Source organism: Sphingomonas sp. SUN019 (assembly GCF_024758705.1).
In the GTDB taxonomy this organism is placed as follows: domain Bacteria; phylum Pseudomonadota; class Alphaproteobacteria; order Sphingomonadales; family Sphingomonadaceae; genus Sphingomonas.
The window spans coordinates 3,751,631-3,807,233 of sequence record NZ_CP096971.1 but is presented as its reverse complement, the minus strand read 5'-3'; the positions used below and the strand labels follow the sequence as shown (position 1 = coordinate 3,807,233).

60 protein-coding genes (1 of these 60 only partly in view) are annotated in these 55,603 nt (G+C 66.4%); 17 read left to right on the top strand and 43 right to left on the bottom strand.

The window, feature by feature from the left end; all coding sequences use genetic code 11:
* Window positions 1-120 precede the first annotated feature (120 nt).
* From M0208_RS18460 to M0208_RS18430, 7 genes are all read right to left on the bottom strand, one after another.
* Entirely contained in the window at window positions 121-1,434 is a 1,314-nt protein-coding gene (locus M0208_RS18460) for a glycosyltransferase family 4 protein (RefSeq protein WP_408988123.1), read from the bottom strand.
* Window positions 1,425-2,684 carry a capsule biosynthesis protein gene (locus M0208_RS18455; protein ID WP_258893125.1) on the bottom strand — a complete coding sequence of 420 codons (1,260 nt, stop codon included), beginning with the start codon at window positions 2,682-2,684 and terminating at the stop codon, window positions 1,425-1,427. Before M0208_RS18455 ends, M0208_RS18460 begins: the two co-directional genes overlap by 10 nt.
* Entirely contained in the window at window positions 2,681-4,033 is a 1,353-nt protein-coding gene (locus tag M0208_RS18450; protein ID WP_258893124.1) for a beta-3-deoxy-D-manno-oct-2-ulosonic acid transferase, read from the bottom strand. Before M0208_RS18450 ends, M0208_RS18455 begins: the two co-directional genes overlap by 4 nt.
* 26 nt (window positions 4,034-4,059) lie before the next feature.
* A complete protein-coding gene (locus M0208_RS18445; protein WP_258893123.1) occupies window positions 4,060-5,226 on the bottom strand; it encodes a lipopolysaccharide biosynthesis protein in 1,167 nt (388 codons plus the stop codon).
* Window positions 5,227-5,278: 52 nt separating this feature from the next.
* Complete coding sequence (locus tag M0208_RS18440; protein WP_258893122.1) at window positions 5,279-6,094, bottom strand: ABC transporter permease; 816 nt, start codon at window positions 6,092-6,094, stop codon at window positions 5,279-5,281.
* A gap of 71 nt (window positions 6,095-6,165) precedes the next feature.
* Window positions 6,166-7,485 (bottom strand): glycosyltransferase family 1 protein, encoded by a 1,320-nt coding sequence (locus M0208_RS18435; RefSeq protein WP_258893121.1) that lies wholly within the window; start codon window positions 7,483-7,485, stop codon window positions 6,166-6,168.
* Window positions 7,486-7,496: 11 nt separating this feature from the next.
* On the bottom strand, window positions 7,497-8,627 hold the full coding sequence (locus tag M0208_RS18430) for a glycosyltransferase family 1 protein (protein WP_258893120.1): 1,131 nt from the start codon (window positions 8,625-8,627) through the stop codon (window positions 7,497-7,499).
* A gap of 71 nt (window positions 8,628-8,698) precedes the next feature.
* On the opposite strand from M0208_RS18430, the gene M0208_RS18425 reads away from it, so the two are divergent.
* The 5 genes from M0208_RS18425 to M0208_RS18405 all read left to right on the top strand — a co-directional run bounded on the left by M0208_RS18425 (window position 8,699) and on the right by M0208_RS18405 (window position 13,289).
* Window positions 8,699-9,370, top strand: coding sequence for an ABC transporter ATP-binding protein (locus M0208_RS18425; protein WP_258893119.1), 672 nt, complete (start codon window positions 8,699-8,701; stop codon window positions 9,368-9,370).
* A gap of 101 nt (window positions 9,371-9,471) precedes the next feature.
* Window positions 9,472-10,629 (top strand): polysaccharide biosynthesis/export family protein, encoded by a 1,158-nt coding sequence (locus tag M0208_RS18420; RefSeq protein WP_258893118.1) that lies wholly within the window; start codon window positions 9,472-9,474, stop codon window positions 10,627-10,629.
* Between the two features lie 254 nt (window positions 10,630-10,883).
* Window positions 10,884-11,888, top strand: coding sequence for a KpsF/GutQ family sugar-phosphate isomerase (locus M0208_RS18415; RefSeq protein WP_309547040.1), 1,005 nt, complete (start codon window positions 10,884-10,886; stop codon window positions 11,886-11,888).
* Window positions 11,889-11,910: 22 nt separating this feature from the next.
* Window positions 11,911-12,717: a 3-deoxy-manno-octulosonate cytidylyltransferase gene (locus M0208_RS18410; protein WP_258893116.1), complete on the top strand. Its 807-nt coding sequence runs from the start codon at window positions 11,911-11,913 to the stop codon at window positions 12,715-12,717.
* Complete coding sequence (locus tag M0208_RS18405; RefSeq protein WP_408988122.1) at window positions 12,717-13,289, top strand: histidine phosphatase family protein; 573 nt, start codon at window positions 12,717-12,719, stop codon at window positions 13,287-13,289. Before M0208_RS18410 ends, M0208_RS18405 begins: the two co-directional genes overlap by 1 nt.
* Before the next feature lie 201 nt (window positions 13,290-13,490).
* Here the strand turns inward: M0208_RS18405 and M0208_RS18400 are convergent, their stop codons facing one another.
* The 3 genes from M0208_RS18400 to M0208_RS18390 all read right to left on the bottom strand — a co-directional run bounded on the left by M0208_RS18400 (window position 13,491) and on the right by M0208_RS18390 (window position 15,948).
* Window positions 13,491-14,285, bottom strand: a complete 795-nt coding sequence (locus M0208_RS18400; protein ID WP_258893115.1) for a class I SAM-dependent methyltransferase — start codon at window positions 14,283-14,285, stop codon at window positions 13,491-13,493.
* Between the two features lie 545 nt (window positions 14,286-14,830).
* Window positions 14,831-15,658, bottom strand: coding sequence for a 3-deoxy-8-phosphooctulonate synthase (gene kdsA / locus M0208_RS18395; RefSeq protein ID WP_258893114.1), 828 nt, complete (start codon window positions 15,656-15,658; stop codon window positions 14,831-14,833).
* On the bottom strand, window positions 15,655-15,948 hold the full coding sequence (locus M0208_RS18390) for a hypothetical protein (RefSeq protein WP_258893113.1): 294 nt from the start codon (window positions 15,946-15,948) through the stop codon (window positions 15,655-15,657). The genes kdsA and M0208_RS18390 overlap by 4 nt, the downstream gene beginning before the upstream one ends.
* Window positions 15,949-15,969: 21 nt before the next feature.
* On the opposite strand from M0208_RS18390, the gene M0208_RS18385 reads away from it, so the two are divergent.
* From M0208_RS18385 to M0208_RS18370, 4 genes are all read left to right on the top strand, one after another.
* Entirely contained in the window at window positions 15,970-17,097 is a 1,128-nt protein-coding gene (locus M0208_RS18385; protein ID WP_258893112.1) for a hypothetical protein, read from the top strand.
* A 41-nt stretch (window positions 17,098-17,138) separates the two neighbouring features.
* A complete protein-coding gene (locus M0208_RS18380) occupies window positions 17,139-18,491 on the top strand; it encodes a cytochrome P450 (protein ID WP_258893312.1) in 1,353 nt (450 codons plus the stop codon).
* 10 nt (window positions 18,492-18,501) lie between these two features.
* On the top strand, window positions 18,502-19,575 hold the full coding sequence (dinB, locus tag M0208_RS18375; RefSeq protein WP_258893111.1) for a DNA polymerase IV: 1,074 nt from the start codon (window positions 18,502-18,504) through the stop codon (window positions 19,573-19,575).
* Between the two features lie 118 nt (window positions 19,576-19,693).
* A complete protein-coding gene (locus M0208_RS18370) occupies window positions 19,694-20,800 on the top strand; it encodes an SET domain-containing protein (protein WP_258893110.1) in 1,107 nt (368 codons plus the stop codon).
* 177 nt (window positions 20,801-20,977) lie between these two features.
* On the opposite strand, the gene M0208_RS18365 is transcribed toward M0208_RS18370, so the two are convergent.
* From M0208_RS18365 to M0208_RS18350, 4 genes are all read right to left on the bottom strand, one after another.
* Window positions 20,978-22,813, bottom strand: coding sequence for a CHASE4 domain-containing protein (locus M0208_RS18365; protein WP_258893109.1), 1,836 nt, complete (start codon window positions 22,811-22,813; stop codon window positions 20,978-20,980).
* A complete protein-coding gene (locus tag M0208_RS18360; RefSeq protein WP_258893108.1) occupies window positions 22,813-24,711 on the bottom strand; it encodes a bifunctional diguanylate cyclase/phosphodiesterase in 1,899 nt (632 codons plus the stop codon). Before M0208_RS18360 ends, M0208_RS18365 begins: the two co-directional genes overlap by 1 nt.
* Window positions 24,712-24,777: 66 nt before the next feature.
* The gene (locus M0208_RS18355; RefSeq protein WP_258893107.1) at window positions 24,778-25,686 is read right to left on the bottom strand and encodes an ROK family protein; all 909 of its coding nucleotides are present in this window, start codon (window positions 25,684-25,686) and stop codon (window positions 24,778-24,780) included.
* A 10-nt stretch (window positions 25,687-25,696) separates the two neighbouring features.
* Window positions 25,697-26,137 carry a MarR family winged helix-turn-helix transcriptional regulator gene (locus M0208_RS18350; RefSeq protein WP_258893106.1) on the bottom strand — a complete coding sequence of 147 codons (441 nt, stop codon included), beginning with the start codon at window positions 26,135-26,137 and terminating at the stop codon, window positions 25,697-25,699.
* An 84-nt stretch (window positions 26,138-26,221) separates the two neighbouring features.
* On the opposite strand from M0208_RS18350, the gene hppD reads away from it, so the two are divergent.
* Together hppD and hmgA are read left to right on the top strand one after the other, a co-directional pair.
* Entirely contained in the window at window positions 26,222-27,256 is a 1,035-nt protein-coding gene (gene hppD, locus M0208_RS18345) for a 4-hydroxyphenylpyruvate dioxygenase (protein WP_408988162.1), read from the top strand.
* 133 nt (window positions 27,257-27,389) lie between these two features.
* Window positions 27,390-28,667 (top strand): homogentisate 1,2-dioxygenase, encoded by a 1,278-nt coding sequence (hmgA, locus tag M0208_RS18340; RefSeq protein ID WP_258893104.1) that lies wholly within the window; start codon window positions 27,390-27,392, stop codon window positions 28,665-28,667.
* 57 nt (window positions 28,668-28,724) lie between these two features.
* On the opposite strand, the gene M0208_RS18335 is transcribed toward hmgA, so the two are convergent.
* The 3 genes from M0208_RS18335 to M0208_RS18325 are packed head-to-tail and all read right to left on the bottom strand — an operon-like array spanning window position 28,725 to window position 31,299.
* Window positions 28,725-30,044 carry a tetratricopeptide repeat protein gene (locus M0208_RS18335; RefSeq protein WP_258893103.1) on the bottom strand — a complete coding sequence of 440 codons (1,320 nt, stop codon included), beginning with the start codon at window positions 30,042-30,044 and terminating at the stop codon, window positions 28,725-28,727.
* Between the two features lie 20 nt (window positions 30,045-30,064).
* Window positions 30,065-30,571 carry a hypothetical protein gene (locus M0208_RS18330; RefSeq protein WP_258893102.1) on the bottom strand — a complete coding sequence of 169 codons (507 nt, stop codon included), beginning with the start codon at window positions 30,569-30,571 and terminating at the stop codon, window positions 30,065-30,067.
* A complete protein-coding gene (locus M0208_RS18325; RefSeq protein ID WP_258893101.1) occupies window positions 30,571-31,299 on the bottom strand; it encodes a ParA family protein in 729 nt (242 codons plus the stop codon). Before M0208_RS18325 ends, M0208_RS18330 begins: the two co-directional genes overlap by 1 nt.
* A gap of 139 nt (window positions 31,300-31,438) precedes the next feature.
* Between M0208_RS18325 and M0208_RS18320 the strand changes: the two genes are divergently transcribed.
* A complete protein-coding gene (locus M0208_RS18320; protein WP_258893100.1) occupies window positions 31,439-32,506 on the top strand; it encodes an SPOR domain-containing protein in 1,068 nt (355 codons plus the stop codon).
* Between the two features lie 25 nt (window positions 32,507-32,531).
* Here the strand turns inward: M0208_RS18320 and M0208_RS18315 are convergent, their stop codons facing one another.
* Window positions 32,532-32,729, bottom strand: coding sequence for a YdcH family protein (locus tag M0208_RS18315; protein ID WP_258893099.1), 198 nt, complete (start codon window positions 32,727-32,729; stop codon window positions 32,532-32,534).
* Between M0208_RS18315 and M0208_RS18605 the strand changes: the two genes are divergently transcribed.
* Window positions 32,679-33,083 carry a YdcH family protein gene (locus M0208_RS18605; RefSeq protein ID WP_408988121.1) on the top strand — a complete coding sequence of 135 codons (405 nt, stop codon included), beginning with the start codon at window positions 32,679-32,681 and terminating at the stop codon, window positions 33,081-33,083. The genes M0208_RS18315 and M0208_RS18605 overlap by 51 nt on opposite strands.
* 64 nt (window positions 33,084-33,147) lie before the next feature.
* Here M0208_RS18605 and M0208_RS18305 read toward each other — a convergent pair whose 3' ends face one another.
* Genes M0208_RS18305 through M0208_RS18290 form a run of 4 tightly spaced genes read right to left on the bottom strand, consistent with a single transcriptional unit; the run spans window position 33,148 to window position 35,995 of the window.
* Entirely contained in the window at window positions 33,148-34,557 is a 1,410-nt protein-coding gene (locus M0208_RS18305) for a coniferyl aldehyde dehydrogenase (protein ID WP_258893097.1), read from the bottom strand.
* Between the two features lie 13 nt (window positions 34,558-34,570).
* Complete coding sequence (locus M0208_RS18300; RefSeq protein WP_258893096.1) at window positions 34,571-34,999, bottom strand: hypothetical protein; 429 nt, start codon at window positions 34,997-34,999, stop codon at window positions 34,571-34,573.
* Entirely contained in the window at window positions 34,999-35,751 is a 753-nt protein-coding gene (locus M0208_RS18295; protein ID WP_258893095.1) for an A24 family peptidase, read from the bottom strand. The genes M0208_RS18300 and M0208_RS18295 overlap by 1 nt, the downstream gene beginning before the upstream one ends.
* Window positions 35,744-35,995, bottom strand: a complete 252-nt coding sequence (locus tag M0208_RS18290; protein ID WP_258893094.1) for a hypothetical protein — start codon at window positions 35,993-35,995, stop codon at window positions 35,744-35,746. The genes M0208_RS18295 and M0208_RS18290 overlap by 8 nt, the downstream gene beginning before the upstream one ends.
* 82 nt (window positions 35,996-36,077) lie before the next feature.
* On the opposite strand from M0208_RS18290, the gene M0208_RS18285 reads away from it, so the two are divergent.
* Window positions 36,078-37,265, top strand: coding sequence for an acetyl-CoA C-acyltransferase (locus M0208_RS18285; protein ID WP_309547039.1), 1,188 nt, complete (start codon window positions 36,078-36,080; stop codon window positions 37,263-37,265).
* 181 nt (window positions 37,266-37,446) lie between these two features.
* Here the strand turns inward: M0208_RS18285 and M0208_RS18280 are convergent, their stop codons facing one another.
* Window positions 37,447-37,815, bottom strand: coding sequence for a hypothetical protein (locus M0208_RS18280; RefSeq protein WP_258893092.1), 369 nt, complete (start codon window positions 37,813-37,815; stop codon window positions 37,447-37,449).
* Window positions 37,816-37,916: 101 nt separating this feature from the next.
* Window positions 37,917-38,933: a quinolinate synthase NadA gene (gene nadA, locus M0208_RS18275; RefSeq protein WP_258893091.1), complete on the bottom strand. Its 1,017-nt coding sequence runs from the start codon at window positions 38,931-38,933 to the stop codon at window positions 37,917-37,919.
* Between the two features lie 67 nt (window positions 38,934-39,000).
* Between nadA and M0208_RS18270 the strand changes: the two genes are divergently transcribed.
* Window positions 39,001-39,642: a hypothetical protein gene (locus tag M0208_RS18270; protein ID WP_258893090.1), complete on the top strand. Its 642-nt coding sequence runs from the start codon at window positions 39,001-39,003 to the stop codon at window positions 39,640-39,642.
* 9 nt (window positions 39,643-39,651) lie between these two features.
* Here the strand turns inward: M0208_RS18270 and M0208_RS18265 are convergent, their stop codons facing one another.
* The 12 genes from M0208_RS18265 to M0208_RS18210 all read right to left on the bottom strand — a co-directional run bounded on the left by M0208_RS18265 (window position 39,652) and on the right by M0208_RS18210 (window position 49,579).
* A complete protein-coding gene (locus M0208_RS18265; protein WP_258893089.1) occupies window positions 39,652-40,368 on the bottom strand; it encodes a DUF4230 domain-containing protein in 717 nt (238 codons plus the stop codon).
* Entirely contained in the window at window positions 40,361-41,218 is an 858-nt protein-coding gene (locus M0208_RS18260; protein WP_258893088.1) for an MBL fold metallo-hydrolase, read from the bottom strand. The genes M0208_RS18265 and M0208_RS18260 overlap by 8 nt, the downstream gene beginning before the upstream one ends.
* A gap of 102 nt (window positions 41,219-41,320) precedes the next feature.
* Window positions 41,321-42,949 carry a M56 family metallopeptidase gene (locus tag M0208_RS18255; RefSeq protein ID WP_258893087.1) on the bottom strand — a complete coding sequence of 543 codons (1,629 nt, stop codon included), beginning with the start codon at window positions 42,947-42,949 and terminating at the stop codon, window positions 41,321-41,323.
* Window positions 42,946-43,314: a BlaI/MecI/CopY family transcriptional regulator gene (locus M0208_RS18250; RefSeq protein ID WP_258893086.1), complete on the bottom strand. Its 369-nt coding sequence runs from the start codon at window positions 43,312-43,314 to the stop codon at window positions 42,946-42,948. Before M0208_RS18250 ends, M0208_RS18255 begins: the two co-directional genes overlap by 4 nt.
* Before the next feature lie 292 nt (window positions 43,315-43,606).
* Window positions 43,607-43,930, bottom strand: coding sequence for a Grx4 family monothiol glutaredoxin (grxD, locus tag M0208_RS18245; RefSeq protein WP_258893084.1), 324 nt, complete (start codon window positions 43,928-43,930; stop codon window positions 43,607-43,609).
* 32 nt (window positions 43,931-43,962) lie between these two features.
* A complete protein-coding gene (locus tag M0208_RS18240) occupies window positions 43,963-44,196 on the bottom strand; it encodes a BolA family transcriptional regulator (protein ID WP_258893083.1) in 234 nt (77 codons plus the stop codon).
* On the bottom strand, window positions 44,196-44,519 hold the full coding sequence (locus M0208_RS18235) for a DUF1476 domain-containing protein (RefSeq protein ID WP_258893082.1): 324 nt from the start codon (window positions 44,517-44,519) through the stop codon (window positions 44,196-44,198). Before M0208_RS18235 ends, M0208_RS18240 begins: the two co-directional genes overlap by 1 nt.
* A gap of 75 nt (window positions 44,520-44,594) precedes the next feature.
* The gene (locus tag M0208_RS18230; RefSeq protein ID WP_258893081.1) at window positions 44,595-45,596 is read right to left on the bottom strand and encodes an NADPH:quinone oxidoreductase family protein; all 1,002 of its coding nucleotides are present in this window, start codon (window positions 45,594-45,596) and stop codon (window positions 44,595-44,597) included.
* Window positions 45,559-46,188, bottom strand: a complete 630-nt coding sequence (gene leuD / locus M0208_RS18225) for a 3-isopropylmalate dehydratase small subunit (RefSeq protein WP_258893080.1) — start codon at window positions 46,186-46,188, stop codon at window positions 45,559-45,561. Before leuD ends, M0208_RS18230 begins: the two co-directional genes overlap by 38 nt.
* The gene (locus M0208_RS18220; RefSeq protein WP_258893079.1) at window positions 46,188-47,018 is read right to left on the bottom strand and encodes an N-acyl homoserine lactonase family protein; all 831 of its coding nucleotides are present in this window, start codon (window positions 47,016-47,018) and stop codon (window positions 46,188-46,190) included. The genes leuD and M0208_RS18220 overlap by 1 nt, the downstream gene beginning before the upstream one ends.
* Window positions 47,019-47,149: 131 nt before the next feature.
* On the bottom strand, window positions 47,150-48,580 hold the full coding sequence (gene leuC / locus M0208_RS18215) for a 3-isopropylmalate dehydratase large subunit (protein ID WP_258893078.1): 1,431 nt from the start codon (window positions 48,578-48,580) through the stop codon (window positions 47,150-47,152).
* A gap of 39 nt (window positions 48,581-48,619) precedes the next feature.
* Window positions 48,620-49,579, bottom strand: a complete 960-nt coding sequence (locus M0208_RS18210) for an NAD(P)-dependent oxidoreductase (protein WP_258893077.1) — start codon at window positions 49,577-49,579, stop codon at window positions 48,620-48,622.
* Window positions 49,580-49,655: 76 nt separating this feature from the next.
* Between M0208_RS18210 and M0208_RS18205 the strand changes: the two genes are divergently transcribed.
* Both M0208_RS18205 and M0208_RS18200 read left to right on the top strand, forming a co-directional pair.
* Window positions 49,656-49,955, top strand: coding sequence for a hypothetical protein (locus M0208_RS18205; protein WP_258893076.1), 300 nt, complete (start codon window positions 49,656-49,658; stop codon window positions 49,953-49,955).
* Window positions 49,898-50,917: an MFS transporter gene (locus M0208_RS18200; RefSeq protein WP_258893075.1), complete on the top strand. Its 1,020-nt coding sequence runs from the start codon at window positions 49,898-49,900 to the stop codon at window positions 50,915-50,917. The genes M0208_RS18205 and M0208_RS18200 overlap by 58 nt, the downstream gene beginning before the upstream one ends.
* On the opposite strand, the gene M0208_RS18195 is transcribed toward M0208_RS18200, so the two are convergent.
* The 7 genes from M0208_RS18195 to M0208_RS18165 all read right to left on the bottom strand — a co-directional run.
* Window positions 50,878-51,783, bottom strand: coding sequence for an alpha/beta hydrolase (locus M0208_RS18195; RefSeq protein WP_258893074.1), 906 nt, complete (start codon window positions 51,781-51,783; stop codon window positions 50,878-50,880). The two genes, M0208_RS18200 and M0208_RS18195, sit on opposite strands and share 40 nt — an antisense overlap.
* Window positions 51,783-52,418, bottom strand: coding sequence for a CoA transferase subunit B (locus M0208_RS18190; protein WP_258893073.1), 636 nt, complete (start codon window positions 52,416-52,418; stop codon window positions 51,783-51,785). The genes M0208_RS18195 and M0208_RS18190 overlap by 1 nt, the downstream gene beginning before the upstream one ends.
* Complete coding sequence (locus M0208_RS18185; protein ID WP_258893072.1) at window positions 52,418-52,723, bottom strand: DUF5076 domain-containing protein; 306 nt, start codon at window positions 52,721-52,723, stop codon at window positions 52,418-52,420. Before M0208_RS18185 ends, M0208_RS18190 begins: the two co-directional genes overlap by 1 nt.
* A complete protein-coding gene (locus M0208_RS18180; RefSeq protein WP_309547027.1) occupies window positions 52,720-53,751 on the bottom strand; it encodes an HAD family acid phosphatase in 1,032 nt (343 codons plus the stop codon). The genes M0208_RS18185 and M0208_RS18180 overlap by 4 nt, the downstream gene beginning before the upstream one ends.
* Window positions 53,748-54,461: a CoA transferase subunit A gene (locus M0208_RS18175; RefSeq protein ID WP_258893071.1), complete on the bottom strand. Its 714-nt coding sequence runs from the start codon at window positions 54,459-54,461 to the stop codon at window positions 53,748-53,750. The genes M0208_RS18180 and M0208_RS18175 overlap by 4 nt, the downstream gene beginning before the upstream one ends.
* A 77-nt stretch (window positions 54,462-54,538) precedes the next feature.
* Entirely contained in the window at window positions 54,539-55,189 is a 651-nt protein-coding gene (locus tag M0208_RS18170; RefSeq protein WP_258893070.1) for an HAD-IA family hydrolase, read from the bottom strand.
* 27 nt (window positions 55,190-55,216) lie between these two features.
* On the bottom strand, window positions 55,217-55,603 hold the final stretch of the coding sequence (locus tag M0208_RS18165; protein WP_258893069.1) for a DUF2855 family protein. Its footprint extends 699 nt past the window's final position; 387 of the gene's 1,086 nt are visible here — the last part of the coding sequence; the start codon falls outside the window, past its right edge — the gene reads right to left on this strand; the stop codon is at window positions 55,217-55,219.

The following is a 55,603-nucleotide window of genomic DNA, read 5'->3' as shown; positions in this document are numbered from 1 at the left end:
GAATTTGGCGCCGGGCGTCGTCGCGCCTCGGTCACGATGCTTCAGCATCGCTCCCTCGTTGCTCCTAGCCCAACACCAAATTCGGCTCCGTCACGACCGCGTTCCAATTGAGTTCAGACCCTAGGGCTGCTCGCCCGGCTTCTTCATCCGTCGCTCGTTCAGCGTGTCGACCACCTCCAGCACGGTGGAGATATGGCGATCCCAACCGACCGGCGACCAGCCGAGCATGCGGTCGAACTGCGCCGCGCGCCGTCCCGAATCGGGTCGCGCATATTCGGTAATCATGGCCAGCCAGCCCAGGCCGTCGATCGGATCGAGATACTCGGGAACGTCCTGACCCACCTCGCGCAACGATTCGATATCGCTCGCGATCACCGGCACGCCCGCGGCCAGCGCCTCGGCGACTGGCATGCCATATCCTTCGGCGAATGACGGCAGCAGCGCGGCCCGCGCGCCCGCCAGCAATTGCGCCAGCCGGCGATCGTCGACTTCGGCCTCCTCGATCACATGGCCCTGCAGAACCGTCGATCGCTCCAGGATGTCGATGACGTTCTCGTTCTCCCACCCCCGCCGCCCGATCAGGATCAGACGCGGCGCGGCGTCGCCCAGTTGTTCGACCAGCCGCCGCCAGACGTTCAGCAGCAGCAGATGGTTCTTGCGCGGCTCGATCGTCGCGATGCAGATGAAATAGGGCCGGTCGGACAGCGGCGTGGTGGCAGGTGCGATCGGCGGCTCGTCGCTCCATTCGCACCCCAGATGCGCGACGCGCATGATCCGGCCTTCGCGCGGGGTCAGATGCTCGGCCAGCGCATCCAGCGTCGATTGCGAATTGCCGATGATGCCATCGGCGAAGGCGTCGATCGTGCGGATGCGGCGCGCATGTTCGGCCGCACCGCCCAGCCGCGCGAATTCGGGATGCGTCAGCGGAATGACATCATGGACCAGGTTGATGAACCGCGCGCGCTCGGCCTGCAGGATGCTGCGGACCATCTTGCCGTTTTCCAGATGATGCGGCGACGCCTGGATGTACACGCGCTGGCCCAGCGCCTCCGGCACCGCGCGCGGACGCAGCGCGAACAGATGCCGGATCGCCTGCGCCCTGACCTCCGCCTCGTCCTGCCCGGGATTCTGCCAGCGCGCCTGCGTGAACGCCAGGAACTGACGGACCGCGCCGATCTCCAGCCTTCCATAATAGCCGCCCGCCGGATGCACCGCGGAAAAGCGCAACCGGTCGGGCACGCGCTTCAGCAATTCGAACGCATAGGCGAATTCGACCCGGTCGATACCGGTCGGCGTCGTGAAATACGCACGGCTGAGCAACCGCGACAGATCGAACACGATCGGAAAGCGTGAACGGCCGCTCGGCCTTCCCCTGCCCGGCAACGCGCGGCTGAACAGCATTTGCGCTGGCGCGCTGAACGGCCTCAGCGCCAATGCGCCACCCGCGTGACATTGTCCGCGATCGCCGACGGCGTCGATGTCAGGCGCGGAATGGCGTTGTCGACCAGCATCGCCAGCCCTTCCTCGCTCAGGAATCCGCCGCGCACCAGCGATCGGTCGATGAACACGCGCCGCACCGCCGCCCACAACGCCGGATCGGGCGGCGACGGCGCATCCCAGAACTCCTCCAGCGGACCGCGATGGACCACGCCTTCGACGTCGTAGACCGCATGGCCAAGCACCGCGACCGGGATGCCCAGATTGAGCGCCAGCGTGCCCACCGTGCTGTTCACCATCACCGCCCCCGCCGCCTGCGGCAGCAACGGCGCGATGTCCGCCTCCCCCACATACAGCACACGGTCCGCCACGCCGTAGCGTTTGGCCAGCGACCGCGTGATGCGCCGCCACGGAATCAGTCCCGCATCGAGCGGATGGCGCTTCACCAGCAATCGCATATGCGCGGGCGCGGCCTCGGCAAAGCTCTTGATCATCAACCGTAGCGCCGAGCGCATATCACCGAACGGCGAATGCACCCGAATCTGATAGTCCGAATTCAGCTGCAGCGGCGCGAGGAAGAACGGATGCGCTTCCTTTTCCGCCACCGCCCGCGCGACCTCCACCGCCGACAGCCGCCGCTCCAATCCGCGCGTGCTCCAGCGCAGCAACCACCCCACCGCCTCGACGAACGGGCTGAGCGGACGATGCGTTTTGTAGAACGGATACAACGGCTTGTAGAGTGCGGTCGCCCACAGATGCCGCACCGTTTCATAGGCGCGGCGGCGGAAGCTGGACGGGACCGGCGCGCTATCCGGGACGGGCGGCAGCCGCGCCGCCTCGGCGCGATACCATGCCGGATCGCGCGGCATCCGCGAATGGCCGTTCACCCCGCCTTCCTCCAGCGTTACGTAATCGGGCCGGATATACCCTTCCTCCAGCACGTGGACGCGGATGCCGCGCAGCTTCGCCATGCCGTGCGCCATGCTGTGATGCGGCCGGCAATCGCCGAACAACACCACGTCGGTCACGCCATGATCGACGATGTAATCGTCGAAGAACACCGGCCAGCTATCCTGCCTGCCGCGATAGCTTACCGCCGGCCCCGGCCAGTCGTGCTGATCGCCGCCCGACAGGTTGATCCGGTGGACATCATGCCCGCGCGCCGCCAGCGCGCCGCCCAGCCGCGCGAAATACGATCCGTGCGGCCCCTGCAGGAACAGGAAGGTGCGATGCGCCTCCAGCATCATGCGCGGCGTCGCCCCAATGCCATCGTGTGACCCAGCGCGCGGCGAAACCCGCTCAACAACGTCATCGGCGCGGCCGCGCCGTTCGCCAGCCGCTCGACCAAAACTTCGGGCGGACACGGCAGTTCGGTCACCGGATCGCGGTATCGCGGTGCCAGGATCAACGCGCCAGCCGTCAGCGCATCGATCGACAACGCCCGGCCGCGCCGCGCCGGCGCCGGGACCAGGTCGCGCGTCAGCCCCCATCCGGCATAGAATGGCGTCCCGTGCACGACCACCGGGACGCCGCGCAGCAACGCCTCGAACCCGGTGAGCGACGACAATACGTGAACGGCGTCCGCGCGTTCGATCAACGACAGCAGCGATCCCCCGGTCGCGACTTGATCGACCGACGATAGGCCTTCGGACGCCCCGCGCCGCAGCCCCGCGACGACGTCCGGGTGCGGACGATAGACGATGTGCGCGTCGGGCTCCTCGGCCCGCACGCGCCGCAGAAACGTGTCCATCCCTCCCGCCCCGCCGCCGTACAGCACCGACAGGTCGTCCGCCACCTGTCCGATCGCGACCACGATGCGCCGCCCGGCCGGTAACGCCGCCGCCGGACCGCGATCGACGCCGTACTTGCCGATCCGCGCCGCCACGATCCGCTCTCGCAGGCGCGCCGCACGCACCAGCAGCGCCGCGTCGAAATCGTGCGTCGCCAGGATGTTTTCGATCAGGCTGGGCGCGGCGGGATCGAAATACGCGCCACCGGTTGCGTCGACGATCACCGACATCGGCGGATGGCATTCCGCGCCCAGCCCGGCGGATCGCACGAAGCCGTCCTCGACCTGCCACGTTGCGACCCGCGCGGCGCTGGCGTTCGCGTGAAAATCGCTCCCGACGCGCGACGGCCAATAGACGACTGCCCCTCCGCTCGCGCCCGCACGCGCGATCGCATCGTCGGCGTCCAGGAACAATGGGCTCGCCGCGCCGTCCCACAGGAATTGCGCCATCGCCGGCCGCTTCCACGCCGCGATGCCGACCGCCGCCGCGATGCCGCGATTGGCGTCGATCATCCGCCGCCAGTCAGCCAGGATTGCCACCGCGGACAGCGGATCGATCGTCGCGCCGGTGAAAGGATTGCGGTAGCTGGCCGCCTCGACCGCCGCCACGATACGATCGCGCATCGCTTCAGCGGGGGCCGCGGGGCAATTGCGCCAGAACGCGCCGCCGACCCGCGCGGCCGCGATCGCCGCCAGCAACGTGTCCGGATCTGCGACCCGCGACCGGCCCGGCGTCGACACCGCGGCGGTCGCGGCGTCGACCCACGGAAACGGCGGCGAACGAAGGAACGGCGGGTCGGCGGTCATCGCGTCGGGGCGGCGGCGGTCAGGGGTCAGACCGCGTGTTCGCGCACGCCCGCCGCGATCAGCCAGCCGATCGCAAAGGTCACCAGCAACCCGAAGAACACCGTCAACGTGATCAGCGCGCGCTTCGGATAGGTCGACTTGACCGGGCGGTTCGCATCCACGACGCGCACCACGTACAATTGCTGGCGCACCGCCTGCTGCCTGGCCTGCTCGAACGACGTGCTGGCGGCCTCATATTGCTTGGCCAGCAGTTCCTGCTCCACTTTCAGCTGTTCGAACGCGCCCAACCCGGCGGCGATGGCGTTGCCGCCGCCCGCCAGCCGCGCGTTCTGCGACCCCAGCTGCGATTCAAGGCTGCGGACCTGCCGACGCAGCGCCTGCACCTGCGGGCTGCTTTCGCCCAGGAAGCTGGAGGTCGTCGCCAGCTGCGCGCGCGCTGCGGACAGTTCCTGCGTCAGCCGCGACACCACGCCGATCTGCGCCTGCGCGGTTCCGGCCGGATCGACGTCGCGCCCGGACTGACGAAATTGCGTCATGCGCGACTGGACGCTGGCGATCTTGCGCTCTGCTTCATCCAACTGCCGCCGCGACAGCGCGACCGCATCGGCGAAACCGCGCAGGTTCATCTCGTTCACCCGTTGCTCGCCCAGCGCCAACAAGGTGCCGGCCAGCTTGTACGCGTCGTCACGACGAAACGCCCGCGCGGTCAGCGTGGTGATGCCCGTTTCGCTGTCGAAATCGACCACCACCTGCTTGCGATAATATTTCAGCAGCGCTTCCGGTGTCGGGTCCGCCTCCGTCAGGCGGCTGAGCAGATCGGCTTCGGGACGCCGGAAAATCGCGACCAGATCCATCCGCTTGCGCAACGCCGCCACCGCATCGTGCGATGTCAGATAATCGGAAACGCTCATCGCCTCGCCCTGCGAGCCGCTTGCCGCCCCGGCAAAGCCCAGCGCCGCACCGATGCCGCCCGCCGCCGACCCCTTGTCCCCGCCCTGAGACCGGACAAGATAATGCGCCTCGGATTCAAACTGGTCCGACGCCATCGCGTAGAGATAACCGGCCACGATCAATGTCGGCAGGAGAACGACCAACGCGAACCATTTGTACCGCTTCCACAGTCCGCGAACCCGAACCGCTGCGCTCGGCCGAGCCTCTTCGCGAATCTCGGCGGGCGTCATGAAACCGTGCACTCGTATTCCCCCAGATGCGCGACCGCCCTTGTCGCGCTGCCGCAAATCGCGGTCAGTTCAGCTCGATACGCTTACGCACCACGGAAATCAAAAGCAGTCCGATCAACGTCGATGCCATCAGCCATATCCCCAGATACATCGGATCGATAAAGTCGGGGTTCGCCGCATCGAACCATCCGTAACGCAGCAGTTCGAAGATATGCGATAGCGGCACCCAGTAGAACACCTTGCGGACTTCGCTGGGGAGTTCGGACAGGACGAAGAAGGCACCCGACAACGGCATCATGATATAGGTGATCGGATGGATCAGCCGTCCGATCGAGCGGTTCTCGTGGGTGATCGAGCACACGATCATCGACAGCGCGAAACACTGCCAGAACATCAGGAACACGCCGAGCAGATACCACAAGGGGCGCTCCGGCAAGCCGGCGAGGCCGAACGCGATCGCCAGACTGATCAGGATCACGAACGAGACGAAGGTGCCGGCAACCTCCAGCAAGGCGCGCGATATCAGGATGTCGAAAACCGAGATCGTGCGGTGGTAGAACAACGACGCACTACCCTCCAACGCGCCTTCGGCGCGGTTGATGATACCGCGGAACGTCATGAAATTGCAGTATCCGACCAACGCCAGCGGCACCGGCTTGATGTCGCTGCCGAAATGCGCCGGCCCGCGCTGGTGCATCAGGCCGATCATCGCCGCCAGCAGCAACGGCTCCAGGATCAGCCAGAGGTAGCCGATGTTCTCGCGGCCGTACCGCATGTGCAGTTCGCGCAGCATCAACGCGCCGGTCACGCGGAACTGAACCGGCAACCCGCGACGAAACCGCGTGTCGCGCTCCATCGCACCGTCGCTAACGCTCGCCATCCCTGTCCCCGACTCCCGATCGCTCCGCCGCTACCGCAAACCTCTGCCAAGGTCGATAGAGCGATCGCTCGTTATCGCGGTGGCGAAGCGAGCACTTGCGCATAGACGGCGTGAAGCCGCCGGCGATGTTCGTCGAGCGAGAACCGCGCCGCCTGCGCGCGCCCGGCGTCGGACAGCCGCAGACGCAGCGTCGCGTCGCCATCGATCCGGCGGATCGCCGCCGCCAGCGCCGCGACGTCGTAGGGATCGACCGACAACGCCGCCGTCCCCGCAACCTCGGGCAGCGAACCCATGATGCTCGTCACCACAGGCGTGCCGAGCGTCATCGCCTCCAGCACCGGCAAACCGAATCCTTCGTACAGCGACGGGAACAGCACCGCGCGCGCATTCGTCACCAGGTTCATCAGCAATCGGCGCGGCAGATAATCGAGCTGGATGATCCGCTTGCTCGCCGCACCGCCGCCGCGCGCGACCGAGTCGACCAGCCGCATTTCCTCGTCCTTCTGCCACGCGCGCGCGCCGACGATCACCAGCGGCGTATCGCTGCTTGTCGACAGATACGCCTCGACCATGCGGGCGATGTTCTTCTTGGGCTCGATCGCGCCGAAATAGAGGAAGTACGCCCCCGGCCGCACGCCGAAGATCGCCGCCACGTCGGCCACGTCCTGCCCGCCCAGCACGTCGGGCGGCATGGCGGCGTGCTGGTAAGTGTTGGTGATGCGGTCCTCGGCGCATCCCAGCATCGTGATCACGTCGCGGCGGCTCGACTCGGACACCGTCACGATGTGATCGCCGTCCGTCACGCAGCGTTCGACCAGCCGGTGGTACAGTCGCTTGCGATCCAGCGTCGCGAACGGCAGCTTCAGCGGCACCAGGTCGTGCAGCGTGTAGATGTTGCGCGCGCCGTCGATCCGCAGCGGCACCGGATAGGTCCAGTGCATGATCTCGGGCGGGTCGGGAATGCGAAGGGTGAGGAAGCGGCGTGTCCGCTTGAAATACGCATCGGCGCGCTCGAACAGGAACGCCGCACTGCGCAGGCGGTCGAACGCCGGCAGGCGGTCGCCGAAGCTGCGGCGCTCGACCTGCCCGCGCGCATCGATATCCAGCACCGGAAGCCCGCGCGCCACCGCCCAGCGATCGAACGCGGGTCGCAGCCAGCGTGGGCTTTGACGGTTCGGCAGGCCGCGCCCCATCGCTTCGTAGAACAATATCTCGCGCAGCCGCGGATCGCGCCCGACCGGCACGCCGAACAGCCCCTCGACCCGCATCCCCAGCGAGCGCGCCGCCTCGGCCAGCGAAAAGCCGTAGGTCGCGACCCCAGTGCCGTGGGTCAGCGCAAGATTGAAGCCGTCGATCCCGACGGCGGGCGCGGACGCGCGATCATCCCCCATCGCGCCGACGCTTACCCGGACATCCTCGAATCGCCAGCAAATTCGTCGTACAGCGCCGCCAGCCGCACGCCGAACGCCGCCGCGGTGAAGGCGACAGCGCGCTCGAGTCCGCGCGCCTTCAGCGCCGCACACAAATCGTCGCTCTGGTCGAGCCGCGCGATCGCGGCGGCGATCTGCGCGACATCGGCCGGGTCGACGGTCAGCGCGGCCCCGCCCGTCACCTCCAGCGGCGCGCCACGATCCGACGTGATCACCGGCGTCCCCAGCGTCATCGCCTCCGCGATCGGCAGGCCGAACCCCTCCTCCAGCGTCGCGAACACCAGCGCCCGCGCGCCCGCGATCAGATCGATCAGCACGCCGCGCGGCTGATACGGCAGCGCGACCAGACCGGCGCGCGGCGCGATCGACGCGGCATCCGGCCCGACCACGACCAGCGGCCGGCCCGATCCGCTCGCCGCCCACCCGGCGATGATACGGTCGAGATTCTTGCGCGGCTCGGTCAGCCCGCAGAACAGGAAGTATCCGTCCCGCGCCAGCCCGCCCGGAAGCAGCGCGTCGGCCGGACTCATCCCCGCGACCGCCAAACCACAATCGGTCACCTGCGCGGGATCCAGCGCCAGCGTATCGATGATCGAGCCTCGCGCCCATTGCGACACCGTCACGATCCGGTCGGCCCCCGCCGCGACCGCCGCCAACTGCCGCCGCAACCGCTCGGGATCGATCGGACTGAACCCGGCATCCAGCAACGGGATGACGTCATGAACGGTGTACACATTGCGCCACCCCTCGATCCGCGCCGGGATCGGATAGGTCCAGTGCATCACCCCCGGTGGGCCGGGTGCAGTCAGGCGCAACAACCGCCCGGTCAGCGCAAAGCGCGCCTGCGCCAGCCGGAACACGTCGCGCGCCATCAGCCGCCCACCACGCTCGCTCAGCCGGATCGCCAGCGGCACGCTCCCCCGCACGCCGCGCCATGCGCGCGCCAGCGGCGGCGACGGCGTCCCGAATTGCCCGTGCGTGGCATCGTCCAGGATCAGCGGCGCGCGGCCGATCGCGCTCAGCCCTTCGTGAACGGCGCGGGCATAACTGGCGACCCCCGTCGCCGCGCTCGCATCCAGACGGCCGTCAACGACGATCCGCATCTTTTGCCGCGCTACCTTTTGCTGAACCGGTCGATCCTCTACCACGACGCCGCACGAAGTCCGGAGCCGCGATGATCGTTCTCGAGAATGTTTCCAAGATTTATCACGGCCACAGTGTCGACAACGAGGTGTTGCGCGATGTCAACATCACGATCCGCCGCGGCGACGCGATCGGCATCTGCGGCGCGAACGGCGCGGGCAAATCGACGCTGATGAAACTGCTGGCCGGGGTGGAGCGGCCGTCCACCGGGCGCGTTCGCCGGTCGATGTCGGTATCGTGGCCGATCGGCTACAGCTCCGCTTTCTACCCCGCGCTGACCGGGGCCGACAACGCCCGCTTCATGGCGCGCATCTACGGCGCGAACGAAGAAGAGATGATCGCTTTTGTACAGGATTTCGCACAGCTCGGATCCTATCTTCACGAACCGATCAGGACCTATTCGGCGGGAATGTCGGCGCGGCTGGCGTTCGGCGTATCGCTGGCGATCAAGTTCGATTGCTATCTGGTGGACGAAATCACCGGCGCGGGTGACGAACGTTTTAAGGTGCGCTCGGAAGAAGCGTTGCAGGAACGCCGCGACACCGGGACGCTGGTGATGGTGTCGCACGATCCCAACACCCTGTTCCGTTACTGTGAACGCGGCGCGGTCGTCTATGGCAACACGGTGACGATGTACGACACGATCCAGGAGGCCGCCGACGTCCATCACCGGTTGCAGAGCTTTCCGACCGACGCGACCTGATCCGGTATCTGCGCGCGGGCATTGAACTTGCGCGGCCCAGACGATAACCGCGTCGACAATATGGGGGTCGGCGCGTTGCCGCTGTGTGGGACACGATAGTTATGCGGTACGCCGATGTCGTTCGGATGCGGCCCGGACTGTGGAGCAACGCGTCCCTGCTGGTCGTCGCTGCGCTGCTGACGGGCTGTTCGACGCTGCCCAGCAGCGGGCCGACCGCCGCGCAGATCAACGGCGCGCTGAAGAACAACAACCAGACCGGCTTCACGATCGTCGACATCGACGCGGCATCGGCGCAGCAACTGGCGTTCGCCCCGCCGCCGGTCGGCGGGCTGGCCGCGCTCGACCGGCCCGGCCGGATCGACACGCTCGGCCCTGGCGACGTGCTGGACATCAACGTCTACGAAGTCGGCGTCACCTTGTTCACCGGCCCGAACGATTCGTCGGCGCAGGGCGGGCGGTTCAATCCGTCCGCGCGCAGCACCGCGCTCAGCAACGTGGTGGTCGATTCGGCCGGGGACATCCAATTGCCCTACGTCGGCAAGGTGAACGTGCTGGGAAAGACCACCGCCGAGGTCCAGAATCTGATCGAACGCGGGCTGCGCGGCCTGTCGCAACGTCCGCAGGCGCTGGTGTCGGTGAAGGACAACGCCTTCAACGTCTTCTACGTGTCGGGCGATGTTCGCGCGCCCGGGCGGATGCCGCTGCGCATGCCGCGCGAACGGCTGCTTGACGCGCTCGCGCGCGCGGGCGGCACGGTTAATCAGCCCGACGACATGATCGTGCGGCTGACGCGCGACGGCGTATCGGCGGAAACCCGGCTCAGCGCGGTGGACGCGTCGGGCGCGCAGAACATCCAGCTGCTGCCCGGCGACCGGGTGGAATTGTTCAACCGCCCGCGCACCTTCCTGGTGTTCGGCGCGAGCGAGAAGGTCAGCCAGGTCGCGTTCGGCGCGGACCGGCTGTCGATGGCGGAGGCGCTGGCGCGGATCGGCGGCCCGAGCGACCGGCTGGCCGATCCGTCCGCGGTCTATCTGTTCCGCTACGTGACCCCGACCGCGGACCGCCCGGAAGAGAAGCCGATCATCTACCGGCTCAACATGGTGCGGCCCGACAGTTACTTCCTGTCGCAGCGGATCGGGATGCACGACAAGGACGTGATCTACATTGCGGGCGCGTCGTCGAACGCCCCTGGCAAGCTGGCCGGCATCCTCGGCCAGTTGTTCAGCCCGATCCTGGCGGTGCGCGCCGTGGCGCAGTAACGCCGCTCGATCGCAGAACTGTCCCCGGCTGATCGTCGTATTGCTTCCCGAATTTGGACGAAAAGTACGCTGCTTTTTCGGTCCGAATACTATATCCGGGTTAGTGCTCGTCTTTGGTGATGGCGCATAATCGCCAGCCTTGGGGGCAAAGGGTCGTGGATGTCGCTCTGGATCGGCGGTCGCGTGGATCGCCTGCCCGACGCCTGCGGACTGCGGACGCCGGACGGCGAAAAGGGTGGATCAGGTCGATGAACATGACGCCGGACAGCGTGGTATCGTTCCGCAAGCGCGCGGCGGACAAATCGGTCGGGGCGCGGACGGTCGCGCTGGCGGCCGACGGGCTGCGCGCGCTGGAGGTTAGCTTCAACGAACCCGAATTCGCCGCCGGGTTCGACCGGCTGGTCGACCTGATCGGCGAATCGCGCGGGCGCGTGATCGTCGCCGGCATGGGCAAGAGTGGGATCATCGCGCGAAAGATCACCGCCACGCTGACGTCGACCGGCACGCCCGCCATGTATCTTCATCCGGCGGAGGCCGGACACGGCGATCTCGGCATGATCACCGGAGAGGATGTCGTCCTGATCATCACGCGATCGGGCGAAACCACCGAACTCGCGTCGATTTTTCGCTACTGCAAGCGTTTCGGCATCAGCACGGTCACCGTCACCACCCGCGCCAACAGCACCGCCGCGAAGGCGGCCGATTTCCACATCCGCCTGCCGTCGGTGCGCGAGGCGTGCCCGATCGAACTGACGCCATCGACCTCGACCACCGTGCAACTGGTGTTCGGCGACGCGCTGGCGATCACCTTGATGCACCGCCGCGGCTTTTCGGCCGAGGACTTCTACAAATTCCATCCCAACGGCCGCCTCGGCGCGCGCCTGCTGAAGGTCCGCGACGTCATGGCGCGCGGGGCCGACGTGCCGCGCGTGCGCGGCGACGCGTCGTTGCTTGACGCCACGATCGAGATGACGCGCGCGCGCCTCGGCGGCACCGCGGTGGTCGATGACGATGGGCGGCTGGTCGGCGTGTTCACCGACGGCGACCTCCGCCGCACGGTGACCGGCGAACGCGCCATGTCCGAACCGGTCAGCCAGTTCATGACGCTGACCCCGCTCATCATCAGCCCCGACGACCTGGCGTCAGAGGCCGTCCGCCAGATGCATGAACGCAACGTGCTGCTGCTGTTCGTGCGCGACGGCGACCGGCTGGTCGGCGCGGTCCACATGCACGACGTTCTGCGCGCGGGCGTCGCCTGATCCGCCTTACCGCGCTTCGGCCATGAACCTGCTCGTCGTCATCCCGGCGCGCGGCCCGTCGAAGCGGCTGCCGATGAAGCCGCTGCGGACGATCGCGGGCGTCAGCCTGCTCCACCGCACGATCGCGCTCGCCCGGCGGGCGCTGGCCGACGAACCATCCGCAACGCTGGTGGTCGCGACCGACGACGAACGTATCGCCGCGCACGCCGAACTGGTCGGGTGCGACGCGGTGCTGACCGACCCCGCCATCGCCTCCGGCTCGGGCCGCGCCCTCGCCGCCGCGCACCTCCAGCCGGTATCGCCCGAGATCATCGTCAACCTGCAGGGCGACGCACCGTTCCAGCCCGAAGGCGCGCTCGCCGCGATCGTCGCCGCGTTGCGCATGGGCAACGCCGATGTCGCGACCCCCGTGGTCCGGCTCGACTGGGCCGCGCTCGACGCGTTGCGCGCCCACAAGCAGGCCGCGCCGTTCAGCGGCACCACCTGCGTGCGGCATCCCGACGGCCGCGCGATGTGGTTCTCGAAGACGATCCTGCCCGCGATGCGCGACGAAGCCGCCCTCCGCGCCACGGGAGACCCCTCCCCCGTCTGGCGGCACGTCGGCCTCTACGCCTATCGCTTGGCCGCCTTGGAGGCGTTCGAGGCGCACCCGCCGACCGCGCTCGAATCGCTCGAGGGTCTGGAACAACTGCGCCTGCTCGAACTCGGCCAGATGATCGCCACGGTCGAGGTCGCCCCCGCCCGCTTCGACATATCGGGCATCGATACCGAGGAGGACATCATCCGCGCCGAGGCGCTGATCGCCAAACACGGCGACCCGTTGACCTGATGCGCGCCTTCATCGTCCGCCACGGCAACACTTTCGCACCGCACGAAGAACCCCGCCGCATCGGCGCACGCACCGATCTGCCCCTGGTCGACAGCGGCCGCGCCCAGGCCGAAGCGCTCGCCGCTCATTTCGCCGCCCGCGGCGTCCGCTTCGCCCGCTGCCTGTGCTCCCCCCTCCTCCGCACCCGCCAGACCGCCGCGATCGTCGCGCCCGATTGCACGATCGAGCCAACCGGCTGGCTCCGCGAAATCGACCACGGCCCCGACGAAAACCGCACCGAAGCCCAAGTCATCGCCCGCATCGGCGCACCCGCGTTGCGGGCATGGGAAGAGAACGCCGAACCGCCCCCCGGCTGGACTGTGGACGCCGAAGCGCGGCTGGAGGCATGGCGCACTTGGCTGACCACCCCACCCCCCGGCGACACGCTGCTGGTCACCAGCAACGGCGCCGCCCGCTACGCGCGCTTGGTGCTGGACCTGCCGCCCGCGAAGTTGCGAACCGGGGCTTTCGGAGAGGTGTCATGGGAGGGCGGCAAGGCGGAAATCAATCGCTGGGATGTACGGCCAAACTGATGGTCCACGCTATGCGTCGCATAATCCTCCCCCGCCAGGGAGTGTCGGGTTGGATTGCCCCCGGCAATCCAAGCCCGTGCTGGGAGCACGGGCGCCCCAACACTGTGGTGCGCGGAGCGTGACGGAGGGGGAGGAAAGCAATGCGCTTGAAAATTCCCCGAAAACCAAAGCAACGCGAAGCACCCAGATCGATCATCACTGCTACTGCGTGGCTTCAACCCGCCTTCGATACATCATACGCGCATGTTGAAGCTGGCGCGGCATGTGACGCTCGGCGAGCCTCAAAATTCGATACCGCATCATCTGGCCCTTGGACATGCGCGCATCACAAAATACTATCTGCCGATAGCCTTCAAGCATTCTTATCGGGTCGATCGGCGCGTTGAAGAGATAAGGCTTTTCACCAAAATATGTATTGCCCACCGCAAACATAGGAGAGATGAACCTGTCATCCTCCAATATCTTCACCAACAAATAGGATAGCCGCATTTTTGCGTCTATCCTGTACTTGCTGTTTCCACTTTTTCTCAAACGAACCTTGTCCAGAACATCGTCGACGATTATCATCCCGCCAGCCTCGACCATGTCATATACGGCGATCAGATCGCGATCGATCCGGCCATCCGCGTCAATCACCAACACCGAGATCTTTTCATCCGCCGGAATTCTGCCCAGACCATCCGGAAGCGTCGACGTTACCAGCGTAACGAACTCGTCGACCGCGAAATGCCGCAGGCTTTCCGTAATGTGATCGACCCGCGCCGAAGATGTCGATATCTGGCGACGAGGTCCGCCCAACATTGGATCGAAGCTTATGACTCGCCCGGGACGGCCGGAATCCTTCAGTCCAAGCGCCAACGCCACAGTCGCCGCGCCCAGCGCAGTGCCAACCTCGACGATCAATCCGCCACGACGCCCAGCTTCATAAAGTGCCTGATAGGCGGCGGGCGAGAGCATACCGTCGCAACGCGTCACAATTTCTTCAAAAATACTCATGGATCCCCCGATCGATGCCCGCCGTGCTTTTGTCATCACTTTCGCTACCAGTAAAGATAGCAAATACAACAATTTATCTTTGTCGTGACGACGTTCTTTGAGGTGAGACCGGCAATTTTTTCCATAGCCACCCCTGACCGCCCAGTCACACCGTCACCACGTCTACCTCTCTTATGACCGTCATAAATTTGCCTCGGATCGGACGACGCGTTTTCCTACATGAAGACGCTCTGGTATGGGCCGCAGGCTCGCAAACGCTCTTTCACTTCGTCAATTTCTTCCAGCACGAACGCGCTCATCCGCGGCGGCAAAACAACGCCAGCGTTTCAACATTCTCAACATTCGGACAAGCGCCGCGCTCTGGCCACACGGTCATTCAAACACGCTCGCTCAAATAGTCTTCAGGGCCATTTGGGCGGCCCATCTCGTGTGAACTTGTGTGAACTTCGGTTCAATCCACGGCCGCGTCGGACCACGATCGACCGAGCGCGCACAGGTGGGACTTTACCGTGACTTTTGGTGCCCCTAGCGGGACGGTGAAAGCCTTAGCCTTCCGCCCCCTTCACCACCGCATCGATGCGCTTCAGCGTCGCGATCAGCCCCGGCATCCATTCCAGCGGCAGCATCACCGGGCCGTCCGACGGCGCGTTGTCGGGGTCGTCGTGCGCCTCCGCGAACACCGCCGCGACGCCGGCCGCGACCGCCGCGCGCGCCAGCATTGGCGCAAAAGCCCGGTCGCCGCCCGATGCGCCGCCCAAGCCCCCGGGGGCCTGCACCGAGTGCGTCGCGTCGTACATCACCGGATACCCGGTCCGCGCCATGATCGGCAGCGCGCGCAGGTCGCTGACCAGCGTATTGTACCCGAAGCTCGCGCCGCGTTCGGTCAGGATGATGCGCTCATTGCCGGTCGAGGCGATCTTCTCCGCCACCGCCGCCATGTCCCACGGCGCGAGGAACTGGCCCTTCTTCACGTTCACCACAGCCCCGGTCTTGCCCGCCGCGACCAGCAGGTCGGTCTGGCGGCACAGAAACGCGGGGATCTGCAGGATATCGACCGCCTGCGCGGCGGGCGCGGCCTGTTCGGCGGTGTGGATGTCGGTCAGCACCGGGCAGCCGAGGAGCCCACGAATATCGGACAGGATGCGCAGCCCCTCGTCGATCCCCACCCCGCGCCGCCCGCTCACCGACGTGCGGTTGGCCTTGTCGAACGACGATTTGAACACGAACGGCACGCCGCCCGCGCGCGCCATGCCCGACAGCGCCTCGGCCAGCCGCAGCGCATGGTCGCGGCTCTCGATCTGACACGGCCCGCTGACCAGCACGAACGGCCGCGCATTGCCGAACGTCACCTCGCGCACGCTGACGTCGGTCATGATTTCGCCTTCACGAACCGGCGCAGCAACTGCCCGCGCCACGGCCAGCGGCCGGAATGATAATTCCAGAAGAACCAGCCGAACAGCACGCAACCGATCCACGACGGCAGCGCCATCGGATCGCCCTGCGCGCGCATATACGCCAGGAACTCCCGGTCGACCCGCCAACGATCCTGCTCGGTCCCGCCTCCCGCGATGCCGTAAAGGTTGTCGTGGCGGCGGCAGCCGGCATTGCGATTGTATTTGTGAGCATCGAGAAAGAAGCAGTAATTTCGTTCCCCGTTCGCCATGCGATCGTCTAGGGTTCGGGCATGGCGGGGTTCAAGCGGAAAGTCTTCTACGTCGGCGGCTTCGATCCGCGCGGCGTCCGGTTCTATCAGCAATTGCTCGCCGAACAGATGGCGCGCTGGTCGGACAAGACCGGCGAGGTCGCCACGCAATCGCGCCGCCGCAAGAAATCCGCGATCCGCAGCGACTGGACGATCCGCAACGAAACGCGCGACGTCACCACCGAATACAGCTTCCTGCGCTGGGAAGACATCGTCAGCGCGGCGTGGATCCGCAATCCGCTGGCGCTCGCGGCGCGCGCAATCGGCTACTATCGCGGCATCGCGCGCAACCTGGACATGGCGAAGGCGAAGGCGCTCGGGATCGCGCCGCTGATCACGCTGTTCTATCCGCCGATCCTGACGATCCTGCTGCCGTTGCTGATCGCGCTGCCGGTCTGGGGCATCGCCGCGATCTGGCTGCCGTGGTGGGTGGCGCTGCTGATCGGGTTGGTCGCAGGCGTGCTGCTCGCGCGGCCTCTTCTCACCCGCGTGCATGCGCCGTGGCTGCTGCGCTTCTTCATCTTCAACGGCGAACTGAGCGCGGACGGCGCGACACAGGCCGCGGTCGACGCGCGGCTGGACGAATTTGCGGACGAGATCGTCGGCGAACTCGATGGCGCGTGGGACGAGGTGCTGCTGATCACGCACAGCAACGGCTCGATCCTGGCGGTATCGCTGATGAATCGCCTGCTCGATCGGATGCCCGGTCCGCTGCCCGCGAACTTCGCGCTGGTCACGATGGGGCATTGCATTCCGCTGATCGCCTGCCGTCGCGACGCGACCCGCTTTCACGGCGAGTTGCGCCGCCTCGGCACGCACGATTTCCGCTGGATCGACGTCGGATCGCCCCCCGATGGCGCGGCCTATTTCGGGGTCAATCCGATGCTGATCGTCGGGGCCGAAGCGCGGCCGCGGATGGAATTGCTCTCCCCCAGATTCCATCTGTTCTACGAGCCCGCGACCTATCACAAGGGCTATGCCAACAAATACGAAATCCACTTCGATTATCTGCGCACGGGCGACCGCGTATCGCCGATCGACTATCCCAGCCTGATGGCCAGCCCGCGCACGATCGATCAGTCGGTGGCCGAATTCCGCGCGATCGGATGAGGCGAGGGAGGGTGAAGCAGGCCAACATCGGCGGCGCGGTGATCGACGGGCGCTTCGTGCCCCCCTACCCCGATCCGCATCCGACGAAATCGTCGCTGTTCCGGCGCTTCGTCCGTGGCTGGAATTCGTGGATCCACGTGCTGTTCGCGAAAAGCTACACGATGAAGATGGGGGAGATCCACACTCCCGGCCTGCATATGTACATCGCCAACGATCCGCCGCTGGTGAAGCGGATCATGGACGGGTGGCGCGAGTTTCCGAAGCACCGGTTGCTCGTCCAGACGCTCGATCCCGCGATCGGCAACAGCGTGTTTTCCGCCAATGGCGACGATTGGCAACAACAGCGCGCGATGGTCAATCGCGTGTTCCAGCATACCGCGTCGGGCCGCACGCTGGCGATGATGCAGGACGCCGCCGACGACATCGTCGCACGGATCGCAGCGCTCGACCTGAGCCAGCCGGTCGATCTTGATCCGCTGATGACCCACGTCGCCGCCGACGTCATCTTCCGCACGTTGTTCTCGATCCGGCTGGATGCGCACCGCGCGGAGCAGATCTACCGAGGATTCCACCGGTTTCAGCGCCATGCGCAATCGGCGTCGATGCTGCGCTTCTATCGCCTGCCGACGCTGGGTTACATGGCCGCATCGCGGCGTGCGGCGCGCGATATCCATGCCGCGTTCGCAGAGATCGTCCGCGACCGGTACGACGCCTATCACGCACGGGGGGAGCGAGCGCACGACGATATCCTGCAGGGTCTGCTCGACGCCCGTCACCCGCAGACCGGGGCACCGTTCACGTTGACCGGCGTGATGGAACAGGTTTCGACGATCTTCCTGGCCGGGCATGAGACCTCGGCCAGCGCGATGTGCTGGGCGCTATATTGCCTGGCCGAGGATCGCGCGACGCAGGACGCGGTGCGCGCCGAGGCCGCAGAGCCCACGACCGCCGACGCGCTGAAGCGGATGACGATGACGCGCAACGTCTTCCGCGAGGCGCTCAGGCTGTACCCCCCGGTCAGCTTCCTGCCGCGCGAGGTGACATGTCCTACGCAATTCCGTGACAAGACCCTGCCGGCGGGTGCGATGCTGGTCGTGTCGCCGTGGCTGATCCAGCGCAATCGCGACCATTGGCCCTGCCCGCACGCCTTCGACCCCGCCCGCTTCGACGATCCGGCCAACAAGGCGAGCGTCAAGGACGCGTACCTCCCCTTCGGCCAGGGCCCGCGCGTCTGCGTCGGCGCAGGCTTCGCGACGCAGGAGGCAATGGTGGTGATCGCGGCGATGGTCCGCGCGTTCGACCTTTCCGCAGTGGACGGCGACAAACCCGAACCCGTCAGCCGCCTGACGCTTCGCCCGAAGAACGGCTTGCGATTGCACCTCTCCGCACGCTAACGCGCAGGTTATGCCGGAAGAACAAACCCGGAAGATCGTCCATATCGACATGGATGCGTTCTACGCGTCGGTCGAACAGCGCGACGATCCAGCGCTGCGCGGCAAACCCGTCGCGGTCGGCGGCTCCAGCGCACGCGGCGTGGTGGCGGCGGCGAGTTACGAGGCGCGGGCGTTCGGCGTGCGATCCGCGATGCCGTCGGTCACCGCGCGACGGCAATGTCCGGACCTGGTGTTCGTCAAGCCGCGCTTCGACGTCTATCACGGGATCAGTCGGCAGATCCGCGCGATCTTCGCCGACTACACCGCGTTGATCGAACCTTTGTCGCTGGACGAAGCCTATCTCGATGTGACCGAGGACATCCGCGGCCTCGGCTCGGCGCGCGCGATCGCCGAGGAGATACGCGCGCGGATCAGGGAAGATACCGGCCTGACCGCGTCGGCGGGCGTCAGCTACAACAAGTTCATCGCGAAGCTGGCGTCGGACCAGAACAAGCCCGACGGCATCTGCGTCATCCCGCCCGCGAAGGGCGCGGCGTTCGTCGCGTCGCTGCCGGTCAAACGCTTCCACGGCGTCGGTCCGGTTACCGCGGCCAAGATGGCGCGCCTCGGAATCGATACCGGGGCGGACCTGCGCGACCAGCCGATCGAGTTCCTGCGCGCACATTTCGGCAGCTATTCGGAGTATCTGTTCAAGGCCGCCCGCGGGATAGACCACCGCGCGGTGCGCAGCCATCGGCAAGCCAAGTCGGTCGGCGCGGAGCGGACGTTCGGAACCAACCTGCACGATCGAGATGAGATTGCGGCGGCGCTGTCGACGGTCGCAGAGGCGGCGTGGGTGCGGATCGATCGCAGCGGCACGCGCGGGCGGACGGTGACGCTGAAACTGCGCCGCGCCGATTTTGAAACGTGTACCCGCGCGAAGTCGTTTCCGAACGGCATCGAGGATCGCGCAATGTTCGAACGCGTCGGCGCGGAGTTGCTGGAGCGCGAACTTCCGGTCGAGGGCGGTGTCAGGCTATTGGGGCTGACGCTCTCGGGGATCATCGAGGACAACGCGCCGGATCAGCCCGCCTTGCCGCTATGAAAAGCGTGCGACTCGCCGGAAATCCTGACCCTCTGGACGGCGACTCGCACTTGCGATAGCGTGGTTAACAGACCGGCTGGGGGCAGACGTAATCTTCGAACCGTGGTTCATCGTCGCCGTGCTCGCCAGCTTCGCGGGCTATGCGATCTATCTCGCTGGGCTGAACCAGCGCCTGGTCGAGCCGAACCGCGCGTCGTGGCTGATCTGGGGGAGCGCCACCGCGATCGAGGCGGTGACCTATGCCGCGGTCAACCCCGGCACGCCGCAATCGATCGTCTTCCTGGTGTCCGCCGTCGCCTGCCTTACGGTCGCGCTGGCGCTGTGGCGGCGCTCGCGCTGGAGCGCGCCCGACGCGGTGGAAAGCGTCTGCATGGGCGTCAGCCTGACCGCGATCGTACTCTGGCTCGTTTTTCGCGAAGCGTTCTGGGCGCACATGATCGTCGTCGCGGCGGTCCCGATCAGCTTTTGGCCGACGTGGCGCAGCGTATGGGTGGACCGCGCGCGGGAACGATCGCCCGCCTGGGGACTGTGGACCGTCGGCGATCTCGCCACCCTGCTGCTGGCGACGCGCACGGGTAGCCAGGACGTCGGCGAATATGCCTATATCGTCGTCGAACTCGTCTGCCACGCCAGCGTATGGTTCATGATCGGGCTGCCGACGATCAACCCGTTGCGCTCGTTCGGTTGGCGCGAAGGGCGGTTGCGCGTGCTGGACGCTTACGCCCCGGCGGTGAACCCGTTCTCGGTCGGCGCAAATCATCTCGGCAAGGCGGTGTTCGCGCGCGTCGACTTCATGGAGGGCGAAACCATCGTGCGCTTTTCCGGCCGCCGGATCGCCGCCGCGCGGGTGCCACGCAAGCTGCTGGGTCGCGGCGACCGCTTCCTGCAGATCGCGCGCGACCAGTATCTGGGGCCATCGGGCGCGATCGACGACCTGATCAACCATCATTGCGCGCCGAACGCCGGATTGCGCTTCATGGCCGACGGCGTCTTCCTGATCGCCGCGCGCGACATTGTGGCGGGCGAGGAGATCAACTGGGATTATTCGACCACGCTGTCGGACGGCGGCTGGACGATGAAATGCGAATGCGGGGCGGCGGCTTGTCGGGGGACCATCGCGGCATTCGATACCCTGCCGCCGGATCGGCAGGACTGGTATCGCGCGCGCAACCTGGTCGCGCCGTACCTGCGCGGCGATGCGAAACGGGCGGAGAAGGTCGCCTGAAGCCGAAATTGCCACGTTCGGTCAAACCGTAATCCTCCCCTGCAAGGGGAGGTGGCAGCGCAAAGCGCTGACGGAGGGGTGTCGCGCTATTGAGGGGGTGACACCCCTCCGGCGCTGCGCGCCACCTCCCCTAGCAGGGGAGGATTATCGAACGGGCAAGCTGGATCGTTTTAGAGGTTAGGCCGCCTGCGCCTGCGCGAGCGGCGCTTTCAACGTCAGCACCGCCACCGCGCCGCGCCCGATACCCTCGCTCTCCAGCCGCAAGCCGCCCTCCATCGCGCTCATCGAATTGGCGCACCAATGCAGCCCCAGTCCGCCCGATTTATGCGCGCGTGTGGAAAATCCACGCTGGAACAACGTTGCGCCGACGCCGGGCTCGAACCCTTCGCCGTCGTCGCGGATCCGCACCGTGACGACCGCATCGTTGCAGTCGACGCTGACCGCGATCGAGCCGCTCGCTCGTCCCGCCCCACTGACCGCCTCGGCCGCATTGGCGAACAGATTGCCGATCACCTGGCTCAGGATGACGCGGTTCGCCAGCACCGGATGGGGATGCGCGGGAAAACTGAAGGCGATCGACGTTTCGCCCGAATAGCGCGCGATCGTCGCATTCTGCGCGATGATGTCGGTCACGTCGCAAACGGCGAGCGCCGGGCGTTCGTGCGCGTTCGCCTGTTGCTGACCGATGATTTCCAGCACATGCGCCATCGCGGTGCGCCCAACGCCAAGCTGCTGCTGCTGATCGATCCGCGCCGCCTCCAAAGCCTCGATCGCGGCCAGGACGAACGCGGTCAGCTTCTGCCGTCGCACAGCGGGCAGATCATCCTTGCCCAGTTCCGCCGCGGCGCGATCCAGCGTCATCCGGTCGATCGGCGGGGTGCGCGCCATCCCCTGGCTGATGATCGTCGACACAGGGTTCAGCGCGTTGCGGACGTTGTGCATCACTGCGACCGCACTTTCGGAGCGGCCGAGCGCAAAGCTCTGCACCTCCAATTGTTCGCGCAGATCCTTCAATTGCCGCAGCATCGCATTGAAACTACGTCCCAACGATCCGATTTCGTCCTGCCGGCGATCTTCGTCCAGCAGTCCCAGCGAGCCCGATGCGCGCACCATCTGCATATGCGTTTCGACGCGGTTGAGCGGCTTCAACACCAATTGCGTAATGACGCGGCGCAGCACCAGCAGCACGATCAGCAACAGCAAAGTCGATCCGGCGACCGCCAGCAACAACATGCGCCGCCCCAGCACCGACACGTCGCGCGGCACGACGAAATGCGCACTCGCCACGGCGCGCCGGTCCGCCCCGGCGATCGGCACCGCAATCGCCATCCGCGACAGCGTGTGCGTTTCGATGACCGGCGCTGTCGACAGGTCGATCCGCGCGTTGAGCGACAGCAGGCCCGACAGTTGCCGGGAGGTGATCTGGCGAGCCATCAGGACGTAGCCCCGAGGATTGCCCGTGCCGTCGCTGCGCCGGACCCTGGCGATGCCGACCGCCGCGACGACGTTGCCCATCCGCGCATAGAAACTGGTCGAACTGGCAGCGCCAAGCGCGCGCGCGAAGTCCATCGCGCCGATCGCGGTCACCAGTCGTCGCCGCATCGCATCGTCGCCGCGCCAGCGCGCGATCAGGATGCGGCGATCGTTGCCGACATAGGCCATGCCTTCGACATCGAGATTGTCCATCGCCAACGGGGAAAAGCTCTCCCGCTCAAAAGCCGCGGTCGGATGCGCAATATAATCATAGCTGTCGTTCCAGTCGCCATAATCGCGCACTGCGCTTTCGACTTTCGACCTGTATTCGGCGAGCGCGGCGTGCGTCCGCTCGATATGTCCCGCGACAGCTTTCGCCTCCAGCTGATTGAAGTTCGGTGTAATGATCCCGGCGAGAAGCAGGGTGATGCCGATCGCCCCGGCCACCCCGACCGCAGTCAGGATCAGGACAAGGCGGCCGCCGAGCGAGCGCGGATTGCGCAACCGTTCGATCCGGCCGGACCGCATGAGGCCAGCCATCAGCCGTCGGTCCCGGTGCCCGGTGCTTCGTCGCTGACGTCATCCTGCGACGGATCGTCGCCCATAAACCGCGTCTCCGCGATTTCGCGCGCGACATCCTCGGCGACGGGACGGGAGAAGAAATAGCCCTGCATATGGCTCGCGCCCGCGATGCGCAGCGACTGCACCTGCGCGGCGGTCTCAACCCCCTCGGCGATCACGCCAAGTCCCAGCGCCTTGCCCAGGTGGATGATCGAATGGACGATTGCCGCGCTTTCGCGTTCACGCCCCATGCCGTCGATGAAGCTGCGGTCGATCTTCAGCGAATCGAGCGCGAACTTGCGAATATTGTAGAGCGACGAATAGCCCGTGCCGAAATCGTCGAGCGCGATGCGGAACCCCATCTGGCGCAATTTGTAGAGCGTCTCCGCCGCCCGTTCCGCATCGTCGAAGATGGCGGTTTCGGTGATCTCGATCTGCAGCCGGTGCGGCTCGATCCCGGCGCGCTGCACGCATTCCATGACGTAACCGACGAAATTGTGCCGTCGAAACTGGCGTGGGCTGAAATTGACCGAGACATATTGCCCCGGCCATTGATTGAGCACCGCGAGCGACTCCTTCAGCACCCAGTCGCCCAATTCGTGGATCAGGTTCGATTCCTCGGCGATCGGAATGAATACCGCCGGGCTGATCGGGCCATATTCCTGCGTGTTCCAGCGCAGCAGCGCCTCGAACCCCATCACTTCCAGCTGTTCGCGCGCGACGATCGGCTGATACACCATCGCCAGTTCGCCGCGGGCGATCGCCTGCGACAGGCCGCTTTCGATCCGGCGGCGGACGCGAATACCCTCGTCCATGCTCTCGTCGAACAGCCGCGCGACGCCGCGCCCGTTCCGCTTGGCGTCATTCAACGCAAGGTCGGCGCGACGCAGCAGGTCGACCGGATCGCGCAGGCCGTTGTCGCCCGCGGTGACCAGCCCGGCCGAGGCCGCGCCCTGCACCGAATGGCCGAAGACCTTCATCGTCACCGCGCAGGCATGGACGATCCGGTCGACCGCCATCACCGCGGCCTCGTCGCCCGCCGTATCGAACAGCACGCCGAATTCATCGCCGCCCAGCCGCGCGACCAGCCCGCCTTCGGGCGCCGAACGCTGCAGGATCAGGCACACTTCGCGGATCAGCTCGTCACCCGCCAGGTGGCCCAGCGTATCGTTGACCAGCTTGAACCGGTCGAGGTCGATCATCGCGACCGCGAACATCCCCGGCTGCTTCGCGCGATCGGCCAATGCACGCGTGAACGCCAGGCGATTGGGCGCGTCGGTCAGCGAATCGTGATTGGCGATATGAACCGCGCGGCTTTCGTTCGCGGCGAGTTCGGCGCCCTGCTCCTCAAGCTGCACCACCTGCTGCGCCAGCATCGCGCGCGCGCCGGCGAGTTCACGATCGACCTCCCACCGCTTACCCAGCGCGGTCGCGGTCTGGACGATCTCCGCCAGCTCGAACGGCTTGGCGATGTAGAAGATCTTGTCGGCCGGCCCTGCAACCTTGCTGATCTCGATTGGAGAGTAATCGGAATATCCTGTCACGATAACCAGATTGATCTCCGCATCGAGCGCGCGGATGCGGGTCGCGGTTTCCTTGCCGTCGATACCGGGCGGCATCCGCACGTCGATGAACGCGACCGAATAGGGTTCGCCCGCCGCCAGCGCGCGTTCGACCGCAGCGACTGCGTCCAGCCCCTGCAGGTGGTGATCGCAATCGAACACCGGCGTATCGTCGACCGCGGCCTCCACCGCATCGTCGAACAACTCCGACGCCATCGCGGATAGCGCATTTGCATCCTCGTTCGCGACCGGCGCGAAGCAGCGGCGATAGGAATCGTGCAGCGCGGGCTCGTCGTCTACGATCAGGATGCGCATTCGGTCACCTCGTGCGTCCGGACGACGGACCGCCCGAAACCATTTCGCACGAGTAACGGGACGGGGTTAAGCGGCCGTAAACGATGTTTCGTTGAGCGCGTTGATCCCCAACACGATTGCGCCGAGCGGCCCGGCGTTCGCGCCCAGCGCCGCGGGTACGACATAGCTGTCGGCCTGTTCGATCTCGGCGAGCGGGACGTAGCCCGCCAGCAACGCCTTCATCTGCGCACGGACCCGTGGGAACAGGAATTGGTTCCCGACCATCACCCCGCCCCCCATTACGATCCGCCGCGGCACGCCAGTCAGGACGAGCGTGTAGAGCAAATGCGCGATCGCATGGACGACGCCGTCCCAGGCCGGGTCGTCGGCGGGCAGATCCTGGCCCTTCACGCCGGTCCGCGCGGCGATCGCGGGACCGGACGCCAATCCCTCGCAACACGCGCCGTGGAACGGGCAGCCGCCGATCCAGTCGTCGTCGGGCAAGCGCGGCGGGCGGACGTGGCCAAGCTCGCTGTGCGTCAGTCCGTCAACCGCCCTTCCCCCCGCGACCAGTCCGACGCCGATCCCTGTGCCCACGGTGACATAGGCCAGATCGGCCAGCCCCGCGGCGGCGCCCCAGCGCGCCTCGCCCAACGCCGCGCCAACGACGTCCGTGTGGAAGCCGGTCGGGACGCGATACCTGTTGCCCAATCGCCTGGCGACGTCGGTATGCGCCCAACCCGGCTTCGGGGTAGAGGTGATCGATCCGTATTCGCCTGAACCGCGATCGATCGACACGGGACCGAAACTAGCGATCCCCAGTGCGGCGAACCCGCGCCAGCCGTCGATCGCCCGCTCCAGCGCCGCCAACGTTTCTTCAGGACGCGTCGTCGGCAGTTCGATGCGGTCCTCGATCGCATCTGGCCCGCGCGCCAGGATCGCAACGCATTTGGTGCCGCCCAGCTCGATACCGGCGATCAACGGTGTGTCGGTCAAATGATTCCTTTCACGTGTTCATCACCGCGGCGTCGATCCGCTGCAGCAACGTCACGAACCCATCAAGTTCGGTCTTGCTGAACGATGCGAAGATGCGCGATTCCAATTCCAGCGCCTTTGGTGCGATGGCGGCGTACAGGTCGCGCCCGGCGTCGGTCAGCGACAGATGGTGCGATCGTTTATCGGCCGGGTTGGCGGTACGCGACAATAGACCGCGTTCGACCAGCGCGATCGCGGCGCGGCTGACGGTCACCTTGTCCATCCAGGTACGTTCGCCGATCTCGGCCTGCGTGATCGCCTTAGCCTCGGCGATCACCGCCACCAGGCGCCATTCGGGAATCGTCAGCCCGAACAGCGCTTCGTACGCCCGCGCGATCCGGTCGCTGACCAGATTGGATGTGACCGACAGACGATAAGGAAGGAACCGATCGAGTTCGAGACGTTTTGACATGGCGACGACCGTATCATTTGACACGGGAACGCCAAGCGCCGATATTGGTATCAATTGTTACTAAGAGGCTGCACGATGACCGAAATGCTCTCCGAAAACCCGTTGGGCCTGAACGGATTCGAATTTGTCGAGTTCACCTCACCTGATCCGCAGGCGATGGCGGCGCAGTTCGAACAGCTTGGCTTCGTGCCGACGCACCGGCATCCGTCCAAGAACATCACCCGTTACAAGCAGGGCCGCATCAACCTGATGCTCAACCGTGACGCCGACGGCCGCGTTGCGCAGTTTCGGGGTGAACATGGCGCATCGGCCAGCGCGATGGCGTTCCGCGTCGCCGATCCGGCGAAGGCGATGGAATGGGCGCTGGCGCACGGTGCGACGCGCACGGCCGAGGACGATACCGTGATCGAGGGGATCGGCGGGTCGTATCTGTATTTCATCCAGGACGGCATCGACCTGTACGCCGATTGGGCCGCGTTCGACGGCTGGGAAGCGGCGGAGGCGGAGAACAACGTCGGGCTGGATCTGCTCGACCACCTGACCCACAACGTCCGCCGCGGGCAGATGCAGGTGTGGAGCGAGTTCTACAAGACGCTGTTCGGGTTCGAGGAACAGAAGTATTTCGACATCAAGGGCAAGGCGACGGGCCTGTTCAGCCAGGCGATGATCGCCCCTGACAAGGCGATCCGCATCCCGCTGAACGAGAGCCAGGACGACAAGAGCCAGATCGAGGAATTTATCCGCGACTATCACGGCGAGGGCATCCAGCACCTGGCGCTCACCACGCCCGACATCTTCGACACCGTCGAGCGTTTGCGCGCGCGCGGCGTGAAGTTGCAGGATACGATCGAGACCTATTACGAACTGGTCGACAAGCGCGTTCCCGGCCACGGCGAGGATCTGGAACGGCTGCGCAAGAACCGCATCCTGATCGACGGCAATGTCGGCGACGAGGGTATCTTGTTGCAGATCTTCACCGAGAATATGTTCGGCCCGATCTTCTTCGAGATCATTCAGCGGAAGGGCAACGAAGGGTTTGGAAACGGGAATTTTCAGGCGTTGTTCGAATCGATTGAACTGGATCAGATCCGGCGCGGCGTCATTAAGGTCGACGCGTAAGCGTCGGCCGGATGCGAGCGCGAATGCGCTCGGCCGCGACCGGACGGCACAGCGGAGCCTGCCCAGAGGGCACGGCTTCGCCGGGTCCGACGGGTTGGCGGGCGAGTGGGCTGACACAGGGTAACATCAGGGCATGACCGAATACATCCCCGGCTTCGCGAACCACGTTTCGACCGAAGCGGTCCCCGGCGCGCTGCCGATCGGGCGCAACAGTCCGCAAAAGCCGCCGTTCGGACTATACGCCGAACAACTCAGCGGCACCGCCTTCACCGCGCCGCGACACGAAAACCGCCGTTCATGGCTCTATCGCCTGCGCCCATCGGCCGAGCATCCGCCGTTCGTCCGGTACGATGGCGCGAGGCAATTCGCCCCCGGCACGGTAGCCGAGCCGCTCGCCCCCAATCGCCTGCGCTGGGATCCGATCGCCGAAAGCGCGCCGGGAGCCGACCTGATCGACGGCATGACGACGATGCTCGCCAACCGCGATCCGGCCGATCTGGAGGGCGTGGTGCTGCACTTGTACAGCGCGAACAAGGACATGAACGCGCGAGTGTTCGTCGATGCCGATGGCGAATTGCTGTTCGTGCCTCAGGACGGCCGCCTGACGCTCCTGACCGAACTCGGCCGCATCGACATCGAACCCGGCCAGATCGCGCTGGTCCCACGCGGCGTCCGGTTTCGCGCGCTCCTGCCCGATGGCCATGCGCGCGGCTATGTCGCGGAGAACCACGGGGCGCTGTTCCGCCTGCCCGATCTCGGCCCGATCGGCGCAAACGGCCTCGCCAATCCGCGCGATTTCGAGACGCCCGTGGCGTGGTTCGAGGACCGTGACGAGCCGTTCGAAGTGGTCCAGAAATATCTCGGCAGCCTGTGGACGACGACACTCCACCACAGCCCGCTCGACGTCGTCGCTTGGCATGGCAATCTGACGCCGTGGCGCTACGACCTCAGCCGCTTCAACACGATCAACACCGTCAGCTTCGATCATCCCGATCCGTCGATCTTCACCGTCCTGACCAGCCCCAGCGACGTGCCGGGCCGCGCCAACGCCGATTTCGTGATCTTCCCGCCGCGCTGGATGGTGGCGGAGGGCACGTTCCGCCCGCCGTGGTTCCACCGCAACGTGATGAGCGAGGCGATGGGCCTGATCACCGGTGCGTACGATGCTAAGGCGGAGGGGTTCCAGCCAGGCGGGCTGTCGCTTCACAATCTGCTCAGCGGGCACGGTCCCGACAAGGCGACTTGGGACGCCGCCTCGAACGCCGACCTGAAACCGCACAAGATCGACGGAACGATGGCGTTCATGCTGGAAAGCTGCTGGCCATACAAACCGACGCGCTTCGCGATGGCGCACGCGCAGCCCGATTACGACGAATGCTGGGCCGATTTCCCGAAGGCGAAGCTGCCGTGAGCCGTTGTCCTCCGCCGCGCGGCTGGGGACGTGGCCACCCGGCAACGCGAGAAGCCGCTAGCGCGACGCCAGCTGGACGCCCGGCTTGATCCACTGCGCCACCTGGTCGCCCGCGCCGGTCCGCACAAAACAGGTGCCGCCCCGCGCGCTGTAGCTGCGGCACAGCGCCGCCGCGTCGTTCCGCGCGAAACCGCCGACCGACAGGCGATAGAATTGCCCGGTCTCGGTCTTGATCGGCATACCGGTCGGCGTCAGGTCGCCGTACCCAGCGAAACGGCGCTTCGCCCGCATCCACGCGTCCTTCGCCACGGCGACCGAATCATATGCGCCGAGCTGGACGTAATAATTACCCTTCGCAGGCTGACGCGGAGCGGCGGTGACCGCGGCGAGCTTCGTCTTGAACCTGCCCGTCGCGGCGATCGTCGCAACCTGCACCGGTTCCGCGCGTGCCGGCAAAGGCTGCACGACCTCGGACCGCGGCGCGAAGCCGGGAGTGGCTGCTGACGCCACGACTGGTGCAGCGGATACGGTTTCGGCCGGCGTCGACGGCGCGGCGTCGACCGCCGCTGTTCCGACCGGCGCTTCGACCGGAACAGCCGGTTCCGCCGCCGCCAGCGCGACCGGCGCGGGTGCGTTCAGCGCCAGCGCGACCGGCAGACCGGGATCCTTCACCGGCACCACGCCCAGCAGCGCCGCAACCTGATCGGCCGCGCCGGTCGGCTGCGCGAACGCCGCCCATTCGACGATCCGCTTGTCGGCCAGCACCGGTTCCAGATCGACGCCCAGGATCGAGCGCGAATCCTTCCACCGTCCCGCGAGCGCCAGCGCCAGCGCCAGATTCTGCCGCGTCTTCGTATCCGCCTGGTCGCTCCGCGTCGCCGCGATAAGTACCTCGACGCCTGCCGCCGGATCACCGGCCAGCGCCAGCGCCAATCCGCGATCGCTCGGCGCGATCGACGCGCTGTGCGTTTCGACCGTCTGCCGCGCCTGATCCCACTGTCCTTCGGCGATCTGCGCCAGCGCCATGTTCAGCGCCGCCTTGCCATTCCCCGGCGACAGCGTCAGCACGTCGGCGAACGCGGTATGCGCGGACGAAAAACGTCCGGCCTTCAGATACGCATTGCCCAGCAAGGTGCGATACGCGATCTCGTTCGGCCGCATTGCTACGGCGGCTTCGGCGAACGACACCGCGCGGATCGCATCGCCCTTCGCCAGCGCATTGTTCGCCTTGCCGGCATTCGCCGCAGCGTGCTTGATCGCAGCGCCCTCGCTACGGCTGCTCGCCGATGCGATCCCGCCGTCGTGGGTGCAGCCGACCATCGTTCCGCCGAATACAAGGGCGGACAATCCCAATGTCGCAATCGCGCGCGTCTTCATGACCAATTCCCCGGAGTCGATCAGCGTTGATTTTTCCGCGGCGGAAGCTGGCTGACCAGCGCCTCCACCTCGGGCAATGTCTGGATGAAGCCGACGAGCGCTTCGGTGACGAGCATTTGCGCCGAACGCCCCCGCGTCGCGGTGGCCAACCGCAACCGCAGATGCAGTTCCTCGTCCAGCCGCAGCGTAAACGCCGCCTTCTTCTTGTGCTTGGTTTCGCGCCGCAGCCGCTCGGCCGTACGGACAGAAACATCGGCGACGGGTTCGGCCGCTTCCGGCTCGATCACGGTCAACGCCACCGTCGGCGCTTCGATCTCTTCCTTCAGCGCCTCGCGTTCGACCAGCACCGGCGGAACCGGCGCCTCGACCGGCGCTGCACCCATGTCGTTCCAGCCCAGATCCTCACCCGCGCTCGCCAAGCTGGCGAGGCTTGCAAAACCCTGTGGCCGCATCGCGGGACGCGCCTGACCTTTGCGCGCCAGCAGGCCCGAGGACAGCGACGCCAGCGGCTTCGTGTTCCCGAACATCAGCTCACCACCCGGCGGCCAAAGCCGCCAGTCGAGGGGCGCAGGCCGACGAAATTACCCGCATGGCCGTTCACCGCGCCCGGCGCGGCGAACACGGTGCGGCGGAAATTCTTCTCCAGCCGATCGGACATATAGGTCCACAGCGCGGTGATCTCGGCCGCAGATTTGCTGTTCGGATCGCACTCCATGACCGTCCGGCCGTCGATCATCGAGGCGGCGAAATCGGTGCGCTGGTGGACCGTGATCGGCGCGACCGTACCATGCTGCGACAATGCGACCGCGGCCTCGGATGTAATCCGCGCCTTGGGCGTGGCGGCGTTGACGACGAAGATCAGCGGCTTTCCGGCGCGCTCGCACAGGTCGACCGTCGCGCCTACCGCGCGAAGGTCATGTGGTGAGGGGCGCGTCGGAATGACGATCAGCTCGGCGACCTGGATCACGCTCTGGATCGCCATCGTGATCGCAGGCGGCGTGTCGATCACCGCCAGCTTGAAGCCCTGCTGACGCAACACCTCCAGATCGGCCGCCAGCCGCGACACGGTGGTTTGCGCGAAGGCCGGGTATTCCGCGCTCCGCTCGTTCCACCAATCGGCCAGCGACCCTTGCGGATCGATGTCGATCAGCACGACCGGACCAGCCCCGGCCAACTGCGCCTGTACGGCCAGATGCCCCGACAAGGTGGTCTTTCCAGACCCGCCCTTTTGTGATGCCATCGCGAGAACGCGCATATGCCCCTTCGAACTCCCGCCGTATCCAGCCTGTGCAGTGGCACGGTCCAGGCTAAGGAACGGTTAATCGCACGCGCAGGCTTTGCGTCGGCGCGCGGCTGGGGCATGATGCGCGTGGGAGTTCAAAGGGGTGGACGGCATGAAGCAGGCATTCTTGGCGGCGGCGGCGCTGATCGTGATCGCGACACCGGCGGCGGCGGACGTAAAGGCCGGGGTCGATGCGTGGAGCCGCGGCGACTACCGCAAGGCGGTGGACGAATGGCGCGGCCCCGCGACCGCGGGCGACGCCGACGCGCAATTCAACATGGGTCAGGCGTACAAGCTCGGCCGCGGCGTAGCGGTAGATCAGGCGATTGCGATCGAATGGTATCGCAAGGCTGCGCTGCAGAACCACGCGCAGGCGCAGGACAATTATGCACTCGCGCTGTTCCAGGACGGCAAGAAGGCCGAGGCCCTGCCGTGGTTGGAAAAATCTGTCGCGCGTGATGAGAAGCGCACGCAACTGGTGCTCGGCACGATGCTGTTCAACGGCGATGCGGTGACAAAGGACTGGACCCGAGCTTATGCTTTGGTCACGAGATCCTCGCAGCAGGGCCTGCCGCAGGCGTCACAGACGCTCGCCCAGATGGATCAGTATATCCCGGAGGCGCAGCGCGCACAGGGCATCACGCTCGCCCGCCAATACGAAACGCAAGGCCGCGCGATGGCTGCGGCGGCCACGCCGACTGCTTATGCGCTGGCGACCGCCCCGCCCCCACCGCCGACGCCGACCGGCGCGGTCCGGCGTACCAATGCTCCAACGGCCGAGGCCCCGAACCCGACGGCGACGCCCGTGCCACCAGTCGCGCGCGCCAGGGTCCGTTCGTACCGGGAAGCGCCGAAGCCGGTCGCCGTGGCGCAACCCGCGCCACCCCCCGCTCCGGCGGCGGCCAAGCCCGCGCCTGCGCCCGTACGGGTTGCTGCGGCGGCTAGGCCGCTCCCGCAGCCGACCGCTCGCGGCGGCTGGCGCGTTCAGCTCGGTGCGTTCCGGGACGAAGGAAACGCGCGATCTTTATGGTCGAAGGTCGGCGGTCGCGTGGGCGGCAGCCCCGCTTATGTGAAGGCCGGCGGCGTCACCCGGCTGCAAGCGACCGGCTTCGGATCGAAGGCCGCGGCAAGCGCGGCATGCGCGAAGTCAGGGACGACATGTGTCGTGGTCGCACCGTAACGACATGATGTGACCTGTCGTTGACCTATGCGATGATGTCCGGGATCATCCTGTCTTCCAGCATCGCTATCTCGTCACGCAGTCGCAGCTTTCGTTTCTTCAGCCGCGCCAGTTGAAGCTGGTCGACCGGGCCGTCGCCCGCCAGCGCTGCGATCGCGGTATCGAGGTCGCGATGCTCGATTCGCAGCGTCTGCAACCGCGCTACGATCAGGCCTTCGTCCACATCCGCGCCCTTTTGCTGCCCCGCTACGTCTCTCTAGCAAAGCGCGCGCGATGGATCGCGCAAAATATCGTGCCGCCTTCGCAACATCGCGCAAACGCCGCAATCGATCTCGAACGGCGAAAAATCGGTGAGGACTTTTTCGCCTTCACGTGTTCTACTCTTCGTCCCCCCAACCAAACCCAGGAGGTTTCCATCATGCAGACCGCGCATATTTCGGCTCTCGAGGCCAAACATGCCGTGCTCGATCGGCGCATTTCGGAAGAGGAGCATCGCCCCCTTCCCGACGCTATCCGGCTGGCGGACCTCAAGAAGCAGAAACTGCGCGTGAAGGAAGAAATCGTCCTCGCGCACTGATTTCTACGAACTGATTTTACTGATCGTCACGGCCCGCGGCGCACATATGCGCCGCGGGTAAGGCTCACATTTTCAACTGGCGGGCGATCGATTTGCGTGTCGCGTCGCCATAGGGTGGTTTCAACCCCGCCAGTTTCGCCACATCGCGCTTCGCCTGTTTGTAGACGCTCTTCGCGTGGCTGAACGTGCGGAACCCTTCCAGCCCGTGATACGCGCCCATCCCCGATGGCCCCACCCCGCCGAACGGCAGTTCCTCCATCGATACGTGGAAGATCACGTCATCCAGCGTGACGCCGCCTGAGATCGTGCGATCGAGCACCCGGCGTCGCTCGTCCTCATCCGGCCCAAAATAATATAGCCCCAGCGGGCGATCGCGCCGATTCACCTGCGCGATCGCGTCGTCGATCCCGTCATACCGTCGCACCGGCAGGACGGGGCCAAAGATTTCCTCCTGCATCAACGTCATGTCGTCGGTCACGTCGCGCACGATGTGCAGCGGCATTTTCCGTGAATTGGACCCTGCGAAATCGTCGTTCGACGGATTGACCGTCTCCACGGTCGCGCCCTTCGCGCGCGCATCGTCCAGCCAGTCGTTCAGCCGCTGATGATGCCGATCGTTCACGAGCGAGGTGTAATCGGGATTATTCAGCAGCGTCGGATACATCGCCGACGCCGCCGCCTTCAGCCCCGCGACAACCTCCGCCTCCTGCGCCGACGGCACCAGCATGTAGTCGGGCGCGAGGCAGATTTGCCCGGCGTTCAGCATCTTGCCCAGCGCCACACGCTCGGTGGTCTGCGCGATGTCCGCACCCTTGCCGACGATCACCGGCGATTTGCCGCCCAGTTCCAGCGTCACCGGGGTCAGATTGTCCGCCGCGGCGTGCAGGATGTGCCGCCCGATGCCAGTCGCGCCGGTGAAGATCAGATGGTCGAACGGCAATTCGGCGAACGCCTTCCCCACCTCCGGCCCGCCGCTGACGAACGCCAGTTCGGTCGCATCGAAATACCGACCGACGATTTCTTCGAACAGCGCGGCGGTCACCGGCGTATATTCGCTGGTCTTCACGATCGCGCGATTGCCCGCGGCGAAGATGCCGGCGAGCGGACTCATCACCAGATTGACCGGGAAATTCCACGGCGCGATGACGCCGACGACGCCCTTCGGCTGGAACTCGATCCACGCCTTCGCGCCCAGCAGCCCCAGCGGAAACTGCACCCCGCGCTTTTCGGGTTTCGCCCACCGCTCCAGGTTTTTCAGCGCGTGTTTGATCGGCGCGATCGATCCCGCAATGTCGGTCATCATCGTCTGCTCGCGGCTGCGATGCCCGAAATCCTCGGACAGCGCATCGCAGAAACGGCCGGCATGATCCGCGATCATCGCCGCCGCACGCTTCAGCCGATCCTTCCGCACCGACAGCGGTTCGGGCAGCGCCTCCATGAAGCTTGCGCGCTGCGCCTCGACCAATTCCCGCATTCCATTCTCCCCTTTATGTCGCGCAGCCGATCAGTCCCTGCAACGGCACCACCAGCCCGTCCTTGCCCGGCCGATCGATCCGCAGCGCCGCCTCGGGCACCGCAGCGCCCGACGTCAGGTCGGCCCGCGTCGTGATCGTCATATCGAGCGTCGCGGCCACATCGCCCCCGCGATAGACCGTCGATGCGGCGAAGCCGTAACCGCCGGTCCCGCTCTGCGACGCGCGTGCGACGTCGATCGTCGCGCCATCGATCGCAAAGCGCAACGTCGCCGGATCGGCGGTCGCCATCGCCACCAGATCGCGCTTCGTGGTCGCGGTGAAGAAATAGGCGGCGCAGCCCTTGGCGGGCAGCGCCTGCCGCCCGATCGCCCCGATCGGCAAACCGTCGATCGCGGTCGGTTTCGGTGGGTCGGCGGCCAGCGCGAGGAGCAGCGCGATCATCATCCCCCGGCCGATACCATGACCAGCCACGCCGGGTAAGCCGCGATCGCCAGGAACGTCCCGAACGGCAACGCAGTGTCTCCCGCCACCGCGCGACCGCGAAACCGCTCGAACAGCGCATAGCCCAGCCCGATAAGCGCCGCGATCAGCAGCACCGCGGGCAGCATCCGCCACCCAAGCCAGAGTCCGATCGCGCCATATAATTTCGGATCGCCGCCACCCATGCCGTCATGGCCGCGCAACCGCCGATACCCGAACGCGATCAGCCACAGCGACGCGAACCCCGCGATGCCGCCGATCAGCCGATCCTCCAGCCCCGGCGGCAGCCCGAACAAGCCGGCCGCCAAGCCACCCAGCGCCAGCGTCGCGGTCAGTTCGTCGGGCAGCCACATCTCCGCTGCATCGATCGCCGCCAACGTGAGCAGCACCCACCCGAAGGCAGCCCCCGCCAACCCCTCGACACCCGGCGCGACGAACCCCGCCGCCAGCCCGATCAGCGCTGCGCCGCCCTCGATCCGCCAATGCGTCGGATTGATCCGCGCCCCGCATGTCCGGCATCGTCCGCGTGACATGGCGGCGCTGACGAGCGGCACCAACTCCGCCGCGCCCAGCGTCCGCCCGCACTCGTCGCACGCAGATCGCCCGCGCAGCACCGATCGCCCCTGCGGCCAGCGCACCACGATCGTCGCCAGGAAACTGCCGACGATCGCCCCAAATATCGCCAGCGCGACCGGCCACATGGCGTCAGGCATCGGTCTTGCGGATCAGATAGCGGTAGACGCCGAACAGGTTGATCGCGAACAGCACCGCATTCTGCGTGCCGAGCGCCCCGTCCTTCGCCAGCACCGCCCCCGCGATCCACGCGACCGACGAGCCGAGGAAGATCACGAACCCCCACCCCGTCGTCTTCCGCCCGTAATCCGCCGCGACCATGAACGCCGCGATGATCCCGCTGCCCGAGGCGAACCATTTCAGCGCGGTGGTGAGTGTTTCCATGCCGCTCCGTAGCGGGCTTCCGTCACTTTGTAATTGCCGCCGATCATCTCTAGATCGCGCTCAACCTCTTTCGGAGCCTAAGATCATGTCCGATCCCGTCGTCATCCTCTCCTACGCCCGCACCCCGATGGGCTCATTCCAGGGCAGCCTGTCCGGCGCATCGGCGACCGATCTCGGCGCGACCGCGGTGAAGGCTGCGGTCGAACGGTCGGGCGTCGATAGCGCAGATATCGAACGCATCTACATGGGCTGCGTCCTCCCTGCAGGACTCGGCCAAGCCCCAGCGCGTCAGGCCGCGATCAAGGCGGGCCTCGGCAACCATGTCGAGGCGACGACGGTCAACAAGATGTGCGGATCGGGGATGCAGGCTGCGATCATGGGCGCAGAGGCGCTTGCCGCTGGATCGGTCGACTTGCTTGTCGTCGGCGGCATGGAAAGCATGACCAACGCGCCCTATCTGCTCGCGAAACACCGCGGCGGCGCGCGCATCGGGCATGACCGGATCATGGATTCGATGTTCCTTGACGGGCTGGAGGACGCCTACGAACCCGGCAAGGCGATGGGCGTGTTTGCGGAGGAAACCGCGGGCGAATATCAGTTCACCCGCGGCGCGCAGGACGATTACGCGATCGCCTCGCTCAACCGCGCCAAATCTGCACAGGACAGCGGCGGTTTCGACCGCGAGATCGTCGCGGTCGAGGTGAAGGGCCGCAAGGGCGTCGACGTGATCGACAAGGACGAACAACCGCTAAAGGCCGACGCATCGAAAATCCCCGGCCTGAAACCCGCCTTCGCCAAGGACGGCACGATCACCGCCGCCAACGCTTCCTCGATCTCCGACGGCGCAGCAGCCTTGGTAATGACACGCGAGAGCGTCGCGACGGCGAAGGGCCTGACCGCCGTCGCGCGCATCATCGCGACCGCCGCGCACGCGCACGAACCCGCCAAATTCACCACCGCCCCGGTCGATGCGGTGAAGAAGGTACTGGCGAAAGCGGGCTGGTCGGTCGCCGACGTCGATCTGTTCGAGGTGAACGAAGCCTTCGCCTGCGTCTCGATGATCGCGATGCGCGACCTCGGCATCGATCACGCCAGGGTGAACGTCAACGGCGGCGCGACCGCTCTGGGCCATCCGATCGGCGCGAGCGGCGCGCGGATCATGGCCACCCTGATCGCGGCGCTCCAGAATCGCGGCCTGAAGCGGGGGGTCGCCAGCCTCTGCATCGGCGGCGGCGAAGCGACCGCGGTGGCGCTGGAGTTGGTCGACTAGACGACGCTCGATTGCGAACCAGCGCGCGTCGGATAAGGCCAAAGTTCACACAAGTTCACACCAAACGGGCCATTCGATCGACCATCGCCGACAATGTGAAAGAGCGTCAGAACAAGCGTCCGACAATGAGCTAACACGGGTGTCGGCCTGTAGGAAAGCGCGCTGATCGGGCGACGTTTTGCTATTTCTCCATCAGCCATGCTTCGGCGTCTTCAAGCGTTTCGAAATAGCCCGCATCGCGGCTGTCAGCCGCCCGTTTGGCCTGCATTCTGGCAAGCGATCGCGCCACGACAAAGGCAAGCCGCCGGGACGCCTTGGCCGGATCGGCCAGCACCGACTGAAAGCGCGAGACGCTTTCCTGCGCCTGAATATCCATGCCGCGTATGTCGACCAGCGTGCAATGCTGGTTCGGCCCACATTTCAACTGGCTGACGGCCCGGTCGCGCGCATCGACGAAGCGCGCGATATCGTCTGCGGCGAAGAACCCAAGCATCGTGATGCGGACAAGATCACGCGGCACATCCACCGCTATGTCGAATTCTGGTTTCATGCCGATCAACTATAATCGCAGCACGTCTTCGCCTACCCCGAAATTGCGCGTCGGCCTGAAATGCCTTCGTCATGCCATGATGATCAGGGCCTGACGGCAACTCAGTCCCCCGTGACCGGTGCGGGGCCCAGATCGCCCATTCCCACCGTCCCGCTCGCCATCGCCAGCATCGCGTCGAGGCTCTTCTTCGCGCGCAGCCGCAGCCCTTCCTCGATCTCGATCCGCGGCGTCAGGTCGCGCAACGCGAGGTAGAGTTTTTCCAGCGTGTTCAGCGCCATGTACGGGCAGATGTTACAGTTGCAATTGCCGTCCGCCCCCGGCGCGCCGATGAACTGTTTGGTCGGCAGCGCCTTTTCCATCTGGTGGATGATGTGCGGTTCGGTCGCGACGATCAGCGTGTCGCCGGGAAAATCCTTGGCATAAGCGAGAATACCGCTGGTCGATCCGATATAGTCGGCATGATCCAGGATCACCGGCGGGCATTCGGGATGCGCTACCACCGGCGCGCCGGGGTGCTGCGCCTTCAGCTTCATCAGCTCGGTTTCGCTGAACGCTTCGTGCACGATGCACACGCCCGGCCACAGCAGCATCTCGCGTCCGGTCTTGCGCACCAGATATCCGCCCAGATTGCGATCGGGACCAAAGATCACCTTCTGGTCCGCGGGCAATTGCGACAAAATCTTTTCCGCCGATGACGACGTGACAATGATATCGCTGAGCGCCTTCACCTCGGTCGAACAGTTGATGTACGTCAACGCGATGTGATTGGGATGCTTTGCGCGAAACGCCGCAAACTCGTCCGGCGGACATGAATCCTCCAGCGAACAGCCAGCGTCCATGTCCGGCAGCACGACGATCTTCTCCGGCGACAATATCTTCGCCGTCTCCGCCATGAACCGCACGCCGCAGAACGCGATCACGTCCGCGTCGGTCGCCTGCGCCTTCTTCGACAGGTCGAGACTGTCGCCGACGAAATCCGCCAGATCCTGAATCTCGGGCTTCTGATAATAATGCGCGAGGATCACGGCATTGCGCTCCTTGCGGAGGCGATCGATTTCGGCCCGGAGATCGAGGCTGCGATCGAGGCCGGCGGCGGGCAGATTGAGGCGAGCGTCCATCGCCGGTATATAGGATCGCGGATCGTGCGCGTCACGGGCCTTCCTCGTGACGGCAGCGGAGGGACGCATGGACGACGCTTCTGGGATCTACGCCGCATCCGAAACCGGACTGGCGATCGCCGTGCAGGGGCTCGTCTATCGCACCGATATGGTCGTGCACATTCTTCTGGCCGACGGGCGCTACCGCTACGACTGGCCGGACCAGGGACTGACCGGCGATTCCCGCCACGACGAGCAGAAGAACCCGTCCTTCTGGGGCCGCTGGCACCGCGATGGCGACCGCATCACCGTCGAACGCCCGCAAGGCGCGATCGCGTTCCGGTACATGCAGGACTCGATCATCGGCGAAGACGGCAAGCCCTTCCTTCGGCTCCCGGATCGGCAAGCCGACCTCCGCCTGATCGGCACCTGGACCCGCGAGGCGAGCGCCAGCGACCGCCCGCGGATCACCTTTTCGTCCGGGGAGCGGTTTGCAACATCGGGTGGGCTGCTGGGGCTGATCGCCATGCCCGATCTCGTCGCGGACTGGGGACCGTATCCACCGGATTCTCTGTTCCAATGGCCCGATGGTGGCGGCCGCTGGACGCTCGACGGCTACACCCTCACGCTCCAGCGCGATGACGGCGCGGGGCTGAATATGCTCGCGCTGGCGGCATCGGCCAACCGGTTGCGGCTGGGCTACACTTGGTTCAACCGTTCGGCCGGGTAGGCAGCGGAATTATTGATCGCGCAATACTTCGTCCAGCGAGCGGCTGACGTCCCAGCGTTCGCCGCCCTCCACCGGATCGTCGGCAAAACGCACCTCGACGGTCGCGTCCAGCCCCGCCGCAGCCAGCGGGGCGGCGAACAGAGCGGCGATCGCGGCGCGCGCGTTGTTCCTGGCGGCGGCGATGTTTTCGGGCTTGCGCGCCTCATCCGCCGCGACGCGGGTTGCAGCGGCCGACGCCTGCCGCTGCATCGCCGTCATCGCGGCGCGCGTGACGAACACGCCGCTGGTCTGATCGATGTATGTCTTCGCCTCGTCGACGTTCGCCCGCTCCACGCGAACGTCAGGCGCATCGACCAGGAGCACCTTGCGCGCCTCGTCGTAGCGGAAATCGCGTGGGGTCAGCGTGCCGACGTCGACGAAGTAATTCACCTCGAACGGGGCCTTGATCACGCGCTGCGACGTCAGCATCCCGAACCCGCGCGTATCGGAGCCGACGCCCTGCACGGTGCCCGACAAACGGCTGACGCGCAGGTCGCCCGCCTTCGACAGGGTGGCGGCGACGACTTGCGCGACCGCAACCCCGCTTCGCTCCCTTTCGACCGTGACGGTGTAGCGTTCGGTCCACGTGCGATAGCCGACCACAATCGCGACCACGACGACCGCCAGCAGCACCAGCCCCGCGACCGCCTTTGCAATGCCGCTATGCGCCGCGGTCGGATCAGCCACGCGCACGCCAGTCTGCGCCGTCCGCCACCACCAGTTCGCGCCGCTCCAGATCGATCAGATGCGCCAGCACCGATCGCTCCGCCGCGGGGTACAGCCGCTTGTCGACCCCGACGTACATCGTCTCGACCATCGCCGGGATCGCGTGCGTCCCCGCCTTCAGCAGCCGCAATATCTGCCCTTCACGCTGCTTGCGGTGCCCGAGCAGCCCGCGCACCAGCCGCTGCGGACGGTCGATCGCGTCGCCGTGGCCGGGGTAATAAACGCGGTCGTCGCGTCCCATCAGCTTTTCTAGGCTCGCCATATACGCGGTCATGTCGCCGTCGGGGGGCGACACGACGCTGGTCGACCAGCCCATCACGTGATCGCCCGAAAACAGCGCGCGCGTTTCCGGCAGCGCGAAGGCGAGGTGGTTGGAGGTATGCCCCGGCGTCGCGATCGCCTCCAGCGTCCAGCCGTCGCCGGACACCCTATCGCCCTCGCTCAGCACGCGCTCGGGGGCGTAGAGCGCATCGAACGCGGCATCGGCGCGCGGCCCGTCGTCCGAAAGATGGAACGACGCAGCCCCGACGACCGGCGCGCCGGTCTCCTGCTTCAACCGGATCGCGCCGGGGGAATGATCGCGGTGGTGGTGCGTGATGACGATTGCGGTAACCGGGCGGCCCGCGATTGCGGCGATCAGCGCGGCGTGGTGCGCCTCGTCCGCCGGACCCGGATCGATGATCGCGAGATCATGCGTGCCGACGATGTGCGTCTGCGTGCCGGTAAAAGTGAACGGCGACGGGTTGGGTGCGAGGATACGGGTGACCAGCGGTTCGAGCTGGATCGGGGTTCCGGTCTGCGGCTCGTCCATGCGTGCGAAATGGCCGCTACCTCTTGGTAAAGCAAGGCCGGTCCCACGCTTGCCGCATGGCGACCGGACCCCTCCTCCCCGAACTGAACTTATGCGCTGAACTTATGCTTCGTCGCCGTGCTCGGCCTCGCGCTCCATATCCGCAATCGCCGCGTCGATGTCGTCGCACGCTTCGCGCCGCGCCTCTTCGGGCAGCGCGCGATTGTTCGCCATGCTCGCGCGGGTCGCGCGCATTCCCTCGATCGCGGAACGCATCGCGTCGCGCCGGATGCGCGCGGCGTCGACCGACACCAGCGCCGCCTGGCGTGCAGCCGCTTCGGCTGATCGCGCCGCCGCTTCGCCCGACCGCGCCGCATCTCGCGCCATCCGCTCGATCCGGTCGGTGCAGATGACCATTGCACTGTTCCCGTCGCGGCTGGAGCGGACGATCATGTTCCGGCCCCGGATCCGGCCGCTCGCGTCACGATCGCAATTCTGCGAGGTGACGGTCGCCACGGCGATCTTCACGCCATCGGGGCTATACACCTGCGGCGGAACCGGCGGTACGGGGGGAACCGGTGGCGCTGGCGGCGCGGCAGTGACCGGCGGCGGCGATGGCATCGGCGGTACCGGCGGGACCGGAGGAAGCTGGACCGGATTGGCCGCAACATAGGCATCGGCCGCCGCGCCCTCATAGGTGCGGGTCTTCCCGTCCTGCACGATCACGACGCGGTGACGCCGTTCGCCCGACGCAACGGGGGCGGGCGGAATGGGCGGCGCATCCAGTTGCGCCAGATCGACCCCCACCGCATCGCGGATCGTCTCCGCCGCCTGCGTGCCCGATGCGGTGACGCCCAGCGCCGCTAGCGTCAGCGCCGTTACCCCCGCCATGCCCGCCAGCACGCGTCCACGTGTCGTCCTGTCCGTACGCAGCATCCTCAATCTCCCCTTCAAGGCGTTGATGGTATGGAGGTGGCACGCGGCAGAGATCACGCCGCCGTGCGCGGCCTTTACGATCGCGCAGGCATAAGCGTGACGGTCCGCGGCACCGCGCCCGGCCAGCACGCGCGCGTCGTTCGCCATCTCCTGATCCGCGCGAAACGTATGGAAAGCGACCCACGCCAGCGGGTTGAACCAATGCAGCGCCAGCACCGCCAGCGCGACCCAGTTCGCGATCAGATCACCGCGCGCGTGATGCCCAAGCTCATGCGCCAGCGCGAGGTCGCGTTCGTTCGCATCATAACGCGCCGCGAAGTCGCGCGGAAACGCGACGAAACGGCGCGCGACGCCGAACGCCAGCGGCCCGGCGGCGGCGGCGCTCTCGACGATCGTCACGCCGTCGACCCGATCGGTCTCGGTCGCCTGCGCCAGCAACCGCCGCTTGAAGCCCCAATAGCGCGCCAGATGCCACAGCAGGAACGCCGCTGCGCCCACCGCCCATAGCGCCGCTACGGTCGCCCCGGAGATCGGACTGCTGCTCGCCGCGGCAGTGTCGGCGGCGACCGGCGCGATGAAGACCGTCACCTGTTCCCCCACCTGCGACAGCGGCGTGATCGGCGCAGCGACGCCCTCGCGCCACCCCGACGGCAGCGGCGGCAACGCGAGCCGCAACACCGGCAGCGCCCACAGCGCATAGGCCACTTGCGGGCCGAACGTCCGGCGCACCGGCGCGCGGATCAGCAGCACGAGCGCGATGAGCAGCGCCGAAGCAATCAGGGCCTCGATCGCCCAGGCGATCCCCGCCCCGCTCATTGTTTCAAATCCTTCAGCAGCGCCTCGATCTCGGCGATGTCCTGCGCGGTCAAATCATCGCGCTCGGCGAGGTGCGCGACCAGCGGCGTCAGCTTGCCGCCGAACAACCGGTCGATCAGCCGCCGCGACTCGCCGGCGACATAATCGCCGCGCTGCACCGCCGGGCGATAGAGATACCGCCGCCCATCCTCCTCATGTCGAATCGCATTCTTGGCGAGGAGCCGCCCGAGCAATGTCTTGACTGTGTTGGCGCTCCAGCCGCGTGCCGGGTCGACGCGTTCCGCCACGTCCTGCGCGGTCAACGGGCTGTCGTCCCACAGCACCTCCATCACCGCATGTTCGGCGTCGCTGATGCGTTCGGCCACGATTCGCTCTCCTAATGACTACGACTGTAATCTCATCGATTACGGACGTAGTCAATAGAGGCAGCGCGTCGCCGGGGCTGTGTTTGAAAGAAGATGTCGGGAAAACTTACAGGCGGACGATGTCACGGTCAGGCGTTAACCAGCGAAACCCAGCAAATCCGTCACGCCGCAGCGTTGGCACACGCCCTGCATCATGTCCGTCGCACCGAGCGTGGTTACGCTTCAGCCGGGCGGGTGCGTCGCTCTCTTCGATCTCGCGACGCCCCGCCCGCACCCGGTGCCTCCAAGAAAGTCAGGCCTGCTTCGCGCCCTGGAACAGCTCGGCCAGCTCGCCGCTTTCGTACATTTCCATCATGATGTCGCTGCCGCCGACGAACTCGCCGCCAACATACAATTGCGGGATCGTCGGCCAGTCCGAATAGGCCTTGATGCCCTGACGGATCCCCTGATCCTGCAGCACGTCGACACTTTCATAATCGACGTTCAGCTGGTCCAGGATCGCGATCGCGCGGCTGGAAAAGCCGCATTGCGGAAACAGCGGGCTGCCCTTCATGAACAGCACCACGTTGTTGTTCTTCACGACCGCTTCGATCCGGTCGTTTGCATCGTCGCTCATCGCTTAATCCCTCGCGAAAATCTTTGTCAGGGCTATTTCGGGACGGCGGTGGTCAGTTGCAATGCGTGCAGCACGCCGCCCATCCGCCCGCCGAGCGCGGCGTAGACAGCCTGGTGCTGCTTAACCCGCGGCATCCCCGCGAACGACGCAGCGGTGACCTTCGCCGCATAATGGTCGCCGTCGCCCGCCAGGTCGGTGATCTCCACCGTCGCGTCGGGAATGCCGGTGCGGATCAGCGTCTCGATCTCGTCGGCCGCCATCGGCATTACTGCGCTTCCATCAGCTGACGGCGCGCGGCGACGGTCTGCTCCTCCATCGCCTGCCGCACCTGCGCCTCGTCCGCCGCGACGCCCGCCGCGTTCAGGTCCGCGATCAGCTTGCGCACCACATCCTCATCGCCGCCTTCGTCGAATTCGGCATGGACGACCGTCTTGGCGTAGGAATCGGATTCCTCCGGCGTCAGCTTCATCAGCCCCGCCGCCCAAGCCCCCAGCAACCGGTTGCGCCGCGCGATCACGCGGAACGCCATTTCCTCGTCCCGCGCAAACTTGGTTTCGAAAGCGCGCTCGCGGTCGTCGAAAGTCGTCATGGCAGCTCCGTTGAATATCTCCCACCGAGTTAGGCGTACGCGAAGCGCCGCGCAACGCCCGTCACCGGGTCGGCGTCACTCCGCCACCCGCACCACCAGTTTCCCGATCGCGCCGCGCGCCGCCATCTTGGCGATCGCGTCGCCGCCGCGTTCGAACGGGAAGACCTCGGTCACGCGCGGCGCGATCTTGCCCTCTCCCCACAGGTCGAACAGCCGCTGGATGTTGGCGCGGTTCTTCACCGGCTCGCGCGCGGCATACGCGCCCCAGAACACGCCGCACACGTCGCAGCTCTTCAGCAGCGTCAGGTTCAGCGGCAGCTTCGGGATGCCCGCGGGGAAACCGATCACTAGGTACCGCCCCTCCCACCCGATCGACCGCAGCGCCGGTTCGGCATAGTCGCCGCCGACCGCGTCATAGACGAGTTGATATCCGTCCTTCCCGCCCTTCTCCTTGAACGCCTCCGCCAGCGCCTTGGATTCGTCCTTCGAAAACGGCCCGCGGCCATAGATGATCGTTTCGTCCGCGCCCGCATCACGCGCCGCCTGCGCCTTTTCCTCGCTCGACACCGCCGCGACGACGCGCGCGCCGAACGCCTTGCCCAGTTCCACTGCCGCCAGCCCAACGCCGCCCGCCGCGCCCAGCACCAGCAGCGCATCGCCCTCCGCGATATGCCCGCGATCGACCAACGCATGGATCGTCGTGCCATAGGTCAGCAGCATCGAAGCGCCTTCCTCGAAGCTGCGCTCGGCCGGGATCGGATAGAGCGCCGCCTCTTTGAACAGCACCTTTTCGCTGAGGCCGCCCATCCCGGTATTGCCCATCACGCGGTCGCCCGGCGTGAACGCGGTCACGCCCTCGCCCACGCTCTCGACCACGCCAGACACCTCGCCGCCGGGCGCGAACGGCCGCTGCGGCTTGAATTGATATTTGTCCTCGATCACCAGCACGTCGGGGAAGTTGATCGCGCACGCCTTGATCGCGACGACGACCTCACCGGGGCCAGCCACCGGATCGGGCAGCTCGCCGATTTCCAGCGTTTCAGGTCCGCCCGGCGCCCTCGACAGCAATGCTCGCATTTCGGCTCTCTCCCGCAATCCACGGGCGGTGCTCGGACAGCATCGCCTCGTAATTTGAAATCGCGGTATCCCTTGCCAGCGTCAGCCCGACCTCGTCCAGCCCCTCCATCAGGCACTGGCGGCGGAACGGGTCGAGATCGAAGGAAAAGCGGTCTTGGAAGGGCGTGGTGACCGTCATCGTCTCCAGATCGATCGTGACCGAATCCGTCTTGGCCACCTCGATCAACCGGTCGATCGCTTCCTGCGGCAGAACGACGGGTATGATTCCGTTCTTGAACGCATTGCCCGAAAATATGTCCGAGAACGACGGCGCGATCACCGCCCTGATCCCCATGTCGCCCAGCGCCCAGGCGGCGTGCTCCCGGCTCGATCCGCATCCGAAATTGTCGCCCGCGATCAGGATCGGCGACCCCGCATAGGCCGGATCGTCGAAGATATTCCCCGGATCCTTGCGCAATGTCTCGAATGCGCCCTTGCCAAGTCCCGTTCGCGAGATCGTTTTCAGCCAGTGTGCGGGGATGATGACGTCGGTGTCGACGTTCTTCGCCCCCCACGGATAGGCCTTGCCCGAAACCTGCGAGACGGGCGCCATCAGCGCGCCGCCTTCGGAAAGGCCGGCAAATCATCGACGTCGTCGGGCTCGTGCTGGATGATGATCGTGGCGCGTTGATTGACCGCGATCTCACGAAACCGCCCGCTCGACGCCAGCGTGTCGGCGCGGTTCGTGTTGAACGCAGGCACCTGATTGTAGCGGAAGCTTTCGGTCGCGTGGAACTGGTCGCCCGATAGCAGGACCGGCCCTTTCTCGCGCAGCTTCACCAGCAACGCATGATGCCCCGGCGTGTGTCCGGGCATCCCGAGCATCGTCACGGTCCCGTCGCCGAACACATCGCGGTCGCCCGCAAAGGGATCGACCTTCGCCTGCTTCGCACGCCACGGGCCGAAAGCCTTCGGGGAACGCTTGCGACCTTCGGCGCTGTCGATGACCGCCCAGTCCTCCGCGCCGATCAGCAGCGTCGCCGCGGGAAAATCCCCCGCCTGGCCGGTATGATCGTCGTGATAATGGCTGATCCCGACATAGCGTACCGCTGCGGGGGACACGCCGATCGACCGCAATTGATCGACGATCGTGGTCGTCAGGGTCGCCTTGTCCTTGCCATCGGACACCGTCTTGCCGAGCATGTCGCGCGACAGCCCGGTATCCCACAGCATGTAATCCGCGCCGTGCTTGATCAGATAGCAGCTGTCGACGAGCTTGTATGATTTGCCGTCATACCGTCCGGTATCGCTGAACGCTGCAAATCCCGATGTCTCGATCCGGCCGCAGTCAAGCCGCCACAATGCTATATCGACGGCAGCCGGCGGCGCGGCCTGTCCCATCAGCGCCACCGCGGCGATCAGGGCCAGGCCCGCGCGGCGCACGCTTAGCGCGCCTTCTTCACGAAACTCGCAGGCTTGGCGATCGCGGCGTAGGCCGCCACCCCGCTCAGTACCGATCCAGCGATCAGCAGCACCAGAATCTTCTTCATTGTCCCGACCCCATTTTATTGTCGTTACGTCATCAACTCACGCACATCGCTCAACCGGCCCGTCACCGCCGCCGCCGCCGCCATCGCGGGGCTGAGCAGATGCGTTCGCGCCCCCGGCCCCTGCCGCCCGACGAAATTGCGGTTCGAGGTACTGGCGCAGCGTTCGCCCGGCGGCACCTTGTCCGGGTTCATCGCCAGGCACATCGAACACCCCGGCTCGCGCCATTCGAAGCCCGCCTGCGTGAACACGCGGTCGAGCCCCTCGGCCTCCGCCTGCCGCTTCACCAGCCCCGATCCCGGCACCACCATCGCGCGCACCCCGTCGGCCACGTGGCGACCGCTCGCGACCGCGGCGGCGGCGCGCAAGTCCTCAATCCGGCTGTTGGTGCACGATCCGATGAACACGTGCTGGATTGCGACGTCCTGCATCCGCGTGCCCGGCGTCAGCCCCATGTAGTCGAGCGATTTGCGCGCCGCATCCTGTTTCGACGGATCGGCGAAACTCGTCGGTTCGGGCACCACCCCGGTGATCGACACCACATCCTCGGGGCTGGTCCCCCACGTCAGCGCGGGCGAAATATCGGCGGCGTCGATCACGACCGTCTTGTCGTAGGTCGCACCCGGATCAGTCGTCAGCGTGCGCCACCACGCCACCGCTTTGTCCCAATCCAGCCCCGTCGGAGCCATCGGCCGGCCCTTCAGATAAGCGAAGGTCGTCTCGTCCGGCGCGATCATGCCCGCGCGCGCGCCACCCTCGATCGACATGTTGGCGATAGTCAGCCGACCCTCGATCGACATCTCGCGGATCACCGATCCGGTGAACTCGATCACATGCCCGGTCCCGCCCGCCGCACCGATCTTGCCGATGATCGCCAGGATCACGTCCTTGGGGCTGACGCCGAACCCCTGCGTCCCGTCGACGCGGATCTCCATCGTCTTCGACTGGGCGAGCAACAACGTCTGCGTGGCGAGCACATGCTCGACCTCGCTCGTCCCGATTCCGAACGCCAGCGCGCCCAGCGCGCCGTGCGCCGAAGTATGGCTGTCGCCGCACACCATCGTCGTGCCCGGCAACGTGAAGCCCTGTTCCGGCCCGATCACGTGGACGATGCCCTGTTCGGCGGCGAGCGCGTCGATATACGGCACGCCGAATTCGGCGACGTTGCGCCGCAGCGTATCCAGCTGTTCCGCACTCTCCCGATCCGAGATCGGCAACTCATGGCCCGCAGCATCGACCCGCGGCGTGGTCGGCAGGTTGTGATCGGGCACCGCCAGCGTCAGATCGGGCCGCCGCACCTTCCGCCCCGCTGCGCGCAACCCCTCGAACGCCTGCGGGCTGGTGACCTCGTGCACCAGATGGCGATCGATGTAGATCAGGCACGTCCCGTCGTCGCGCCGCTCGACGACATGCGCGGCCCAGACCTTTTCGTATAGCGTGAGCGGTCGGCTTGCCATGATGCACCGCGTCATTAACCCAAATCGCCGCGAACGCAATTATCGCGTCGCAACGCGCTCCTTCGGCGAAACATAATGTGCGTCATGCGCGACCGGCGACGCCTGCCCCATTCGCAGCGCCTCCAACACTGCCGCGAAATGGGTCTTGCAGCGAAAGCCGAGATCGCGCTCGATCAACGCAGCGTCATATACGCGGTCGATCGTCGCGGGCAGCGCCCAGCCGCGCGCGGCATAAAGCGCCGCAACATCAGGAAAATACCGCGCAATCACCGCAGGCGCATCGTGCCTCAACGCGGCAGCATCACCCGGCGCGAACGGCGTCGGCGCGGAAACGATGTACGTCCCGAACCCGACACCCGGCGCACGCTCCAGCGCCGCGAGATGCGCGTCCGCCGCATCCTCGACGGTCAGCCGACGGTGCAGCAACTCGTTCGCCTTCATGTTCTCGCCCGGCAGCGCGCGGTGCGTGTCGTCCTCCTCGGGAAAGAACCGCCCGGTGCGCAGGATGACGATCGGCAATCCGTCCTCGTCATGCACCAACCGGCACAACCGCTCTGCCGCCAGCTTCGTCACGCCATAGATGTTCCGCGGGGTCAGGGGGCTGAGCGTCTCGTCGATCCACACCGCCGCGTCGCCCGCGCCCGCCCGAATCGCATGGCTGATCATCAGCGAGGTGGTCGAGGTGAATACGAACCGCTCGCATCCGACAGCGACCGCGGCTTCGAGCAAATTCAGCGTCCCCGTCACGTTCACGTCGACGAACGTCTGCCGCGGATAGCGCACGATGTCGGGCTTGTGCAGCGCGCCGCCGTGGACCACCGCATCCACGCCACGCGCGAACGCCGCATCGACCACCGCGCGATCGGCGACCGATCCGATCACATCGGTATCCGGCCCCGCCGCCACGTCCAGTCCCGTCACGCGATGCCCCGCCGCGCGCAATCGCGGGGCCAGAAAGCGCCCGAGCCAGCCCGACGATCCGGTCAACAATATGTGCATGGCAGGTGTTTACCCGCGCGAGGGAGCGTTTGGCGAGCCTGCGAGTTTGCGCGAGATCGAATCCAGGGAACGGACCATGGCCAGCCTCGCACCGCCCGTTCCCGCCATCCCGCCGCGCGCCGCCCCCGACGACGCGCGCCGCCCGCTCGATGCGCTGAATTTCTTCCTCGCCGACGTGCGCGATGGCCTTGGGCCGTACCTCGCGATCTATCTCGTCGCGGTGCGCGGCCCGGCGCACGGCTGGAACGAGGCGACGGCTGGCATGATCATGACGATCGCGGGGATCGCCGGGCTGTTGGCCACCACGCCCGCGGCGCGTTGGTTGATCGCATCGATGCCAAGAGCGCCTTGCTGGTCGCCGCCGCCGTGGTGGTGACGCTGGCGTCGGTGTCGCTGCCCTTCGTCTCCGGCTTCACCGCGGTCGCGGTCACGCAGTCGCTGGCGGCGATGGCGGGTGCGGTCTTTGCCCCCGCAATCACCGGCATCACGCTCGGCATCGTCGGCGCGAAGGCGTTCACCGCGCGCGTCGGGCGGAACGAAGCGTTCAACCACGCCGGCAATGCGGTCGCCGCCGCACTGGCCGGCGGTCTGGCATGGAAATTCGGCCCGCAAGTGGTGTTCTGGCTGATGGGTGGTCTCGCCGCGCTGTCGATCGCCGCCACGCTGTCCATCCCGGCGAAGGCGATCGACCACGACGTCGCGCGCGGACTTGATACCAAGAAGGGCGAGGATCATGGCCCCGCGCCGTCGATGTGGCAGACGCTGACGCACACCCCCGCGCTCGCGATCTTCGCGGTTTCCGCCTTCGCCTTCCACCTCGCCAACGCCGCCATGTTGCCCTCGGTCGGACAATTGCTCGCGCGCGAAGTCGGCGGCGGCCAGGCGACCTCGCTGATCGCAGCGTGCATCGTCGGCGCGCAATTGGTGATGGTCCCGGTCGCGGTCATCGTCGGCAAATACGCCGATCACTGGGGGCACAAGCCGATCTTCCTCGTCGGTTTCGCGGTGCTGGCGCTGCGCGGCATACTTTACACTTTCTCGGACGGCGCGGCGTGGCTGCTGTTCGTCCAGCTGCTCGACGGCATCGGCGCGGGCATCTTCGGGGCGTTGTTTCCTGTCGTGATCGCGGCGGTGACGCGCGGCAGTGGTCGTTTCAACGCAGCGCAGGGCGCGGTGTCGACGGTCCAAGGCCTGGGCGGCGCGCTCAGCACGACGCTGGCGGGGACACTGATCGTGTTCGGCGGATACAACCTGGCGTTCCTGGTCCTCGCCGCGATTGCTGCCGTTGGCCTTGCGCTCTACTGGTTCGCGATGCCGGAGACAGCGGAACGATCGTAACGCTGCAGGAACGCGACGCTGTCGGCCAGCACTGGGGCCTTGCCGCGGAACGGCTTCGACAGCGCCATCGCGACGTCCTCATGCCCGAGGCCGTCATATTCGCGCTCGACGACGGTCGCGCCGACCGCCTTCAGCTTCGCCGCCAGATTGCGCGCATTCTTCGGGCGGACGGTGGTGTCGTTCGTGCCGGTCACCAGCATCAGCGGCGGCGCATCGGCGCGCGCAAAGGCAATCGGCTGCGTCTCCGTCGGCCGCGGCCACTGCCCCATCGCGTCGATCGCACGCCCGGTGAAGGGATAGAAATCATACGGCCCGGACAGCCCGACCGCCGCCTTCACCACGCCCGGCGCGACTCCCGCCCCACGCAACCAGCGCGGATCGAGCGCCAGCAGCACTGCGGTATGCGCGCCCGCCGAATGCCCCGCCAGCGCGATCCGCGCCGGATCGCCGCGATACGCCGCCGCGTGATCGCGCGCCCACCGCACTGCCTCCGCGCCATCCTCCAGAAACGCCGGGAAGCGCACGTCGGGCACCTTGCGGTAATCGGGCACCACAACGACGAACCCCGCCTTCGCATAGGCACGCGCGGCAAACGCATAGGCCGCCCGATCGCCCTTCACCCAGCCGCCGCCGTAATAGAAGATCAGCACCGGCAGCCCCTTGATCGGACCGCCCAATGGCCGCCACACGTCCAGCGTCTGGCCATGCGTACCGAACGGGATCGCGGTCCCGACGCGCGACGTGCCGCGCCCGCCACCGACAATCCCGTCGAGGAAGCTCAGCAGCGACGGCGGCGACGCCGACGCCGCGGTAAGCCCGATCCCGGCGATCACCGCGACGACGATCGCCAGGATCCGGCGCCGCATCAGGCGTCGTAGGCCGCTGTCGTCTTCGCCGCCACGTCGTCCGCGGTCACGCCCGGCGCCAGCTCGACCAGCTTGAACGCGCTGTCGTGATCGACGCGCTGGAACACGCACAGATCGGTCACGATCATGTCGACCACGTTCTTGCCCGTCAGCGGCAGGGTGCAGGCGGGAATGAACTTGGGCGAACCATCCTTCGACGTGTGCTCCATCACGACGATGATCTTCTTCACCCCAGCGACCAGGTCCATCGCGCCGCCCATGCCCTTGATCATCTTGCCCGGAATCATCCAGTTCGCGATGTCGCCATTCTCGGCCACCTCCATCGCGCCCAGCACGGTCAGGTCGATATGCCCGCCGCGGATCATCGCGAAGCTGTCGGCGCTGCTGAAATAAGCGGAGTTCGGCAATTCGCTGATCGTCTGCTTGCCCGCGTTGATCAGGTCGGCGTCTTCCTCCCCCTCATACGGAAACGGCCCGATCCCGAGCATCCCGTTCTCCGACTGCAGCGTGACCGTCATCCCCTCGGGAATGTTATTCGCCACCAAAGTCGGGATGCCGATGCCGAGATTGACGTAATAGCCGTCGCGCAACTCCTTCGCCGCGCGCGCCGCCATCTGGTTGCGATCCCAAGGCATCAGTTGCTCCGTTTCGTTGGTGTGATGGTGTTGAACTGCTCGCGCAATTCCTTGCCCAGACCGTCGACGATCGCCTGCAGGGACGCGTCCTCGTCCAGATTTCCAGCCTGCGCATAGGCCTTTGCCGCGTGGCGCGCCGTATCGGCCAGCAGATACCCGAACACCTCCGGATCGGCGAGCACCTCCGCGTCGATCAACACGGTCGACCCGGCATTGTTGGTCACCCAGATGCGCGCAACCTCGGCCGATTGATCGGTCAGCAAACCATCGGGAAGGTCGATCGCGCCTGGCTTGTCGCGACTCACGGTGCCGGGCTCCATCTCTTGTCGGCCGGGAAAATCTCGTCGCGCGTGCCGCGCAGCGCGCTGCCATAGGCCGGGTTAGGCAGGATGAACCATCCCGCGCCCCATTTGGTCGAGATCGGCGACGCCATTGCCGCCGCGCGTCGAGCGCCCGGGGTCTGCCCGCGATTGAACAGGTCGCTGAAATCGCCGAGCTGGTCGCCGCCCATCGCGATCACGCAATACCGCCCGGCGATCTTCGCGCGACGCCCGTCCTTGAATGATCCGTCGCCGTCGTCGCCCTTCAGAAACAGCGTATCGCCATGCTTCGCCAGACCCAGCCCCGCGGCGGCGATCGCCTGTTCCGTGGCGGTCGCATGGGCGGCCGAACGATTGGTGTTGAACACCACCGTCACGCCCATCGTGCGCAGCGCCTCCAGCGCCACCGCCGCGCCCGGCACCGCCGCGCTCTTGCCGATGCCCGTTCGCTCCCACGCGGCCCAGCGCGCTTCGTCGAACGCCGCACCGCCCGCGGCGTCATATTCAAAGCCCAGATTCAGCAGCACCGTCTCGTCGACGTCGAATACCGCCGCCAGCGGCTTGTCCCCGCACGGCGCGAAGGTCGGCGCGGCCAGCGTCGTTCCGGCGGCAAGCACGACGCTGTCCGCCGGTCGCGCCGACGCCTTCGTCGCGACGTAGCGCACCAGTTCGCGCCACGCCTGCACCGACACCGCCGCCGCCTCGCCCGATCCGTACAGATACTGGATGCCCGCAGGCGCATTCACGCCAGACGGCGCGGCATCGGCGGCGGTCGCCACCCCGCCGGTGGGCGGCGGCAAGACCGATCCCTGCGGCAGCAATGTGACCTTGCCCGGCCGCGGCGGATCGCTGGCGACAGCAGGCGGCGCAGAGGCCGGCTTTGACTGCCCTCGCTCGGCAGCACCCTTGCCGATCACCCCAGCCGCCGCGACCGGAATCACGGCCGCCACGCAACCGGACAGCACCCACATCCCTCCGGCCAGCGTCACCGCGATCGGCGCGCTGCGTTTCACGCCGCCGCGGCCTCGCGCGGGCGCGTCAGGCGAAATTCGATCTTCTTGTCATACGGCGCGCCGACGATCATCCGCTTCACATAGATGCCGGGCAAATGGATATGGTCCGGGTCGAGCGAGCCGACCGGCACCACTTCCTCCACCTCCGCCACGCAGACCTTGCCCGCGGTCGCCATCGGCTGATTGAAATTGCGCGCGGTCTTGCGGAAGATCAGGTTGCCCGTCTCGTCCGCCTTCCACCCCTTGATGATCGCCAGGTCGGCGCGGATGCCGCGCTCCAGGATGAATTCCTCGCCGTCGAAGGTCTTCACTTCCTTCCCCTCGGCCACCTGCGTGCCGACGCCGGTCTTGGTATAGAAACCCGGAATCCCCGCCCCGCCCGCACGGCAGCGTTCGGCCAGCGTCCCCTGCGGACAGAATTCCACCTCCAGCTCGCCGCTCAGATACTGCCGCTCGAACTCCTTGTTCTCGCCGACATAGCTGGAGATCATCTTCTTCACTTGGCGGCTGCGCAGCAGTTTCCCCAGCCCCTCGCCGTCGATCCCGGCATTGTTGCTGGCGATCGTCAAACCCGTGGTGCCCGCCGCCTGGATCGCGTCGATCAGCCGCTCCGGAATCCCGCAGAGGCCGAACCCGCCCGCACAGATCGTCATCCCGTCGAACAGCAGGCCATCGAGCGCGGCGGCGGCATCGGGATAGAGCTTCTTCATGCGACGGTCTCCGAAGATGTTGGCGCAGGCGTTACCGATGCGCGTCGCGTGCGGTCAACCCAACCTCCCGCAAGCGATCAGAACAAGCCCGCCTCTACCCCCAACGCCGCCGCCAGATCGGCCAGCGCCTGTTCCTCGCCATCCACCTTGATCGCGGTCATGCCCAGCGCGGCGGCGGGTTTGCAGTTGATCCCCAGATCGTCGAGGTACACGCATTGATCCGGCGTCATGCCCAGATGATCGCACATCATCGTGTAGATGCGCGGGTCGGGCTTGCGGATACCGACCTTGCTGCTCTCCAGTACGCAATCGAACCGCTCCAGCACCGCGCGCATCTCGCGCGCCTTGTCCGCCGATCGCGCCATCCCCGCGCCTTCGCCCGCGGGCACGTTGTTGGTGATGCAGCCCAGATGATAGCCGTGGCGCTTCAGCCAATCGAGCGCGTGCACCATCCGCGGCCGGATATCGCCCGCCAGCACCGCCAGCACGTCCTCTCCGCGCAATTCGTGGCCCAGCGCCTTCGCTTCCTCCGCGAACGAGGCGTCGAACCCGGCCGAATCGATCTCCGCCCGCTCGAACCGCGCCCAGGCGTTGTCTTCCGGGGCCAGCGCATTCACCTTGCGGATGAAATCCTTTGGCAGCGCGCGTTCGCGCTCCAGCCGGTTGAAGGCCTGAAACGGCGACGAGGTGATGACCCCGCCGAAATCGAAGATGACCGTATTGCGCATTGAGTCGCTCGTAACGGCGCGCGCGCCTCAGGCAAGCCCCGCCACGATGACGCTCGCACGCGGATCGGCGGTGCCCGTCACCGCCTCGCGGTACGCCACCAGCGCGCCGTCCGCGCCTTCGCGCCGGTCCAGCCGCGTCAGATCGCGCACATCGCGCATGAAACGCCCCCAGCTTTCGCCGATCGCCGCGCGAAACGCGTCGCCGCCCCATTCCGCGCCGCGCTTCTCGATCCGCGCCGGTGCGAAGAAAAACGCCATCCGCGGCCCCTCGCCGGTCGCCTCCCAATGCGTCTTGCCGACCCCCATCGCAAAGGTCAGCGATTCGTCCAGCCGCGCCGCGACCTCGGCGGCGACGGCGGGATTGCCCGCAAAATCGATCAGCGCGGTCTCCCCGCCAATCGCAATCTCGCCGAC

What these genes read in the sequence shown, in the direction of transcription:
- M0208_RS18455 (WP_258893125.1), bottom strand. Translation starts at nt 2,684, where the DNA reads ATGATGCTGGAGGCGCATCGCACCTTCCTGTTCCTGCAGGGGCCGCAC.
- M0208_RS18450 (WP_258893124.1), bottom strand. Translation starts at nt 4,033, where the DNA reads ATGACCGCCGACCCGCCGTTCCTTCGTTCGCCGCCGTTTCCGTGGGTC.
- M0208_RS18440 (WP_258893122.1), bottom strand. Translation starts at nt 6,094, where the DNA reads ATGGCGAGCGTTAGCGACGGTGCGATGGAGCGCGACACGCGGTTTCGT.
- M0208_RS18435 (WP_258893121.1), bottom strand. Translation starts at nt 7,485, where the DNA reads ATGGGGGATGATCGCGCGTCCGCGCCCGCCGTCGGGATCGACGGCTTC.
- M0208_RS18430 (WP_258893120.1), bottom strand. Translation starts at nt 8,627, where the DNA reads ATGCGGATCGTCGTTGACGGCCGTCTGGATGCGAGCGCGGCGACGGGG.
- M0208_RS18425 (WP_258893119.1), top strand. Translation starts at nt 8,699, where the DNA reads ATGATCGTTCTCGAGAATGTTTCCAAGATTTATCACGGCCACAGTGTC.
- M0208_RS18420 (WP_258893118.1), top strand. Translation starts at nt 9,472, where the DNA reads ATGCGGTACGCCGATGTCGTTCGGATGCGGCCCGGACTGTGGAGCAAC.
- M0208_RS18415 (WP_309547040.1), top strand. Translation starts at nt 10,884, where the DNA reads ATGACGCCGGACAGCGTGGTATCGTTCCGCAAGCGCGCGGCGGACAAA.
- M0208_RS18410 (WP_258893116.1), top strand. Translation starts at nt 11,911, where the DNA reads ATGAACCTGCTCGTCGTCATCCCGGCGCGCGGCCCGTCGAAGCGGCTG.
- M0208_RS18405 (WP_408988122.1), top strand. Translation starts at nt 12,717, where the DNA reads ATGCGCGCCTTCATCGTCCGCCACGGCAACACTTTCGCACCGCACGAA.
- M0208_RS18400 (WP_258893115.1), bottom strand. Translation starts at nt 14,285, where the DNA reads ATGAGTATTTTTGAAGAAATTGTGACGCGTTGCGACGGTATGCTCTCG.
- kdsA (WP_258893114.1), bottom strand. Translation starts at nt 15,658, where the DNA reads ATGACCGACGTCAGCGTGCGCGAGGTGACGTTCGGCAATGCGCGGCCG.
- M0208_RS18390 (WP_258893113.1), bottom strand. Translation starts at nt 15,948, where the DNA reads ATGGCGAACGGGGAACGAAATTACTGCTTCTTTCTCGATGCTCACAAA.
- M0208_RS18385 (WP_258893112.1), top strand. Translation starts at nt 15,970, where the DNA reads ATGGCGGGGTTCAAGCGGAAAGTCTTCTACGTCGGCGGCTTCGATCCG.
- dinB (WP_258893111.1), top strand. Translation starts at nt 18,502, where the DNA reads ATGCCGGAAGAACAAACCCGGAAGATCGTCCATATCGACATGGATGCG.
- M0208_RS18365 (WP_258893109.1), bottom strand. Translation starts at nt 22,813, where the DNA reads ATGGCTGGCCTCATGCGGTCCGGCCGGATCGAACGGTTGCGCAATCCG.
- M0208_RS18360 (WP_258893108.1), bottom strand. Translation starts at nt 24,711, where the DNA reads ATGCGCATCCTGATCGTAGACGACGAGCCCGCGCTGCACGATTCCTAT.
- M0208_RS18350 (WP_258893106.1), bottom strand. Translation starts at nt 26,137, where the DNA reads ATGTCAAAACGTCTCGAACTCGATCGGTTCCTTCCTTATCGTCTGTCG.
- hppD (WP_408988162.1), top strand. Translation starts at nt 26,222, where the DNA reads ATGCTCTCCGAAAACCCGTTGGGCCTGAACGGATTCGAATTTGTCGAG.
- hmgA (WP_258893104.1), top strand. Translation starts at nt 27,390, where the DNA reads ATGACCGAATACATCCCCGGCTTCGCGAACCACGTTTCGACCGAAGCG.
- M0208_RS18335 (WP_258893103.1), bottom strand. Translation starts at nt 30,044, where the DNA reads ATGAAGACGCGCGCGATTGCGACATTGGGATTGTCCGCCCTTGTATTC.
- M0208_RS18330 (WP_258893102.1), bottom strand. Translation starts at nt 30,571, where the DNA reads ATGTTCGGGAACACGAAGCCGCTGGCGTCGCTGTCCTCGGGCCTGCTG.
- M0208_RS18325 (WP_258893101.1), bottom strand. Translation starts at nt 31,299, where the DNA reads ATGCGCGTTCTCGCGATGGCATCACAAAAGGGCGGGTCTGGAAAGACC.
- M0208_RS18320 (WP_258893100.1), top strand. Translation starts at nt 31,439, where the DNA reads ATGAAGCAGGCATTCTTGGCGGCGGCGGCGCTGATCGTGATCGCGACA.
- M0208_RS18605 (WP_408988121.1), top strand. Translation starts at nt 32,679, where the DNA reads ATGCTCGATTCGCAGCGTCTGCAACCGCGCTACGATCAGGCCTTCGTC.
- M0208_RS18305 (WP_258893097.1), bottom strand. Translation starts at nt 34,557, where the DNA reads ATGCGGGAATTGGTCGAGGCGCAGCGCGCAAGCTTCATGGAGGCGCTG.
- M0208_RS18300 (WP_258893096.1), bottom strand. Translation starts at nt 34,999, where the DNA reads ATGATCGCGCTGCTCCTCGCGCTGGCCGCCGACCCACCGAAACCGACC.
- M0208_RS18295 (WP_258893095.1), bottom strand. Translation starts at nt 35,751, where the DNA reads ATGCCTGACGCCATGTGGCCGGTCGCGCTGGCGATATTTGGGGCGATC.
- M0208_RS18290 (WP_258893094.1), bottom strand. Translation starts at nt 35,995, where the DNA reads ATGGAAACACTCACCACCGCGCTGAAATGGTTCGCCTCGGGCAGCGGG.
- M0208_RS18280 (WP_258893092.1), bottom strand. Translation starts at nt 37,815, where the DNA reads ATGAAACCAGAATTCGACATAGCGGTGGATGTGCCGCGTGATCTTGTC.
- nadA (WP_258893091.1), bottom strand. Translation starts at nt 38,933, where the DNA reads ATGGACGCTCGCCTCAATCTGCCCGCCGCCGGCCTCGATCGCAGCCTC.
- M0208_RS18270 (WP_258893090.1), top strand. Translation starts at nt 39,001, where the DNA reads ATGGACGACGCTTCTGGGATCTACGCCGCATCCGAAACCGGACTGGCG.
- M0208_RS18260 (WP_258893088.1), bottom strand. Translation starts at nt 41,218, where the DNA reads ATGGACGAGCCGCAGACCGGAACCCCGATCCAGCTCGAACCGCTGGTC.
- M0208_RS18255 (WP_258893087.1), bottom strand. Translation starts at nt 42,949, where the DNA reads ATGAGCGGGGCGGGGATCGCCTGGGCGATCGAGGCCCTGATTGCTTCG.
- grxD (WP_258893084.1), bottom strand. Translation starts at nt 43,930, where the DNA reads ATGAGCGACGATGCAAACGACCGGATCGAAGCGGTCGTGAAGAACAAC.
- M0208_RS18240 (WP_258893083.1), bottom strand. Translation starts at nt 44,196, where the DNA reads ATGCCGATGGCGGCCGACGAGATCGAGACGCTGATCCGCACCGGCATT.
- M0208_RS18235 (WP_258893082.1), bottom strand. Translation starts at nt 44,519, where the DNA reads ATGACGACTTTCGACGACCGCGAGCGCGCTTTCGAAACCAAGTTTGCG.
- M0208_RS18230 (WP_258893081.1), bottom strand. Translation starts at nt 45,596, where the DNA reads ATGCGAGCATTGCTGTCGAGGGCGCCGGGCGGACCTGAAACGCTGGAA.
- leuD (WP_258893080.1), bottom strand. Translation starts at nt 46,188, where the DNA reads ATGGCGCCCGTCTCGCAGGTTTCGGGCAAGGCCTATCCGTGGGGGGCG.
- leuC (WP_258893078.1), bottom strand. Translation starts at nt 48,580, where the DNA reads ATGGCAAGCCGACCGCTCACGCTATACGAAAAGGTCTGGGCCGCGCAT.
- M0208_RS18210 (WP_258893077.1), bottom strand. Translation starts at nt 49,579, where the DNA reads ATGCACATATTGTTGACCGGATCGTCGGGCTGGCTCGGGCGCTTTCTG.
- M0208_RS18205 (WP_258893076.1), top strand. Translation starts at nt 49,656, where the DNA reads ATGGCCAGCCTCGCACCGCCCGTTCCCGCCATCCCGCCGCGCGCCGCC.
- M0208_RS18195 (WP_258893074.1), bottom strand. Translation starts at nt 51,783, where the DNA reads ATGCGGCGCCGGATCCTGGCGATCGTCGTCGCGGTGATCGCCGGGATC.
- M0208_RS18190 (WP_258893073.1), bottom strand. Translation starts at nt 52,418, where the DNA reads ATGCCTTGGGATCGCAACCAGATGGCGGCGCGCGCGGCGAAGGAGTTG.
- M0208_RS18175 (WP_258893071.1), bottom strand. Translation starts at nt 54,461, where the DNA reads ATGAAGAAGCTCTATCCCGATGCCGCCGCCGCGCTCGATGGCCTGCTG.
- M0208_RS18170 (WP_258893070.1), bottom strand. Translation starts at nt 55,189, where the DNA reads ATGCGCAATACGGTCATCTTCGATTTCGGCGGGGTCATCACCTCGTCG.